The 57671-nt window shown below is 62.2% G+C and carries 49 protein-coding genes and 2 pseudogenes (1 of these 51 running past the window's edge); 20 read left to right on the forward strand and 31 right to left on the reverse strand.

What is annotated here, in order from left to right:
• Positions 1–129 precede the first annotated feature (129 nt).
• Complete coding sequence (locus AC0L2M_RS17560) at positions 130–1317, reverse strand: glycine C-acetyltransferase (protein ID WP_473535477.1); 1188 nt, start codon at positions 1315–1317, stop codon at positions 130–132.
• A 281-nt stretch (positions 1318–1598) separates the two neighbouring features.
• Here AC0L2M_RS17560 and AC0L2M_RS17565 point away from each other — a divergent pair, with 281 nt between their 5' ends.
• Entirely contained in the window at positions 1599–3671 is a 2073-nt protein-coding gene (locus AC0L2M_RS17565) for a putative bifunctional diguanylate cyclase/phosphodiesterase (RefSeq protein ID WP_473535478.1), read from the forward strand.
• 115 nt (positions 3672–3786) lie between these two features.
• Here the strand turns inward: AC0L2M_RS17565 and AC0L2M_RS17570 are convergent, their stop codons facing one another.
• Complete coding sequence (locus tag AC0L2M_RS17570) at positions 3787–4212, reverse strand: MarR family winged helix-turn-helix transcriptional regulator (protein WP_027153887.1); 426 nt, start codon at positions 4210–4212, stop codon at positions 3787–3789.
• 116 nt (positions 4213–4328) lie between these two features.
• Between AC0L2M_RS17570 and AC0L2M_RS17575 the strand changes: the two genes are divergently transcribed.
• The gene (locus AC0L2M_RS17575; protein WP_091600611.1) at positions 4329–4736 is read left to right on the forward strand and encodes a hypothetical protein; all 408 of its coding nucleotides are present in this window, start codon (positions 4329–4331) and stop codon (positions 4734–4736) included.
• Between the two features lie 398 nt (positions 4737–5134).
• On the forward strand, positions 5135–5596 hold the full coding sequence (gene queF / locus AC0L2M_RS17580; protein ID WP_023802331.1) for a preQ(1) synthase: 462 nt from the start codon (positions 5135–5137) through the stop codon (positions 5594–5596).
• 91 nt (positions 5597–5687) lie between these two features.
• On the opposite strand, the gene AC0L2M_RS17585 is transcribed toward queF, so the two are convergent.
• The 3 genes and pseudogenes from AC0L2M_RS17585 to AC0L2M_RS17595 form a co-directional block, all read right to left on the reverse strand.
• Positions 5688–6188: a hypothetical protein gene (locus AC0L2M_RS17585; RefSeq protein WP_473535479.1), complete on the reverse strand. Its 501-nt coding sequence runs from the start codon at positions 6186–6188 to the stop codon at positions 5688–5690.
• Between the two features lie 4 nt (positions 6189–6192).
• Complete coding sequence (locus tag AC0L2M_RS17590) at positions 6193–6672, reverse strand: DUF3828 domain-containing protein (RefSeq protein ID WP_473535480.1); 480 nt, start codon at positions 6670–6672, stop codon at positions 6193–6195.
• A gap of 110 nt (positions 6673–6782) precedes the next feature.
• Positions 6783–7660: pseudogene (locus tag AC0L2M_RS17595) on the reverse strand (LysR substrate-binding domain-containing protein).
• 150 nt (positions 7661–7810) lie between these two features.
• Between AC0L2M_RS17595 and AC0L2M_RS17600 the strand changes: the two are divergent.
• Together AC0L2M_RS17600 and AC0L2M_RS17605 are read left to right on the forward strand one after the other, a co-directional pair.
• A complete protein-coding gene (locus AC0L2M_RS17600; protein ID WP_473535481.1) occupies positions 7811–9049 on the forward strand; it encodes an aromatic ring-hydroxylating oxygenase subunit alpha in 1239 nt (412 codons plus the stop codon).
• Positions 9050–9053: 4 nt separating this feature from the next.
• Complete coding sequence (locus AC0L2M_RS17605; protein ID WP_473535482.1) at positions 9054–10121, forward strand: FAD-binding oxidoreductase; 1068 nt, start codon at positions 9054–9056, stop codon at positions 10119–10121.
• Positions 10122–10284: 163 nt separating this feature from the next.
• Here the strand turns inward: AC0L2M_RS17605 and AC0L2M_RS17610 are convergent, their stop codons facing one another.
• Positions 10285–10887, reverse strand: coding sequence for a dimethylsulfoniopropionate lyase (locus tag AC0L2M_RS17610; RefSeq protein ID WP_128184337.1), 603 nt, complete (start codon positions 10885–10887; stop codon positions 10285–10287).
• A 46-nt stretch (positions 10888–10933) separates the two neighbouring features.
• The gene (locus AC0L2M_RS17615; protein ID WP_287055451.1) at positions 10934–12970 is read right to left on the reverse strand and encodes an NADH:flavin oxidoreductase; all 2037 of its coding nucleotides are present in this window, start codon (positions 12968–12970) and stop codon (positions 10934–10936) included.
• A gap of 147 nt (positions 12971–13117) precedes the next feature.
• Here AC0L2M_RS17615 and AC0L2M_RS17620 point away from each other — a divergent pair, with 147 nt between their 5' ends.
• The 3 genes from AC0L2M_RS17620 to AC0L2M_RS17630 are packed head-to-tail and all read left to right on the forward strand — an operon-like array spanning position 13118 to position 16586.
• The gene (locus AC0L2M_RS17620) at positions 13118–13747 is read left to right on the forward strand and encodes a TetR/AcrR family transcriptional regulator (RefSeq protein ID WP_027153879.1); all 630 of its coding nucleotides are present in this window, start codon (positions 13118–13120) and stop codon (positions 13745–13747) included.
• Between the two features lie 15 nt (positions 13748–13762).
• On the forward strand, positions 13763–14557 hold the full coding sequence (locus AC0L2M_RS17625; RefSeq protein ID WP_473535483.1) for a pyrroline-5-carboxylate reductase family protein: 795 nt from the start codon (positions 13763–13765) through the stop codon (positions 14555–14557).
• A gap of 43 nt (positions 14558–14600) precedes the next feature.
• Positions 14601–16586, forward strand: coding sequence for an oxidoreductase (locus AC0L2M_RS17630; protein ID WP_473535484.1), 1986 nt, complete (start codon positions 14601–14603; stop codon positions 16584–16586).
• Here the strand turns inward: AC0L2M_RS17630 and AC0L2M_RS17635 are convergent.
• The 3 genes from AC0L2M_RS17635 to AC0L2M_RS17645 all read right to left on the reverse strand — a co-directional run bounded on the left by AC0L2M_RS17635 (position 16581) and on the right by AC0L2M_RS17645 (position 20615).
• Positions 16581–17276, reverse strand: a complete 696-nt coding sequence (locus tag AC0L2M_RS17635) for a corrinoid protein (RefSeq protein ID WP_287229806.1) — start codon at positions 17274–17276, stop codon at positions 16581–16583. The genes AC0L2M_RS17630 and AC0L2M_RS17635 overlap by 6 nt on opposite strands.
• 95 nt (positions 17277–17371) lie before the next feature.
• Positions 17372–19021 (reverse strand): ABC transporter substrate-binding protein, encoded by a 1650-nt coding sequence (locus AC0L2M_RS17640; RefSeq protein WP_287229807.1) that lies wholly within the window; start codon positions 19019–19021, stop codon positions 17372–17374.
• A 43-nt stretch (positions 19022–19064) separates the two neighbouring features.
• Entirely contained in the window at positions 19065–20615 is a 1551-nt protein-coding gene (locus tag AC0L2M_RS17645; protein WP_287229809.1) for a trimethylamine methyltransferase family protein, read from the reverse strand.
• Between the two features lie 93 nt (positions 20616–20708).
• On the opposite strand from AC0L2M_RS17645, the gene AC0L2M_RS17650 reads away from it, so the two are divergent.
• On the forward strand, positions 20709–21611 hold the full coding sequence (locus AC0L2M_RS17650) for a LysR substrate-binding domain-containing protein (RefSeq protein WP_287229811.1): 903 nt from the start codon (positions 20709–20711) through the stop codon (positions 21609–21611).
• 15 nt (positions 21612–21626) lie between these two features.
• On the opposite strand, the gene AC0L2M_RS17655 is transcribed toward AC0L2M_RS17650, so the two are convergent.
• Positions 21627–22619 (reverse strand): zinc-dependent alcohol dehydrogenase family protein, encoded by a 993-nt coding sequence (locus AC0L2M_RS17655; protein ID WP_287229813.1) that lies wholly within the window; start codon positions 22617–22619, stop codon positions 21627–21629.
• A gap of 104 nt (positions 22620–22723) precedes the next feature.
• Here AC0L2M_RS17655 and AC0L2M_RS17660 point away from each other — a divergent pair, with 104 nt between their 5' ends.
• Positions 22724–23626, forward strand: coding sequence for a LysR family transcriptional regulator (locus tag AC0L2M_RS17660; RefSeq protein ID WP_287229814.1), 903 nt, complete (start codon positions 22724–22726; stop codon positions 23624–23626).
• 80 nt (positions 23627–23706) lie between these two features.
• Entirely contained in the window at positions 23707–25566 is a 1860-nt protein-coding gene (gene mutL / locus AC0L2M_RS17665; RefSeq protein ID WP_287229815.1) for a DNA mismatch repair endonuclease MutL, read from the forward strand.
• A 237-nt stretch (positions 25567–25803) separates the two neighbouring features.
• On the opposite strand, the gene AC0L2M_RS17670 is transcribed toward mutL, so the two are convergent.
• On the reverse strand, positions 25804–26697 hold the full coding sequence (locus AC0L2M_RS17670; protein ID WP_287229816.1) for a DMT family transporter: 894 nt from the start codon (positions 26695–26697) through the stop codon (positions 25804–25806).
• An 89-nt stretch (positions 26698–26786) separates the two neighbouring features.
• On the opposite strand from AC0L2M_RS17670, the gene AC0L2M_RS17675 reads away from it, so the two are divergent.
• Complete coding sequence (locus tag AC0L2M_RS17675; protein WP_287229817.1) at positions 26787–27713, forward strand: LysR substrate-binding domain-containing protein; 927 nt, start codon at positions 26787–26789, stop codon at positions 27711–27713.
• 143 nt (positions 27714–27856) lie between these two features.
• A complete protein-coding gene (locus tag AC0L2M_RS17680; RefSeq protein ID WP_027153867.1) occupies positions 27857–28090 on the forward strand; it encodes a DUF2093 domain-containing protein in 234 nt (77 codons plus the stop codon).
• Between the two features lie 107 nt (positions 28091–28197).
• On the opposite strand, the gene lpxK is transcribed toward AC0L2M_RS17680, so the two are convergent.
• From lpxK to AC0L2M_RS17710, 6 genes are all read right to left on the reverse strand, one after another.
• The gene (gene lpxK / locus AC0L2M_RS17685) at positions 28198–29226 is read right to left on the reverse strand and encodes a tetraacyldisaccharide 4'-kinase (RefSeq protein ID WP_128188001.1); all 1029 of its coding nucleotides are present in this window, start codon (positions 29224–29226) and stop codon (positions 28198–28200) included.
• A 1-nt stretch (position 29227) separates the two neighbouring features.
• Entirely contained in the window at positions 29228–30544 is a 1317-nt protein-coding gene (gene waaA / locus AC0L2M_RS17690) for a lipid IV(A) 3-deoxy-D-manno-octulosonic acid transferase (protein WP_128188002.1), read from the reverse strand.
• Positions 30541–31329 carry a lysophospholipid acyltransferase family protein gene (locus tag AC0L2M_RS17695; protein WP_287229819.1) on the reverse strand — a complete coding sequence of 263 codons (789 nt, stop codon included), beginning with the start codon at positions 31327–31329 and terminating at the stop codon, positions 30541–30543. The genes waaA and AC0L2M_RS17695 overlap by 4 nt, the downstream gene beginning before the upstream one ends.
• Before the next feature lie 5 nt (positions 31330–31334).
• Positions 31335–31580 (reverse strand): DUF4170 domain-containing protein, encoded by a 246-nt coding sequence (locus tag AC0L2M_RS17700; RefSeq protein WP_023802307.1) that lies wholly within the window; start codon positions 31578–31580, stop codon positions 31335–31337.
• Positions 31581–31656: 76 nt separating this feature from the next.
• The gene (locus AC0L2M_RS17705) at positions 31657–32463 is read right to left on the reverse strand and encodes a 3'(2'),5'-bisphosphate nucleotidase CysQ (protein WP_287229820.1); all 807 of its coding nucleotides are present in this window, start codon (positions 32461–32463) and stop codon (positions 31657–31659) included.
• Entirely contained in the window at positions 32450–33793 is a 1344-nt protein-coding gene (locus tag AC0L2M_RS17710; protein ID WP_027153862.1) for a TldD/PmbA family protein, read from the reverse strand. Before AC0L2M_RS17710 ends, AC0L2M_RS17705 begins: the two co-directional genes overlap by 14 nt.
• A gap of 437 nt (positions 33794–34230) precedes the next feature.
• Between AC0L2M_RS17710 and AC0L2M_RS17715 the strand changes: the two genes are divergently transcribed.
• The 3 genes from AC0L2M_RS17715 to AC0L2M_RS17725 are packed head-to-tail and all read left to right on the forward strand — an operon-like array spanning position 34231 to position 36299.
• Entirely contained in the window at positions 34231–35205 is a 975-nt protein-coding gene (locus AC0L2M_RS17715; protein ID WP_373420475.1) for a glycosyltransferase family 2 protein, read from the forward strand.
• Positions 35180–35866: a class I SAM-dependent methyltransferase gene (locus tag AC0L2M_RS17720; protein WP_287229822.1), complete on the forward strand. Its 687-nt coding sequence runs from the start codon at positions 35180–35182 to the stop codon at positions 35864–35866. The genes AC0L2M_RS17715 and AC0L2M_RS17720 overlap by 26 nt, the downstream gene beginning before the upstream one ends.
• A complete protein-coding gene (locus tag AC0L2M_RS17725; RefSeq protein ID WP_287229824.1) occupies positions 35859–36299 on the forward strand; it encodes a GtrA family protein in 441 nt (146 codons plus the stop codon). Before AC0L2M_RS17720 ends, AC0L2M_RS17725 begins: the two co-directional genes overlap by 8 nt.
• A gap of 22 nt (positions 36300–36321) precedes the next feature.
• On the opposite strand, the gene AC0L2M_RS17730 is transcribed toward AC0L2M_RS17725, so the two are convergent.
• A complete protein-coding gene (locus AC0L2M_RS17730; RefSeq protein ID WP_287229826.1) occupies positions 36322–37158 on the reverse strand; it encodes a GNAT family N-acetyltransferase in 837 nt (278 codons plus the stop codon).
• A gap of 176 nt (positions 37159–37334) precedes the next feature.
• Here AC0L2M_RS17730 and AC0L2M_RS17735 point away from each other — a divergent pair.
• Positions 37335–38658, forward strand: a pseudogene (locus AC0L2M_RS17735) (NAD(P)/FAD-dependent oxidoreductase).
• 362 nt (positions 38659–39020) lie between these two features.
• Here the strand turns inward: AC0L2M_RS17735 and AC0L2M_RS17740 are convergent.
• Positions 39021–39968 (reverse strand): ornithine cyclodeaminase family protein, encoded by a 948-nt coding sequence (locus AC0L2M_RS17740; RefSeq protein ID WP_288142210.1) that lies wholly within the window; start codon positions 39966–39968, stop codon positions 39021–39023.
• A 257-nt stretch (positions 39969–40225) separates the two neighbouring features.
• On the opposite strand from AC0L2M_RS17740, the gene AC0L2M_RS17745 reads away from it, so the two are divergent.
• Positions 40226–41251 (forward strand): threo-3-hydroxy-L-aspartate ammonia-lyase, encoded by a 1026-nt coding sequence (locus AC0L2M_RS17745; RefSeq protein ID WP_287229828.1) that lies wholly within the window; start codon positions 40226–40228, stop codon positions 41249–41251.
• A gap of 148 nt (positions 41252–41399) precedes the next feature.
• Here the strand turns inward: AC0L2M_RS17745 and AC0L2M_RS17750 are convergent, their stop codons facing one another.
• The 7 genes from AC0L2M_RS17750 to AC0L2M_RS17780 all read right to left on the reverse strand — a co-directional run bounded on the left by AC0L2M_RS17750 (position 41400) and on the right by AC0L2M_RS17780 (position 49637).
• Positions 41400–42023, reverse strand: a complete 624-nt coding sequence (locus tag AC0L2M_RS17750) for a hypothetical protein (protein ID WP_287229829.1) — start codon at positions 42021–42023, stop codon at positions 41400–41402.
• Positions 42010–43173: a hypothetical protein gene (locus AC0L2M_RS17755; RefSeq protein WP_287229830.1), complete on the reverse strand. Its 1164-nt coding sequence runs from the start codon at positions 43171–43173 to the stop codon at positions 42010–42012. Before AC0L2M_RS17755 ends, AC0L2M_RS17750 begins: the two co-directional genes overlap by 14 nt.
• A 110-nt stretch (positions 43174–43283) precedes the next feature.
• Positions 43284–45293, reverse strand: a complete 2010-nt coding sequence (locus AC0L2M_RS17760; RefSeq protein WP_287229831.1) for a glycoside hydrolase family 127 protein — start codon at positions 45291–45293, stop codon at positions 43284–43286.
• A gap of 27 nt (positions 45294–45320) precedes the next feature.
• A complete protein-coding gene (locus AC0L2M_RS17765) occupies positions 45321–46178 on the reverse strand; it encodes a carbohydrate ABC transporter permease (RefSeq protein ID WP_027153854.1) in 858 nt (285 codons plus the stop codon).
• Positions 46178–47104: a carbohydrate ABC transporter permease gene (locus tag AC0L2M_RS17770; RefSeq protein WP_287229832.1), complete on the reverse strand. Its 927-nt coding sequence runs from the start codon at positions 47102–47104 to the stop codon at positions 46178–46180. Before AC0L2M_RS17770 ends, AC0L2M_RS17765 begins: the two co-directional genes overlap by 1 nt.
• 177 nt (positions 47105–47281) lie before the next feature.
• Positions 47282–48526 (reverse strand): ABC transporter substrate-binding protein, encoded by a 1245-nt coding sequence (locus AC0L2M_RS17775; protein WP_287249733.1) that lies wholly within the window; start codon positions 48524–48526, stop codon positions 47282–47284.
• A 55-nt stretch (positions 48527–48581) separates the two neighbouring features.
• Positions 48582–49637 carry a LacI family DNA-binding transcriptional regulator gene (locus tag AC0L2M_RS17780; RefSeq protein ID WP_473535485.1) on the reverse strand — a complete coding sequence of 352 codons (1056 nt, stop codon included), beginning with the start codon at positions 49635–49637 and terminating at the stop codon, positions 48582–48584.
• Between the two features lie 851 nt (positions 49638–50488).
• Here AC0L2M_RS17780 and AC0L2M_RS17785 point away from each other — a divergent pair.
• Entirely contained in the window at positions 50489–51412 is a 924-nt protein-coding gene (locus AC0L2M_RS17785; RefSeq protein WP_473535486.1) for a metallophosphoesterase, read from the forward strand.
• Between the two features lie 145 nt (positions 51413–51557).
• Here the strand turns inward: AC0L2M_RS17785 and AC0L2M_RS17790 are convergent, their stop codons facing one another.
• From AC0L2M_RS17790 to AC0L2M_RS17805, 4 genes are all read right to left on the reverse strand, one after another.
• On the reverse strand, positions 51558–54209 hold the full coding sequence (locus AC0L2M_RS17790; protein ID WP_473535487.1) for an adenylate/guanylate cyclase domain-containing protein: 2652 nt from the start codon (positions 54207–54209) through the stop codon (positions 51558–51560).
• Entirely contained in the window at positions 54194–55378 is a 1185-nt protein-coding gene (locus AC0L2M_RS17795; protein WP_419697178.1) for a TfuA-like protein, read from the reverse strand. Before AC0L2M_RS17795 ends, AC0L2M_RS17790 begins: the two co-directional genes overlap by 16 nt.
• Complete coding sequence (locus tag AC0L2M_RS17800) at positions 55378–56520, reverse strand: YcaO-like family protein (protein ID WP_473535488.1); 1143 nt, start codon at positions 56518–56520, stop codon at positions 55378–55380. The genes AC0L2M_RS17795 and AC0L2M_RS17800 overlap by 1 nt, the downstream gene beginning before the upstream one ends.
• A gap of 115 nt (positions 56521–56635) precedes the next feature.
• Positions 56636–56845, reverse strand: a complete 210-nt coding sequence (locus tag AC0L2M_RS17805; protein WP_031255812.1) for a hypothetical protein — start codon at positions 56843–56845, stop codon at positions 56636–56638.
• Between the two features lie 360 nt (positions 56846–57205).
• Here AC0L2M_RS17805 and AC0L2M_RS17810 point away from each other — a divergent pair, with 360 nt between their 5' ends.
• Positions 57206–57671, forward strand: partial view of an iron-containing redox enzyme family protein gene (locus AC0L2M_RS17810; RefSeq protein ID WP_473535489.1) — the 5' portion only. It continues 224 nt past the right edge of the window; the window shows 466 of its 690 coding nt (coding positions 1–466); its start codon is at positions 57206–57208; the stop codon falls past the right edge of the window.

The raw sequence follows: 57671 nt of genomic DNA on the forward strand, positions 1-57671 counted from the left end.
TCCGGCACCGGCACTTCTTCCATCCAGATGCCCGGCTCGGCCTTGGCCTTGACCAGCGCCTTCATCATGTTCGACATTCTTTTGTCCCTTGAAACTCTTGATCCGGAATCGCTTTTCGGTTCCGGTCGTTCAGGAAATCACACCAAGTTCGCGCCCGACCGCGCCGAACGCCTCGACCGCACGGTCGATGTCGGCGCTGGAATGGGCGGCCGACATCTGCGTCCTGATGCGGGCCTGGCCCTTCGGCACCACCGGAAACGAGAAGCCGATGACATAGATGCCGCGCTGCAGCATGCGCGCCGCCATCTCCTGCGCCAGCGTCGCATCGCCGAGCATGACCGGAACGATCGGATGTTCGGCGCCGGCCAGCGTAAAGCCGAGCTTACCCATTTCAGACCGGAACCGTGCCGCATTGGCATAGAGGCGCTGGCGCAGCGCATCGCCATTTTGGATCAGTTCGAAAACCCGGATCGAGGCGCCGGCGATCGCCGGCATCAGCGTGTTGGAAAACAGATAGGGACGCGAGCGCTGGCGCAGCCAGTCGACCACCTGGCTCTTGCCCGATGTGTAGCCGCCCGACGCGCCGCCCAATGCCTTGCCGAGCGTGCCGGTGATGATGTCCACCCTGCCCTCGACGCCGCAATGCTCGGACGAGCCGCGCCCGTTCTTGCCGACGAAGCCGACTGCATGGCTGTCGTCGACCATCACCATTGCATCGTACTTGTCGGCGAGATCGCAGACGCCCTTCAGATTGGCGATGATGCCGTCCATGGAAAATACACCATCGGTAGCGATCAGCCGAAAACGGCAATCCATCGCCTCCTTCAGCCGCGCTTCCAGATCGGCCATGTCGTTGTTGGCGTAACGGAAACGCTTCGCCTTCGACAGCCGCACGCCGTCGATGATCGAGGCATGGTTCAGCGCGTCGGAAATGACCGCATCCTCCTCGGAAAGCAGCGTCTCGAACAGCCCGCCATTAGCGTCGAAGCAGGAGCCGTAGAGGATCGTGTCCTCCATGCCGAGAAAGCCAGAAATCGTCGCCTCGAGCAGCTTGTGCTCTTCCTGCGTGCCGCAGATGAAACGCACCGACGCCATGCCGTAGCCATAGCGGTCGAGTGCCTGCTTGGCCGCATCGCGCAAGTCGGCGCTATCGGCGAGGCCAAGATAATTGTTGGCGCAGAAATTCAGCACCCTCTCGCCGCCCACCTCGATCTTAGCCGATTGCGTCGAGGTGATCACCCGCTCGGATTTGTAGAGGCCGGCCGATTTCAGCCCTTGAAGCTCGCTGTCGATATGGGAGAGGAATGCCGCGCTCATGATTTGGCCCTGTTGAGATTGAATGGACTGTCGCCCCGCGCGGGCGAAAAATCCACCGCAAAAGCGACGGCTTCGGTGACCCGACGGTCAGTGGCCAGAATGCCGCCCCAGAATGCCGCCAAATGGCAGATGTTCAAATGCAGCTGCGGCGCGAAAGAAGGCGATAACCATTTTGCGAGCTTTTCACCGCTGCTGCTGTGTCGGCTTCCGGAGCTGTTAACCTTTCAAGCCAATGGTTCTCATACCCAACAATCTGTCGGCGAGAGGGACCGCCCCAGAAAATGTCGCAGCAACCGATGCAAACCATTTCGGGCAAGCTCATATTGCTGATCAAGGCAGGCTATTGGCTGGCGCTGCTGATCATTGCAGCCATGGTGATGGCCTCCTTCATCCTTCTCCAGCAGATGATGGCTGGCCATCGGCACGACGACACGCTGCTCGATATTGTCGGCATGCAAAAGGTGCTGTCGCAACGCATTGTCTTCCTTGCCAACGCGGCAGGAGCAGCTACGCCCAACCAACAACCGGCTCTGGTCACCGCATTCAAACAGGCCACGGCCGACTTCGAGAGGAACTACGACCTTCTGCTCGAGCGTGTGGTCGCCGACCCGGCGTCACCGGCAAGGCTCGATCCAAAATCAGTCGAGAACGTCCTTTTTGCCAAGCCGTTTCATCTCGATTACTTCTCGGTCGGGCTTATCGCCAACGGCGAACGCCTGGTTTCGGCGTTTGAATCGCAACTCGGCATGGCCGACAATGGCGGCTACAAGGGTGGCGGCGAACGCGTCAACCTCGACGCTTCCGTAGCCAATGCGGCCCTGTCGGGCTATGCGGCACTCGGTCAGCGCATCAGCGCCCAAGCCGACGCGCGATCGGAGAGCCTTCTCGATCTCCATCGAACGCTGTTCTACTCCACCCTCGGGGTCATCGTGCTGGTGGCACTTTTCATCTTCAGGCCGATGTCGAACGCCATCCTGCGCAAGACGCGTGAACTGATCGATACCCGCAATTCCATGGCCTTCATCGCCGTGCATGACGGCCTTACCGGCCTGCACAACCGCACCTTCCTGACCGACCATTTCGATACGCTGATCAAGGGCGCGCAGCGCCGGCGGGAGCGGCTTGCGGCGGTCCACCTCGACCTCGACCGGTTCAAGCAGATCAACGACACGCTTGGCCACGCCGCCGGCGACTATGTGCTGGTGGTGACGGCGCAGCGCATGCGTGATTCCTGCCGGGCGTCGGATCTCTGCGTGCGTCTCGGCAGCGACGAGTTCGTGATGATCCTCAACGGTGCCGGCGGCACCGAGGACATCAACACGGTCGCCGGGCGCGTCCTGTCGCAGATCAACGAACCGATCGTCTATCGGGGCGCGACCATCCTCCCGGGCGCCAGCGCCGGCGTCGCCGTCTATCCGGTCGACGCCGACAATGCGCAAGACCTGCTCGTCCATGCCGACCTCGCGCTCCACGCCGCCAAGAAGCAGGGTGGCGGCAGTCTCTCATTCTTCTCCGAGGAGTTGCGGCATGAACTCGACTACCGCAAGCGGCTCGAGCATGACATCAGGATCGCTATCGCGGAGAAGACGTTCCAGGTCTATTTCCAGCCACAGGTTTCGTTGTCGAACGGCACAATCGGCGGCATCGAGGCGCTGGTTCGCTGGAGACATGCCGAGCGCGGCATGATCGCACCGGGCGAGTTCATTCCCATCGCCGAGAAATGCGGACTCATGCCTGCGATCGGCCGCATCGTCATCGCCAAGGCAATCGGCGAGGCGGCGGAGTGGAACCGTGCCGGCATTGCCTTCGGACGGCTCGCCGTCAACGTCTCCGGCTCCGAATTGCGTGAGGCCGATTTCGACACCTTCCTCTTCGGTGCGCTGGAAAAGGCTGGGCTGCCGCCACAAAAACTGTCGCTCGAGATCGTCGAATCCGTCATTCTCGACGACGAGAAGACCGGCATCGCGGCAAAGCTGCGGCACATCCGCGCCACCGGCGTCCATCTTGAACTCGATGATTTCGGCACCGGCTACGCGTCGCTCAGCCACGTCAACCCGAACGAGATCGACAGGCTGAAGATCGATCGCCGCTTCGTCCAGAACATCAATGAGAACGGCGACAACACCAAGATCGTGCGTGCCATCACCGAACTCGCCCGCGGCCTTGGCATCTCGATCGTCGCCGAGGGCGCCGAAACCGAGGCTGAGCTCGATTCGCTGATGGCGATCGGCTGCGACCAGGTGCAGGGCTACTCGATCGCCTTCCCGATGCCGCAGGACCAGGTACGCGAATGGCTGGTCGCGCGGGCGCCGAAGAGAGCCAGGCTGACGGTGCTGCAGGGAAGGCTGGCGTAAGGCGCCAACCTTGACACGCCGCTTCGGAAATGGCGGCCTGATGGGGTTACGGCCGGTCCGTAGCCGGCTGCCGCTACATCTTGGGCTCGCTGAACAATGCGTTCGGCAGTTGGGATCAATCGACATTCGCCCGTAGCGTCGCCAAAACTTCTGCGAACTCCGCCAGCCTGTCGTCCGACAACCCGGTCCGCAGCCGCTTGTCGAAGGCAATGGCTGCCGTGCGCAATTTCAGGAACAGCGCCTCTCCCGCTTCGGTCAGTTCGACCTGATGGACGCGGCGGTTTTCCGGATCGCGGCGCCGGGTCAGCAAACCTTGCGTCTCCATCGCGTTCAGATGGTGGGTCAGCGTCGCGCCTTGGATTCCGATCATGCCGGCGAGCTCACGCTGGTTGGCCAGTTCGCGCGACTTGATCGACAACAGCGTGACCCAGACCGGCAGCGTGCCGCCCGCCTCGACCAACGTGGCGTCAAAGGCCTGGGCGACAAGCTTTGCGGTGCGGGCGAGATTCATCCCGACTGGCGGGCGGTCGAAAAGCGTCATGATCCGACACTAGAGTAAGGGAAAGGCCGATGGAACTGGCCCTTTGACTTTACATTGACATCTAATCGTTTGATATCTAACTTTATGGTTGGCGGAAGAAAAGGAGGAACGCGGTCATGCAGTATGTCTACATCATCGTCCTCGGCCTTCACGTATTGGCCGGTGTGTTCTGGGCTGGAACGACCATCGCTGTCGCCCGCGATCCGGAGATTCGGATCGAACGGTTTTTCCGGCCGCAAATGAACGCGGCCGGCATGGTTTTCCTGACCGGCGCCCTGCTCTGGTATTTCTTCCACAGCGGCTCTTTCGGTTCGATGGAAATGGTTCTGGCCCTGGGTATCGCGACGGCCTTGATTGCCGCCGGTGTTCAGGGAGCGCTGGTCGGCTCTGCCAGCAGGCGGCTTGCCGGCACTGACTCGGCGACGGAAACGCAGTTGCGCGCGAAAATGACAAGGGGCGAACGCATCGCTGGTGGGCTGCTGGTCATCACCGTGCTCTGCATGGCCACCGCCAGAATGTTTTGAGCGGCCAGCCGCTATCGCGGTTTAAGAGATCGTACGGTGTCTGGCTGCAAGCCGGCGGCGTGCGCAGCGCGCAGATCGGACCGACGTGCCTGGTGGCTCTCCGTGGGGAGGTTCGGCTGCGCGCCACCAAATCAAATCCGAAGTGATCTTCAGATCCATACCATCCTCGGAAATAGGCCGGCTCGTGGCTGGTCGACATGACCCGGTTCTTCAGCGTCAAATGTTTGAGCTGATAGGGCTGGAGAAGCGGATCGCTGGTGGTCATCGTCTTCCTGTTTCAAATTGTGCTAATGAGCGGCAGATTTTTGTCTTTTCGCGCATGTCGTACCCAAGTCCGCGCACCCTCGGGTCGGGCCCGTGGGCAGGCTTTTGGGCGACATGCAGTAAGGAACCCGCCGATGACCGATACGAAAAACCTTACCCAGCTCGGCACCAACGTCGAGGCGCCACAGAACCCTGACGCAGCAGTCCTGGAGACCGTGCCGTTTTCGCGCGGCGATGGGCCGCCAGCCATCGTTCGCTTCACCTGCCCGGAATTCACTTCGCTCTGCCCGGTCACCGGCCAGCCGGACTTCGCCCACATCGTCATCGACTATGCACCCGACACGCTGCTGGTGGAATCGAAGTCGCTGAAGCTGTTCATGACCTCGTTTCGCAACCATGGCGCCTTCCATGAAGAGTGCACCATCATGATCGGCCGCCGCATCATCGCTGCGACCAAACCACTGTGGTTGCGGATTGGCGGCTATTGGTATCCGCGCGGCGGCATTCCGATCGACGTATTCTGGCAGACCGGCGCGCCGCCGGAAGGCGCATGGCTGCCCGACACCGGTGTTGCGCCCTATCGCGGACGCGGCTGAATTCTGCTGCGAGATGTCCGGCGGGACAGCAGGATCGCCAACTCTGGTTTTCAATCGCCATCAGGCGATCAACTCATCGGTCCGTTCTCACTCACACTGATATTGGCTGAGCGCCCATTCGCCGGTCACCGACAGAAGGTCCGATATCTTCCAGTCGCCGTCGACCTTTTTTCTTCCATTCCAGCCGGTGCGGATTGCCGGCAACGATAAAGGCGACGACGACCTTGGCCTCATCGCCTTTGACCGCTTCAACAGCCTTCAGGCTGTTGTCGATCTCGGCCCTGTCGTACGCCGCATTGTCGAGCGCCATGTTGGGGTCGAGGCATTCGCCCTGCCCCGATTTCCGCAGCGCATCGCTCTTGTCGAGCACCGACTTCGCGGGATCGACGAAATGGCTGCGCTGAGCCGGATCGAGCTCGAGCCCGACATGCTCGTAAAACGGTTTCACCATCGCCGTCGGCGAACCCGGCCGCAGCGGAGCTGCCCGTGCATTTTCTGCTGAGAGCGGCGCGCTGAACAGGCCCTGGCCAGCGGTGCTGCTCAAACCCGCGGCCAGCAGGCACGCAGTCGCCAGGGCCAGGGCGCGGGCCATGGCGTCACTCCGGAGTCTGGCCAGCCAGGCATTCGAGCGCACTCAGCGTCCAGCCGCTGGTCTTCGAGGTGATGTCGGCAATCTTCCACTGGCCGTCGATCTTCTTCAGCGACCAGACCATTTCGCGTTTGGATTCATCGCCTTCCGGGAAAAGGTTGAACGTCACTGTCACGTTGGCGCTGTCGCCATCCACTGCTTCAGACAGCTTCAACGTCTTGGCGACTGTCTTCTCGTCAAAATCCTGCGCGTCGAGACCGGGGGCGAAGTCGATGCAAGGCACCTCGTCCGGCTTGTTCTTCTGCGCCTGGTCGTTGAGGTCGAACAGCCTTGTCACCGGCTCGGTGAAACGGTCGCGGTATTTCGCGTCGGCCTCGAACTTGACCTCGGGCATGTAGAAGAACTTCACCGCATTGGAGGCCGGCCCGGCCAGGGCGGCCGCAGGCGCTGCGATCGAGAGAGCGGCGGCAAGCACAATCAGTCTCATCCGATAATCTCCAGGCTTTCGTGGTTTGAACCCGTTCAATACCACGAATCCATAGCGAGCGCGGTGACGTGAAGCCGCCCGAAGAAGTCAACGAGCAAGAGAGCAGCTGCTCAAGAGCTTTTGGCGAGCCAGCTCGCAAAAAGCCGCGCTTTCGAACCTGCCCTGAGATGGATTTTCAGATAAAATGCCCTGGGTGAGGGAATGTTGTCGGGTACAAGTGTGACCAGCCGGCCCTGTTCCATCAGGCTTTTGACCAATCCATCCCACCCCAAGACCGCCCCGATATCATCCTGAGCGGCCTGGAGGGCAATCATGTAGTTGTTCACGGAAAACCTGCGGCCTTTTGGGATGGTGTGTCCAAGCGCTTGAAACCACTCCGGCCAGTTCGTCCAGTCGGTTTCCTCGTTGTTCATATGAATCAAAGGCGCCTTGAGCAGATCCTCAACTCGGCCAATGCCGTGCTCGGCGGCGAATTTTGGAGTTCCAAGCGCGACAATGCGATCTTGAAAAAGTTTGTGACACTCCTCGGGACTTTCCTGCGCATCCCCGTATTGAATACTTAGATCGCAGCGGGCGGCTATTGCGGGAACGTCGCTGACGATCTGCGAGACAGTGATGGTGGGATGCTCTTCCAGAAGGCTGAGATCTTCGGTGTAAGCCATAGCGAACTGACGGCCGTCGTTGTCCGGATGGTCACGTCAGCGGTTTCCGGGCGATCGCGCATGTGAGTGACGGCGTCGGAAATCGTCTCAAGCCCGCGCTGCACGGCAACGAACAGGAACGCTCCTTTCTCAGTCAATTCGACGCCGCGGCTCAAGCGCAGGAACAGGTTGCATCCCAAGTCACCCTCAAGCGCCTTGATCTGGTGGCTGATCGCGGCGGGCGTCACATTCAATTCCTGGGCGGCGTTTTTGAAACTCGCATTTCGGGCGGCTGCCTCGAAGCAGATGAGAGCCGTCACCGAGGAGAGATCGTACGGTCTTGGCATCAACGCTTCTTCGGACCCGCTTTTTGGACGGCTCGCTGAGTGCAACAGATTAGCTGAACTAAATCGTTCTGAAAATTAGTGCTATTGCGCAAAAGGCGTCCAGGCAAGAAAATTTCATCTCAAATGTGCACGCCAACTATGGAATTCCGCATGAACGCCCCCTCGCCCTCGATCCAAGAGTTGCTAGCGCGCCGCGTCTCGGGTTATGCCCTTGAGCAGCCCTTTTACACTTCGCCGACGATTTACCAGCTCGATCTCGAGCACATCTTCTACCAGGAATGGCTCTACGCGGCTCCGGCATGCCAGCTTGCGAAAGCTGGTAGCTACGTGACGATGCGCGTGGGTGCCTATGAGGTGGTCATCGTGCGCGCCGGCGATGGTGAAATCCGCGCCTTCCACAATTCCTGCCGCCATCGCGGCTCGATGATTTGCAAGGCGCGCGAAGGCCAAGTGGCCAAACTCGTCTGCCCCTATCACCAGTGGACCTATGAGCTTGACGGCAAGCTCATCTGGGCAAATGACATGGGGCCCGACTTCGACATGTCCAAACACGGGCTGAAGCCGGTCCATCTGCGCAATCTTGCCGGCCTGATCTACGTCTGCCTGTCCGCTACGCCCCCAGACTTCGAACCGTTTGCCGACCTGGCCCTTCCCTACCTAGAGGTCCATGACCTTAACAATGCGAAGGTCGCGCATACGTCGACTATCATCGAGAAGGCCAACTGGAAGCTTGTGTGGGAAAACAACCGCGAATGCTACCACTGCAGCGGCAACCACCCGTCGCTCTGCCGCTCCTTCTCGCTCGACCCGGACGTTGCCGGGGTGTCTACCGACGGGTCGGTCTCGGCGACCCTCCAGGCGCATTTTGACCGTTGCGAAGCCTCAGGCGCGCCGGCGCAGTTCCGGCTTGGCGGCAGCGGCCAATTTCGCCTGGCGCGGATGCCGCTGCAGCAAAAGGCGGTGAGCTACACGCTCGACGGCAAGGCTGCCGTTCACAAGAATCTTGGCCGGGTGGCTCTGCCCGAAGCAGGCTCGCTGTTGATGTTCCATTATCCAACGACCTGGAGCCACTTCCTGCCGGATCACTCCTTGACCTTCCGAGTCACGCCAATCAGCGCCACGGAGACCGAGGTCACCACCACCTGGCTGGTGAACAAAGATGCCGTCGAAGGGCGCGACTACGACCTCAAGCGCCTGACCGAGGTCTGGATTTCTACCAATGATGAAGACCGTGAGATCGTCGAAACCAACCAGCAAGGGATCTTCTCTCCTGCCTATGTTCCCGGACCATATTCGCCGGTTCAGGAAAGCGGTGTGACCCAATTCGTCGATTGGTATGCGAACTGGCTTGAGCGCTCTCAGGCCTCGATGCGATTGGCCGCGGAGTGAACCAATGAACGTGGTGGCAAAACCCAGGCTGGTCTTCTGGACCGACGCGGAAGAACTCGAATGTGCCTCCTTTCTTCCGGAGGCGCCGAACGTCCTGACCTTTTGTTTCCGGTCGCCGTCCGGATCGCTGTTCAATTTTGATCCAGGGCAGTTCCTCACTTTGGAACTGCCCATTCCCGGCGGTCCGATCTACCGGACCTACACGATATCCTCATCTCCGTCGCGGCCGACCTCGCTGACCATTACCGTAAAGGCGCAGGCCGACTCTGTCGGAACGCAGTGGATGTTTGACAGCCTCCGTCCGGGCATGCGCCTGCGGGCAATTGGTCCGGGGGGCACCTTCTCGATGGCACATCAGCCAGCCGAAAAGTTTCTTTTCATATCGGCCGGCTCGGGCATCACACCGATGATGTCCATGACCACTCATCTGTATGATTCCGGGGTTGATCCGGACATCGTCTTCGTCCACTGCGCGCGCCGCCCTTCTGAGATCATCTTCCGCGAACGGCTGGAGCATATGGCGTCGCGCGTAACTGGCATCGACCTGAAATGGGTGGTTGAACAGACCGATCCATACAGGCCGTGGACCGGTTACAGAGGCATGTTCAACCAGTTGATGCTCGGACTGATGGCGCAGGATTATCTTGATCGCGAGGTGTTCTGCTGCGGGCCCGAGCCCTTCATGCAAGCCGTGCGCGAGGCGCTGGCCGGTCTCGGTTTCGACATGGCGCATTACCATCAGGAAAGCTTCCGCGCGCCGCTTCCTGAGGCCGAGAAGGTCCCGGATGACTTCGTTCCCACCGCGAACAACGAGGCCGAGATCGAATTTGTCCTATCCGGCGTCTCGGCGAAATGCGTCGAGACGGATACGATCCTGGCTGCGGCACGGGCTGCCGGTCTGGTGATCCGATCTGGTTGCAGTATGGGGATATGCGGGACATGCAAGGTTCGCAAAATCGACGGCGATGTGCATATGGTCCACAATGGCGGCATCACCGACGAAGAGATTGCCGACGGCTATATCCTTGCTTGCTGTTCTAATCCGGTTGGCCGTGTGAAAGTCGAGATATAGCAACCATTTCGCGATCTTTGATCAAGGCGCTTCTTCGAAATCGACAGCGCCTTGACGGTCCGCGGTCACCGAAGTCGATGATGAAGCTATTGATGAGTCACGCGCTTCACCCGCAAGGCGGTCTTGGCTCTTCCCTCGAGCCGCAACCCGATTTCGGGCAAGCTCAGTGATGCGTCTGATCCACCAACAGCGCCCAGAAAGCGAACAGCGGCCGATCCAGCGATCTCATTGCGTGTTTGATGCCTGGCGGATTGTAGAATGATCCACCGATGCCGGGCGAAAACCAATCCTTGTCAGCCTGCTTGAACTCGCCATGCGAAAGCACGAGGTAGGTTTCTTCCGGCGGATGATCGTGGTCGGGATACCGGACGTGAGGAGCCATCAAAGTGACGCCGAGCCACAGATCGTTTCTGTCCTCGAGACCGCCCGGGCCAAGGATCATCGCGTTGGCGTGACCGTCACGGAAATTGCTGCTGGCAGGCGGGGCGGGATTTGATTTTAGCCGCCATTCGAGCAGCGGCTCGATCGCCTTGAAGCGCTCAATCAAGTTGCGGAGCGTAGGCGGGATCGCCTCTTCCGCCAACGCCGGGCCAAGATAGGAACAGACCGGCAAACGGCTCCCGGCCTTGGTCCTTTCCAGCCCGGGAACTTCCGATTGGGCGAAGAGCTGGATGATCGATCTGCGCGATCGCAGGTCGTGTGAGAACTGGTCGAAGGCCACGAACGCTGTGTCTACAAAATATTGCAGGGCCTCACTTCTGTTCATCTTTCAGCCCTTGTTGTGAGCGGACGCTATGGTCCGCTGCCGGATGTTAGATATCTTTCGCCAGTCGCAGCGCGTCGTAGATCGCGGCGTGGGTGTTGCGAGCTGAAACGGCGTCGCCGATACGAAAGAGTTGGAATTGGCCCTGCGCATTCCGCACCACCGACTGTGGTTGCCCGGCGATGAGCTCATCTTGCGAAATCTCGCCGTGGTTGGTCGATTTCGGTTTCAGTTCGAAATAGATGTCGTCCAGCGGAATGGTGCCGTGATTGACGACAACCTGATCCACGACGCGCTGTTTGGATATGCCGCCGTAGTCACTGCCGACATTTGCAATGAGCTGATTGCCATTCTTTTCAACTGACTCGAGCCGATAGGTAACGGTGAAGGTCACATCGAGTTTTTGAAGAGACCTCATGTACGGCACGAGGTTCATAGCCATGACCTCGGGTGAGAATGACCGGTCCGGTGTCATGATTTCAACCTTCGCTCCGGCGCCGGCGAGGAATTCCGCGGCCTGGAGTGCCGCGTGGTCACCCGCGTCGTCGAAGATGAGGACATTGCTTCCCGGCTTTGCGTCTCCGGAGATGATGTCCCAAGACGACACCACGAACTCGTTGCCCTTGGAAAGGACGTCGGTGTGCGCCACCCCGCCCGTTGCGACGATGACAACGTCCGGATTTTCCGCCTCGATGGTTTCGGCTTCCGCCCAGGCATTGAACCTGATGGCCACTCCATGTTTTTCGCACTGGGCCATGCGCCAATCGATGATGCTCATCATCTCCTTGCGGCGCGGGCTCAGCGCTGTCAGCCGGATCTGCCCTCCAGGGTCGCTGGCGGCCTCGAAGACCACGACCTCGTGTCCCCGCTCACCCGCGACACGGGCGGCCTCGAGGCCAGCCGGACCTGCACCGACCACGACAACTTTCTTGCGGCTGTCGGCCTTGGCGACAATATGCGGCATGGTCAGCTCACGGCCAGTCGCGGCGTTGTGAATGCAGTATGCCGCCCCGCCCTGATAGATACGGTCAAGGCAATAGTTTGCACCCACGCAGGGCCTGATTTCGTCTTCGCGCTTTTCGATGATCTTGCGCACGATGTGTGGGTCGGTCATGTGGGCACGCGTCATGCCGATCATGTCGACCTTACCCGATGCAATCGCGTGGCGCGCTGTCGCCACATCCGGTATTTTCGCTGCATGGAAGGTTGGGAAGTTGGTTGCCGCACGAATCTCGCCGGCAAAATCAAGATGCGGCGCATTCGCCATTCCCTGAATTGGAATGACGTCCGTCAGGCCCGCATCGGTATCGATGTGCCCGCGGATCACGTTGAGGTAATCGATCAGTCCGCTTTCCTTGAGACGCTTGGAGATTTCAATGCCCTCCGACACGCCAGTGCCGCCGGGGAGACGTTCATCCGCGGTGTATCGTACGCCTAGGATAAAGTCGTCGCCGACCCGTGACCGGATCGCCTTGAAGACGTCCATGCAAAAGCGCATGCGATTATCGAGCGAACCACCATACGGACCGTCAAGTTCGTTCGTGAGAGGAGACACGAACTGGTCGATCAAGTGGCCATAGGCCTCGAGTTCGACGCCATCCATCCCGCCTGCCTTCATTCGCTCAGCGGCGTCCGCAAAGTCCTTGATGATGCGTTCGATATCCCAGTCTTCAATTTTCTTGGGAAACGCGCGGTGGGAGGCTTCACGATGATGGGACGGCGCCAGAACGGGAAGCCAGTCACCTTTATCCCAGCGTGTACGCCGTCCAAGATGGGTTAGCTGGATCATGATGGCGGCGCCCTCTTCGTGCACCGCATCTGTCATCTGCCTGATCCACGGCACGATCTCGTCCTTGTAGGCGAGCAGGTTGTTGAAAACCGGGGGACTGTCCTTCGAGACGGCCGCGGACCCGGCTGTCATCGTCATCGCCACACCGCCCTTCGCCCTTTCAACCGTGTAGGCAAGATAGCGCTCCTTCGGCATCCCGTCCTCGGGATAAGCCGGCTCGTGGGAGGTCACGATGATGCGATTGCGCAGGGTCAAATGCTTGAGTTTGTACGGCTGCAGAAGGGGATCGCTCGACATCTGACGGACTCCGGGCTGAGATGGCAGGTGCGAACGCTATCGAAAATGTACATGCATGTCAAGTTTCTCTTCTGAGAGGTAGATAGAATCGACATTGCTGTACATTTTGCTGGTTTTCACTTTGATATTTTGGTAGGCTGATCACTCATGGAGCAAATTTCGAACGATAGCGGATGGCGCGGATCGCCGGAGGGGTGGCTTGAAGCCGCCTACGACCTGCTTCTTGAATCCGGCGTCGACACGGTGAGAATATCGCCACTGGCCAAGAAATTGGGCCTGTCGCGCACCAGCTTCTATTGGTTCTTCAAGGATAGAGAAGAATTGTTGGCTGCCCTCGTGACCCGTTGGCGGGACAAGAACACCGGCAACCTCGTCAAGCAGGCTGAGGCATATGCCGAGACGGTCGCCGAAGCGATGCTGAACGTTTTCGACTGCTGGCTCGACAAATCCTTGTTCGATTCCCAGTTCGAGTTCGCAGTCAGAAGCTGGGCGCTTCAATCCCCTGACATTCTGGCGGAGGTGCAGAAAGCCGACCAGACGCGTCTCGATGCGTTGAGCCAGATGTTTGTCCGCTTTGGTTACGACGAAGGCTCAGCCGATGTTCGAGCGCGCACCATCTACCTCGTGCAGATCGGCTACATCTCAATGCAGACCAGCGAAGATCTCGCGGACCGCATGAAGCGCATTCCCGGCTACGTGGAGATTTTTACAGGTAAGGCCCCGCGGAAGCGCGAGCTCGACCGATTCTTCGCCAGACACGGCCATTCGGCGGGCTGAGGAAGCGTTTCGCCAATGGGTGAACCCTTGAGCATCGGAATAATCGGCGGAAGTGGCTGGCTTGGACGCGCTATCGCCGAGGCCATCATTGATGCGCAAACAGTCGCCGCAGAGCACCTGACGCTCTCTCATCGAAGTGGGAAACCCGACTTTCTGCCAAACGCTTCATGGACCAGGGACAACCAGGAACTGGTGGATCGATCTGATGTCATCATCGTCTCGGTCCGGCCCCAGGATTGGCCTGCCATCGACATTACTGCGTCCGGCAAGCTCGCCATGTCGGTTATGGCCGGGATCACTCTCGACCAACTGGCGGGACGTCTTAAAACCGACCGCGTCATCCGCACGCTTCCGAATGCAGCGGCAGAGGTGCGGAATTCCTATACTCCCTGGATAAGCTCTCAGGGCGTCACCGCCGATGACCGCAATGTCGTTCGCCGGATTCTGGAGGCCTGTGGCGCGGCCGATGAAGTCAAAACAGAAGCAGATATCGACTATTTGACGGGCCTCACCGGATCCGGTCCAGCCTTTCCGGCGCTTTTGGCGGCGGCGATGATGGACGACGCCGTCAGCCGAGGAATGGATCCAGATATTGCCCGGCGGAGCGTCAGCGCGGTGCTTGTTGGAACCGGAAAACTCCTCGAGGCTCGTCCAGACAATCCCAAAGATATCGTCCAGACCTTCCTCGACTACCGCGGCACCACCGCGGCAGCGATCGAAGCCATGCGCGCAGCCGGGTTTGAATCTGCCGTGGCAGACGGCCTTGCCGCGGCGCTCCAGAAATCCGTGACTATGGGACAAGCCACCTGACTGCCGAACGAGCCGGGCCTCCCTCCGACCGCTGGTGAGAACTATGTCAAAACTCTTTCCGCATCTGTTTTCACCTGTAAAGCTAGGCAGCCGCACGCTGCGAAACCGGATCGTGTTCGGGGCTCATACCGCCAACATGGCCGAAAACGGCGTGCCGACCGAACGACACGTTGCCTACTATGCCGAGCGAGCGCTCGGTGGGGCCGGCATGATTGTTGTCGAACCCATGCCCGTCCATCAGGCCGCCGTCCTGACACGCGGCAATTTTCGACCTGGCGACGATAGCGTCATTCCTCATTTCCAACAGGTCACGCGCGCGATCAAGGACCACGGGGCGATCGCCATCCAGCAGCTCTATCACGTCGGAGCGCACGGGGATTCGGACAACTCATTTCACGCGCATTGGTCGCCCTCGGGCCTGCCGAGCTATCATGACAGCGACGGTTCCCACGCCATGTCCGAGGGTGAGATTTGGGAAACCATCGACAGCTTCGTTCAGGCGGCGCGCCGCTGCCAGGAAGCCGGTTTCGACGGCGTCGAAGTCTGGGCTGCTTATCTCGGACTGGTCGATCAGTTCTGGACGCCCTGGACAAACCGACGCGAGGACCAATGGGGAGGGTCGCTCGACAACCGCACGCGAATCTCGCGCGAAATCCTAACCCGCATCCGCGAAAGATGCGGCCTCGATTTCATCATTGGACTCTCGGTCAGCGACGAACCTGACTACACAGTCGCGCTCAGTCGCCAGGAACTGGCGGAGATCATTCGGCTGCATGATGAGCAGGGGCTGATCGATTACGTGACCTGCGGCACCGGTAGCTACCTCGATTTCTACAAGATAATGCCGACGTTTCTCTATCCGGAGAAGCTTGGCGCCGATCTTGCTAAGACCCTCAAGGCCGTGGTCAAGACGGCCCTCGTGGTCGCCGAAAGCCATATCAGGACGCCTGAAAACGCCGAAACCGTGCTCGGCGAGAAAGCTGCAGACCTGGTGTCGATCGTCCGGGGCCAGATCGCCGACCCGCATCTGGCACGCAAAGCCGCGGCAGACCGGCCCGAGGATGTGCGCGGATGCATATCCTGCAACCAGATGTGCTGGGGCCGTCGTTCCCGCGACTACTGGATCAGCTGCCTTATCAATCCCTCTGCGGGGCGCGAGTTTGAATGGGGTGGTGACCGGTTCACGTCCGCTGCCATCAAGAAACGGGTGCTTGTCGTCGGCGGCGGTCCCGCCGGCCTCGAGACGGCTCGGGTTGCCGCCGAGCGAGGTCACGACGTGGTGCTGGCTGAAGCCTCCAGTAGGCTGGGCGGAAACTTTCTGCTCGCCGGGCTGCAGCCGCGCCGCGGGCAAATCCTCGACCTTCTCGGGTGGTATGAACGCCAGCTTGACAAGCTGAACGTCGACGTTCGACTCAACACCTACGTCGAGGCTTCGGAAATCGCCTCTTTCCAAGCTGATACCGTCATCCTGGCCACGGGATCGGTGTCTCCCGAAACCGGATTTCAGAAGGCTCTGCCGGCAATGCCAAGCCTGCCAGGCATAGAAAAGGGCAATGTTTTCTCGATCGAGTCCGTTATGGCCCGCCATGCACGACCAGGTAAGCGCGTGCTTTTGCTCGACGAGGGCGGAGGCTGGCGCGGTTGTGGCACGGCCTGGAAACTTGCCGAGGATGGCCATCAAGTGACCATTCTCACGCCCGATCCGTTGGTCGGCAAGGAACTGCAGCGGACGGCTGCCGATTTCCCGCTGCGACGGACATTGCGCCAGCTTGGCGTCACATGGCTGTTGGATGTCAGCGTGCTGGAATGGCACGGGGACGGCGTGACCATCGTTGACCACAACACGCGTGAAGAAAGCTTCGTGCCGGGCGATTGCCTTGTACTTGCAACCACCAATGTGGCGGCGAATTGGCTGGCGAAAGAGTTGGAAAGCACGTCCCAGCCTTTCATGGAGGTCGGCGACGCCGTCGCTCCGCGCCAGGCGCCCTACGCCTTCCACGAAGGACGGAAAGTTGCCTTGCGGCTATGACACGCGGACGTTGTGCTTGCGATTCATGAAGTCCTTGGCGGTCTCGACCGCCACGGCTGCGTCGCGGCAATAGGCGTCGGCGCCGACGGCCTTGCCGAATTCCTCGTTGAGCGGCGCGCCGCCGACCAGCACGACGTAGTCGTCGCGGATGCCCTTTTCCTTCATCGTGTCGATGACGACCTTCATGTAGGGCATGGTCGTCGTCAGCAGCGCCGACATGCCGATGATGTCAGGCTGGTGCTGTTCGATGGCGTCGAGATATTTTTCCACCGCATTGTTGATGCCGAGGTCGATGACGTCGAAGCCGGCGCCCTCCATCATCATGCCGACAAGGTTCTTGCCGATGTCGTGGATGTCGCCCTTGACGGTGCCGATCACCATCTTGCCCTGCTTCGGCGCGCCGGTGGCGACAAGCAGCGGACGCAGGATGAACATGCCCGCCTTCATCGCGTTGGCCGACAACAGCACTTCCGGCACGAACAGGATGCCGTCGCGGAAATCCTCGCCGACGATGCGCATGCCTTCGACCAGCGCCTCGGTCAGCACCTTGTAAGGCGCCCAGCCGCGCTCGAGAAGGATGTTGGTGCCTTCCTCGATCTCTTCCTTCAGCCCGTCATAAAGGTCGTCGTGCATCTGCTGCACGAGTTCGTCGTCGGAAAGCTCGGAAAGGATGATCTCGTCGTCGGCCATGTTTGACGCACTCACTGATTTCAATAGCTTGCGGTCCGCCGGCACCTGTTTTCTGCAACGGGTGCCGGCGGGTATTGCCAGTCTTGGGAGCTAACTCAGGCGTCCAGCCAGACGTTCTGGAAGTCCATTTGGTAGGTCTGGTGCATTCCGTAATTCTTCACCTTCTTGCTCATGTGGCAGTAGAGCTTCTGCCAGAACGGCTGGATGATGACGCCGGAATCCTGCAGGATCTGCTCCACGTCTTTCATCACCTCCTTGCGCTTGGCAGGATCAGCCAGCGAGAGCGCCTGTTTCAGCTTGGCGTCGAAATCCGGGTTGGCATAGGCCGTTTCGTTCCAGGCCTCGCCCGAGCGATAGCCGAGCGCCAGCACCTGGACGCCGAGCGGGCGCATGTACCAGATGGTCATCGAGTACGGATACTTCGTCCAGTCATTCCAGAAGGTCGAGCCCGGCAGCACCGTACGCTTCACCTTGATGCCGGCATCGCGCAATTGGCCGGCGATCGCATCGCCGGTGTTCTTCTGCCATTCGTCCTCGACGGTGATCAGCTCGTGCTCGAAGTCGGCCTGCCCGGCATCCGCCATCAGCTTCTTGGCGGCGGCGGCGTCGCGTGTCTTCTTGGGCAGCGGATAGTATTCGGGATGGATCGGGGCGACGTGGTGGTTCTCGCCGACGGTGCCGAGCCCGGCGTAGCCGAGCTGCATGACGGCATTGTTGTCGACAGCCATCTGCAGCGCATTGCGTACTCGCTGGTCGTCATAGGGCTTGTGGGTGATGTTGGTGCGGGCAACGAGCGTCGTCGCCGTCGCAACCTCTGATTTCACCAGATCCATCTGGTCGAGGATGTCGATGAAGTCGGCGGGTGTCTCGAAATTGACGTCGATCTCGCCGGATTCGAAGGCATTCACCGAGGCGTTAAAGTCGGTGCCGTAGTCGATGAATTCGACGCTGTCGAGCGGCGCTTCACCGCCCCACCACTTGCCGTTCTCGCGACGCTTGACGACCGCCTTCGTACCTACTTCATAGGACACCAGTTCGAAGGGTCCGGTACCGATTGGCTTCTTGATCGGGTCGGCGCCATCCTTGTCGAAGTCGCGATGCACGACCAGAGCCGGATAGTCGGTGAAGCCCGGTATGATCGCGATGTCGGGTTCGGACAGCTTCAGCTTGACCGTGTGGTCGTCGACCTTGGTGATGGCGCCATCCCTGGCCTTGCCGGTTTTTGCGTCGATCAGCGCACCGACGCGCGCGGCCATTGAATTGCCGGAAGCACCCTTCTCGCACCAGCGGTTCAGATTGGCGACCACGTCATCGGCGTTGAAGGCATCGCCATTGTTCCAGGTGATGCCTTTGCGCAGATGCAGTGTGTATTCGGTGGCGTCGTCATTGACGTCCCAGCTTTCGAGCAGGACCGGCTCGAACGTGAACTGGTGCGTATAGCGGACGAGCGGCTCCAGCCAAGTCCGGGTGACGTTTGCCATCTCGGTCCAGTCATAGGTGCGCGGATCCTTCTGCGCCTTGACCGACATCGCGACACGCAGCGTTCCACCCTTTTTCGGTTCGTCGGCCAGGGCCTTTGTCGGCGCGGCAAGGCCGATCATGCCATAGGCGAGAGCCGTCGACGCGCCGAAAGCACTGGCCAGCGCCAGGAATTCGCGCCGGTCCATGCGGCCTGCACGCGTCTCTTTCGCCATTGCCTCGATAGCGCCCGGCACGCGGTCGCCATTGCTTCTGAAGAATGTCATTTTTTTCTCCCTTTTTGTTCCCGTTGGTTGTTCGTCCGTCGCGTCAACTGACGCTGTTTGGCAGCGCCTCCTCGCGCCGCGCAATGAAATCCGTCAGCCCCTCGGCGATGCCCTCATCAAGTTTCGGCTCCTGATAATCCGCCAGCATGTTGCGCGCTTTCTCGCGACCGCGTGTGTCGTGATCCTTTGCGCCTTCTGCCTTCCACTGTTCGTACGAATTGAAGTCCATGATCGAGGGTATGAAGAAGGCCGACTCGAAATGTTCGAGCGTGTGTTTGGTGCCGAGGAAGTGGCCCTGCGGGCCCACCTCGCGGATTGCCGCCATCGCCTCCTTGAAATCGTCGAACGGAAGCCCGCCGGCATATTTGTACCAGCCGACAAGCTGTTCGCAGTCCGTCGCGAATTTTGAATAGCCGCAGCTCAGGCCGGCCTCCAGCCACCCGGCGGAGTGCCAGATGTAGTTGGCGCCGGAGAGGATGGCGGCATGCATCAGCATGTTCGCCTCGTAGCCCGCCTGGGCGTCATTGAGCTTCGACCCGACGTGGAAGCCCGAGGTGCGCCACGGCAACCGGTATTTGCGTGCCAGAGCTCCCATGAGATACATCATCTGGGCGGCCTCCGGCGTGCCGCCCATCGGGGCGCCGGTCTTCATGTCGACGGTGACCATGAACTGGCCGTAGATCTGCGGCGACCCCGGACGCAGCAGCTGCGTGAACGCGACACCCGCCAGCGCTTCCGCATTGACCTGCGCGACCGCTCCCACGGCAGACGCAGAAGTAGAGGCGCCGCACAGCGCGAAGGGCGCCAGGATCAGCGGCTGGTTGCTGCGCGCATAGACCTTCATCGCATCCAGCATGGTGGCGTCCCACACCAGCGGCGAATTGCAATTGGTGATCGACACCAGCACCGGATTGTCGCGGACATAGTCCTCGCCAAACACGATGCCCGCCATCGCCATGGTGTCTTCGGCTCGCTCCTTTGATGTCACGATGCCCATGAACGGCTTGTCGGAATGCTTCAGCGCCGAATGGATGATGTGGAGGTGACGCTTCGGCACCGCAATTTCCATCGGCTCGCAGATGACCGAACTCGACGAGTGCAGCGCCGGCGCCATGTAGGCGAGCTTGTGGAAATTCTTGAGGTCGGCGAGCGTGCCATAGCGCCTGACATTGTCGAGGTCGCGCACGTAGGGCGCCCCGTACATCGGCACGAAGATGGAATTCTTGCCGCCGACGCGGACGGTACGCTGCGGGTTGCGGGCATTGAGGGTGAATTCCGACGGGACCTTCGACACCAGCTCCATCAGGAGCGCGCGGTCGATCCGGACACGTGTCTCGGAAACATCGGCTCCGGCCGCCTTCCACAGGGCGATGGCCTCGTCGTCGCGGAACTCGCAGCCAACCTCTTCGAGGATCAGGAGCGACTCCTGGTGGATCAGCTCCACCGCCTCGTCCGGGACCATCTCATACACAGGAATCTTGCGGACCAGGGTCGGAAACGACGCCATGGGAATTCCCCGCAGCGTCTTGCGCCCCACGCGGCCACCCGCTCGACGGTTGGTGTGTTCGGTGACTTCGGCGGCCGGTGCGTTCATTGAAAACTCCATCCTCCCAGAGTCAGTCAACTTAGCGAGACAAAATACAGCTGTGACGCTGGAAAATCCTGATCTCTTGTATAAGTTCAGCTTATGCGAAGCCTGCGCCACCTGCTGCCGTCCGCCGGCAGCCTGATCGTTTTCGAAGCCGCCGGGCGGCTGTCGAGTTTTACCGCCGCCGGGCGAGAGCTTGGCATGACGCAGGCTGCGGTGTCCTATGCAATCCGCGGGCTTGAAGAGCAGCTCGGCGCGAAACTCTTCCAGCGTCGCCATCGACAAGTCAGCCTGACCGAAGCCGGTGACCGCTTTCACGCCGACGTCTCGCTTGGCCTGTCGCACATCCGCAAGTCGGCGGAGGATTTGCGCCTACAGGCGACCGGCGGCCATGTGACGCTTGCCGCGTCGACGGCTTTCGGCTCGTTCTGGATGATGCCGCGCCTGCAGCAGTTCCGCGACGAACTGCCGGGCATCGACCTGCGCATCCAGACCGCCGACCGCGATCTCGACATCATCGCCGAGGGCATCCCGCTCGCTGTGCGCGGTGGCGAGCCCCGGGAATGGCCGGACTATCATTCACTGCGACTGGCCGACGAGGAGATATTCCCCGTCGCCGGCGTGAGCTATGTGGCACGGTTCGGGCTGCCGGAAACCGTCGAGGATCTTCAATCGCACCGGCTCATCCATCTCGAAGAGCCGTTTCGCGAGGCCGCGAGCTGGGACGAGTGGTTCGCCTCGGCCGGGGTCAACATCACCGATGCCGGGCGCGGATTGCGCATCAACGACTATGCGCTGGTGATCCAGGCGGTCATGGAAGGGCAAGGCATTGCGCTCGGCTGGGGCCACCTCGCCGAGCGCCTGCTGGCGTCAGGACTGCTCGTGCGTGCGACCGGCCACACGATGACGACCGGCAAGGGCTTTCATGTCATCTGGTCGAGAACCCGCGACCTCAGCGACAATGCTCGCAAGGTGCGGGACTGGCTGGCCGCGCAGGCGTGAGGCTCCCATTAATGCTCAATCAACCGTCACGACGATCTTGCCGAATTGCTCGTTCGACTCGAGAAAGCGATGCGCTTCGACGATCTGCTCGAATGAAAAGGTTTTGGCGATTACCGGCTTTAGCGAACCCGACATCAATCCGTCGAGGATGAACGCCTTGGCAGCTTCCAACTTCACCGGATCGCCAGTGATCTCGTGGACGAGATAGCCGCGCAGCGTCAGCGTCTTGGCCAGCACATCGAACAGCGGGAACGGCGTCGGCTCGGGGCTCAAGCCGCCATATTCGATGAGAATGCCATCCCGTGCCATCGCCGCCGTCAGAGGTTCGAAAATCGGGCCGCCGACTGCGTCGAAAACCACTCGGATGTTGTCCGGACTGGCGATTTCCTTCAGCCGGGCTTCCAGATCTTCGTCCGCTGAAGCGACGACATGGGCCGCCCCGAACTTGAGCAGGGCCTCTCTCTTGGCAGATGTCCGCGTCACCGCGATCGCGGTCGCACCAACGATGTTGGCAATCTGGATCGCGGCAAGTCCGACACTGCTCGATGCCGCGGTAATGACGACGAAGTCGTCTCTGCTGAGCTTGGCAATGTCGATCAGTGCGCCATAGGCGGTGAGATATTGCATCCAGACGGCTGCCGCCTCTTCCCAGGTAAGCGATGGCGGGTGCTTGGCCACGAGATGGGCGGGATATGTGGCGATCTCACCATAGGCGGGCCAGCGGGCCATCGATAATGGCGGCACGACGCTGACGGCGTCACCTGGCGCAAAACCGTGCACGGCTTCGCCGACCGCTTCGACGACACCCGCTGCCTCAAGGCCAAGACCGGAAGGCAACGGCGGCGTCTGGATATAAGTGCCCGAACGCAGCAGCGCCTCGGCCCGGTTGAGACCCAATGCCTTGACCCGGATCTGAATCTCGCCCCGACCGAGCGCGGGAATATCGAGATTCTCGATGCGCAGAACCTCGGGACCACCATGCTCATGAAAGCGAACAACACGTGCCATGCGGCCATAACTCCAAAATATTTGAACCGAATACGCTATGCCATCGGCCATCCGGCAGATAAATGCTTGCTTGGGCAAGACAGTAGAAACTGGGAGTTTTGAATATGGATCGCCTTACGAGCATGGCCGTGTTCGTCAAAACCGTCGATCTCGGCTCGTTCGCGGCGACTGCTGCCGCTCTCGATCTGTCCGGACCGATGGTCGGCAAGCATGTCCGGTTTCTCGAGGAGCGTCTGGGCGTGCGCCTCATCAACCGGACCACACGCCGCCAGAGCCTGACCGACTTCGGGCGCGCCTACTATGAGCGCTGCCGGATGGTACTCGCTGAAGCCGAAGCTGCGGATGCACTGGCGGCCGATCAACTTTCCGAACCACGCGGAAAGCTGCGCGTCATCATGCCCGGACACTTCGGCCGGCGCTGCGTTGCCCCGATCCTGCTGGAGCTTGCGCAGCGATATCCCGCTCTGGAACTCGACCTGTCTTTCAGCGATCCCATCGCCGATCTTGCAGAGGATGGCTGCGATCTTGCCATCCGGACCGGCAATCTGGAGGATCAGGCCGGCGTGATGGCGCGTCGCGTCGCGCGCCAGCGCATGGTCGTCTGCGCGTCGCCATCCTATCTCGAGATGCACGGGCAGCCACGGCGGGTAGAGGATCTCGGCAGCCACCAGACCATCATCTACCGCCGTTCGGGCCGTGTCGTTCAACCGTGGCTGTTTCCGCGTGATGGCCAGCGTGCGCTGGAGGTCATGCCGGTCAGCCGGCTGCGGCTCGACGACCTCGCTGCGATCGCCGATGCTGCGGCAGCCGGCATGGGGCTCGCCTGGCTGCCATACTGGCTGGTGCGTGAGTGCATTCAGGCCGGTGCACTTGTCGTGCTGTTGCCGGAACAGCCGGGATTTCTTTACGACGCCTATGCGCTCTGGCTGCAGACGCCTCACTTGCCGCTGAAGGTCCGCCTTGCCGTCGACGCGCTGGCAGCGGCACTGCCCAGGCTGATGACGTGAAATGCAGGAGCACGGTGAGCGGCGCGGATTCCTGAATTCGCCCCTCCCGCTTGGGCGACGAATCCGCGTATAGTACCCCCATGCCCATTCGCCAGCTTTCCGAAACGATGATCAACCAGATCGCCGCCGGCGAAGTCATCGAGCGTCCGGCAAGCGTGGTCAAGGAACTGGTCGAGAACGCACTCGATGCCGGCGCTGGGAGAATAGAGATCGTCACCGCCGGCGGTGGGCTGAACCTGATCCGCGTCACCGACGATGGCTCAGGCATTCCGGAAAAGGAACTCCCGCTGGCGATCGCACGCCATTGCACCTCGAAGCTCGCCGATGACATTCACGACATCCACTCGCTCGGCTTTCGCGGCGAAGCGCTGCCGTCGATCGGCTCGGTGGCGCGGCTGTCGATCCGCTCGCGCACCGCCAACGGCGACAGCGCCGCCGAGATCGGCATCGAGGGCGGGCGCGTGTCCGCCGTCAAGCCGGCGGCCGCCAATCGCGGCACCACGGTCGAGGTGCGTGACCTGTTCTTCGCCACGCCGGCGCGGCTCAAATTCATGAAGGGCGAGCGCGCCGAAAGCTCGGCGACCAGCGACGTGATCAAGCGTATCGCCATCGCTTTCCCGGCCGTGCGCTTCACGCTGGCCGGCTCCGACCGCTCGACGCTGGAACTACCGGCGACCGACGACAGCCCGGAAGGCCGGTTGCGCCGCGTCGCGCAAGTGATGGGCGCCGACTTTCCGGCCAACGCGATCGCCATCGACGCCATGCGCGACGGTGTGCATCTTGCCGGCCACGTTTCGATACCATCCTTCAGCCGCGCCAACGCGCTGCAGCAATATGCCTATGTCAACGGCCGGCCGGTGCGCGACAAGCTGATTGCCGGCGCCATCCGGGGCGCCTTCGCCGACGTGCTGCCGCGCGACCGCCATGCGGTGACGGTGCTGTTCCTGACGCTCGATCCGGCCATCGTCGACGTCAATGTCCACCCGGCCAAAGCCGACGTCCGCTTCCGCGATCCGGGGCTGGTGCGCGGGCTGATCGTCGGCGCCATTCGCGAGGCGCTGGCCAATGCCGGCATCCGTGCCGCCACATCAGGAGCGGCCGGCATGATGGCGGCATTCCGGCCAGGCGCAGCATCCTATGCGCATCCAGGACCGGCCAACGGCCATCGCAGCTACGAAGCGGCCTACCGGGCCTCCGGCTTCGCCGGTTTCGATCCGGCCCGCTCGCCGCAACGGCCGCTGGATGCAGGATCTGCAAATGGCGGCTTCGGCGAAAACGATCAGGCGGCGTTCGCTGCCGGTTCGCTTCACAGCGCCGACGCGCGCGCCGGACAAGACGAAGCGGCGGAGACGCTGCTCGGCATGGCGCTGGGTGCCGCACGCGCCCAAGTACACGAGAACTACATCGTCGCGCAGACCAGGGATTCGCTCGTCATCGTCGACCAGCATGCGGCGCATGAGCGGCTGGTCTACGAGGCGCTGAAGAACGCATTGCATGCGCGCGCCGTGCCGTCGCAGATGCTGCTTTTGCCCGAGATCGTCGATCTGCCGGAAGAGGATGCAGAGCGGCTAGCCTTGCATTCCGAAACGCTGGCCCGCTTCGGCCTCGCCGTCGAACGCTTCGGCCCGGGTGCGGTCGCGGTGCGCGAGACGCCGTCGATGCTCGGCGAAACCAATGTCCAGCAGCTGGTGCGCGACCTTGCCGACGAGATCGCCGACAACGACACCGTCGACACGCTGAAAGAGCGGCTGGACAAAATAGCCGCGACCATGGCCTGCCACGGCTCGGTGCGTTCCGGCCGCCTGCTCAAGCCGGAAGAGATGAACGCGCTGCTGCGCCAGATGGAGGCGACGCCCGGGTGCGGCACCTGCAACCACGGCCGCCCGACCTATATCGAGCTCAGGCTCGCCGACATTGAGAGGTTGTTCGGGCGGCGGTGAAGGGCTCGCAGGGCGCAGCCCCCACCCGGACCTTCGGTCCGACCTCCCCACAAGGGGGAGGTAGGAAGCCTAGCCGCGGACGCCTCGCAAGGAACTTACCCTCCCCCTTGTGGGCCCTTGTGGGCCCTTGTGGGCCCTTGTGGGGAGGGTCGCTGCAAAGCAGCGGGGTGGGGGTCTGAAAAAGAGCCGCTGTATAGCGGCTCTTTTCGTGTCAAGAGACAGCCACAACCCTCTGATTCAACGCTTCAAATTCACCACGATGACGCCGCCGAGCGCCAGCGCGCCTCCGATGATGCCGAGCAGCGTCGGCACCTCGCCCAGCCAGAAGAAGCCGATCAGCGTCGCCACCGGCGAAACCAGGTAAAGGAAGTTCGAGGCGCGCGCCGCCGGCAAACGCGAGAGCGCGGTTGCCCAGGCGGCGTAGGCGATGAGGCTCGGCACGATGCCGAGAAAGACGACGGCGCCGAGACCGGCGGTGTCGGCAACTGCCGCCTGCGCCAGGCCGTTCGGCAGGAAGGGCAGCAGGCAGAGCGCGCCGAGCACCATGTTCGAGGCCGAAATGGTCAGCGGATGATGGCTGGCAAACAGCGGCTTTTGCACGATGGTGTTGACCGCCGAGCACAGCGCCGAGCCGAGGACCAGCAGCGCGCCATTGTTGAAATGCAACCCTTGCCCCTCGCCCATCGCGATGATGCCGATGCCGGCGAAGGACAGCAATGTGCCGGCCCAGGCCAGGCCCGAGAAGCGTTCGCCAAGCAGCGCCATCGCCATGATCGCGGTGAAGATCGGGCTGACATTGATGATGAAGCCGGCGGCACCAGCCGAGACGGTCAGTTCGCCGAAATTGAGCATCGCCGTGTACAGCGCAACGAAGACGGCGCCGCCGAAGGCAAAGCGCCATAATTCATCGAGCCGGGGCAGCGCCGGCCGCTTGACGGCGAGGAAGATCGCCGCCGGCACCGCCGCGATGGCGAAGCGCAGCGCGCCAAGTTCCAGCGGCCCGAAAGCAACGAGGCCGGCACGGATCGCCGGAAAGGCGGAGGCCCAGCCGACCACTGTCAACGCCACCGCAATGGCCGCCGTGGTGTCGATCCGCTGTGTCGTATTCAACGTGCCGGTACAAGCGTTCATTTCATTATTCCCGCGTTTCATGCTCTCAACATACAAAGCGCCTTTCCCGATCGGTTGACAAACGACCAAATCGAGGGTCAGCTGTGACTATGGATCACAGCTCAGACGCGATGCTGCCGCTCGAAACCCTGCGCGCCTTCGACGCCGCGGCACGGACCGGCAGCTTTTCGGCCGCTGCCGAAAAACTCAATCTCACCCATGGCGCCGTCAGCCGGCAGATCGCCAAGCTCGAGGATTGGCTCGGACTGAAAGTGTTCGATCGCGGCGCGCGTGGAGTGTCGCTGACGATCGAAGGCAACCGCCTGCATCTGCGCACCACTGAGGCCTTCGCGCTGATATCGAGCAATTCGGACCGCTGGATCGAGCCGCGCGGCACCGCCGTGGTGCGGCTGACCTCGATCCCCTCGGTCAGCGGGCTGTGGCTGATGCCGCGCATGGCGGCGCTGGAAAGCAATCCGTCCAGGCTGCGCATCGTGCTCGACGTCGATATCCGCCAGGCGGACCTTGCCGACGAGGGCATCGATCTGTCGATCCGCTGCGGACGCGGCCGCATCCCCGGCCGCGTCTCGGTGCAGCTGTTCGAGGAACATGTGTTTCCGGTCGCCTCGCCGGACCTCGCCCGCGAGATCGGCCGAGGCGACCCTGCCCGGCTGCTCAAATTCCCGCTGATCAACGATTCCGACGCCTCGGCCTGGCGTGCCTGGTTTGCCGCACAGGACATCGACTATCGCCCGCGTCCGCAGGACCGCCGTTTCGAGGACTACAATCTGGTGCTCGGCGCCGCAGCCCATGGTCTCGGCATCGCGCTGGCGCGGCCGCCGATGACCGAGGATCAACTGAAGTCTGGCCGTATCATCGAAGTCGACGAGCGCGTTGTCCTCAGCCCGATATCCTACTGGCTCGACCGGCCAATCGGGCGCCCGCGCGCCGCCGCAGCCGAGCTTGCCCGGCGCATCGCGGCCCAGGCCGGACTGGCGGCGGAAAAGATCGAGGGTTTCATCGCAGCCGAGCAGTAAGATGCGGGGCATCCACTTTGCCGGCCTGCTCGGCTGGTTGCCGTCCGAAACGAAGCCGACTGAAGCCAATCTTGCCTCGCTCCGAGCTTGACCTTGCCGGCATTTTGTGGCGATGACATCGTCATGAACCTTGGCTCCATGTCATGATGAATCGCTTTGAAGGCCCCGGCGGCAAGGAAGCCCGTATCCGCTACCTGGACGGCGACTTCCAGGTGACCAGCCCCGGCGCCTTCGTGCGCTGTGCGGTCACCGGCGAAAGCATCCCGCTCGATGAGCTCAAATACTGGAGCGTCGCCAGGCAGGAGCCCTATGTGAGTGCCGCGGCCTCGCTGCGCCGCGAGATCGAGGCACATCCCGAACTGCGCAGCCGGCGCTAAACCGGTTACGCAGAATGAGACCCGATCTGTAGCGGTCCTTCGCGCCCCCTCTGCCTGCCAGCATTCCGCAAAAGGTTCTGCCGTCGCGACTCTCGAAAGCCCCTGGATCAGCCCTGCAGCTTGCGCTGCCGCCAGGCATCCAGCGTCTCGTCGATGATGCGTTCGGGCACGTGGTCGGGATCGAACACGGTGTCGATCTCCAGCACATCGAGCTGTCCGAGGAAATCGGCCGACGCGGCATCGTGGCGCAGCCGGGCGGCGTCCTTGGCGGTGGTGATGAGGCCAAGTCCGGCACCTCGCGCTGTCGTCGCCAGTTCGGCCAGTTCGTCCTTGCCATAGAAATGATGGTCCGGAAACGACCGGGCCAGCGCAACCTCGCCGCCGGCCTGACGGACCGTGTCGAAGAATTTGTCGGGATGGCCGATCCCGGCAAAGGCCAGATATCGCTTGCCGGCCAGCCCCGCCTTGCTGGTTGGCCGCGTATGCGCCTCGAAGATCGGCCGACCGGCGCGCGCCGCCTGGCGAACGACGGCATCGGCAGCAAGGCCCTCGCCCATCTTCAGCAGTGCGCTGGTGAAAACCAGTTGGTCGACGATGCCAGCCCTGAGCGGACCGCCGGGAATGACGCGGCCGTTGCCGACGCCGTAGCGTGCGTCGACGACGACCAGCGCATAGTCGATGTGGATGCGCGCGCTCTGGAAACCGTCATCCATGATCAGGAAATCACAGCCATGCTTTTCCAGCAGGAGGCGTGCGCCGGCGGCACGGTTCGGCGTCACTGCGACCGGCGCATGCTTAGCCAAAAGCAGCGGCTCATCGCCGACATGCTTGGCGGCATCATGATGCGGATCGACGACATGCGGCCGCGCGAAGGAACCGCCATGGCCGCGCGACAGGAAACCTGGATTGAGCTGCATGCGCCTGGCTTGCCGGGCCAGTGCGATCGCCACCGGCGTCTTGCCGGTGCCGCCGACGGTGAAGTTGCCGACGCAAAGCACCGGCGCCTCGATCTTCTCGCGCGCCGCCGAGCGCATGCGGCGACCGGCAACCAGCGCATAGACCGCCGACAGCGGCGCCAGCGCCAGCGCCCGCCAGTCCGGTTCTTCCCACCAGAAGGGGGGCGCTTCGCTGGCCATCTTAACGGCCGTTGGCGCCCTTGAGGCGCGATTTGACGACCAAAGGCTGAATGTAGGGTTCGAGCGACTTCAAGGTGAGCGCCAGCGCGCCGCGCATCTCTTCGACAGTCGCCGCACCCGCCGCCATCATCTCGTGGCGAGCCACCTCGTTGGTCAAAAGGAAATTGACGGCGCCGGCCAGCATGTCGCGGTCGCGCACCAGCTTGGCGCCGCCGCTGTCGAGCAAGCGCTGATAGGTCTCGCGAAAATTCTGGACGTTGCGGCCGGCCAGCACCGCCGTGTCGAGCATGGCCGGCTCCAGCGGGTTCTGGCCACCCTCCGAGGTGAGCGAACGGCCAACGAAGGCGATCTCCGTCAGCCGGAGATAAAGCCCCATCTCGCCCATCGTGTCGCCGAGCAGAATGTCCGTATCGGCGATGATGCGGTCGCCCTTGCTGCGCCGAGCGAGTTTCAGGCCCATGCCAGAAATCTGCGCGGCAAGCGCTTCGGCGCGATCGGGATGGCGCGGCACGACGATGGTCAAAAGACCGTGGTGACGCTTGTGCAGCATCGCGTGAACCTCGGCGGCGACCACCTCCTCGCCGTCATGGGTCGATATCGCCGCCCAGGTCGGGCGGGCGCCGATCTGGCGCTTCAACGTGTACAGCGCCCTTTCATCGGCCGGCGGCGGCGTGGTGTCGACCTTGAGATTGCCGGATACGGTGACCGGCCGGGCGCCGAGCGAGAGGAAGCGCTCGCCGTCGACATCCGACTGGGCGACAACATGGGCGAGATTCTCGAACAGCGCCTCGGCGATGTTGGCGCGCTTCTTCCAGGATTTGTACGAACGGTCCGACAGCCTGCCATTGACCAGCACCTGCGGCACACGCCGTGCGCCGAGCTCGAGGATGGTCATCGGCCAGATCTCCGATTCGGCGATGATCGCCAGATCCGGCCGCCAATGGTCGAGGAAGCGGCTGACCGCCGGCTTGAGGTCGAGCGGCACGTATTGGTGGATGATGCGGTCGCCGAGCCGTTCCTCGGCAACCTGAGCGGAGGTGACGGTCCCCGTCGTCAGCACGATATTGACGCCGTAGTCGAGGATGCTCTCGACCAGCGGCACGACGGCGATCGTCTCGCCGACGCTCGCCGCATGGATCCAGATCAGCGGCCCTTCGGGGCGCTCGCGCCCGGCGATGCCATAGCGCTCGCGCCGGCGAATTCGATCCTCCTTGCCTCTGGAGGTGCGCCAGGCGACATAGGGCCCGACCAGGGGATAGGCGGCTGCGCCTGCGAAACGATACGCCGTCAGGAAAGTGCGCGCCCAGCGCTCGCTCATTTTGAGCCATCCACGAGGCGGTAGGCCTCGGCGGTCGCGGCGTTGAGCGCGGCCGTGACCTCCTGGCGCTTGCGTTCCATTTCTGCCTCGTCCGCATTGGCCGGAACGAACACCGGCGCTCCAAGCACGATCGAGGAGCGGCCGAACGGCAGGTTGATCGTGGTCTTGTCCCAGCTGCGCTCCAGCACCTTGCGGCGGCTGGTGGCGATGGCGAGGGGCAGAATCGCGCGGCCCGAAAGCCGCGCCAGGAGAACGATGCCAAGCCCCGCGTCGCGCGGCGTGCCATGTGGAATGTCAGCGATCATGGCGACGTTCTTGCCGGTGGCGAGTGACTTTTTCAGGGCGATCAGCGCTTTGGCGCCGCCCTTGTCGCGACGCTTCGAGCTTTCGCGTCCGCCCGAGCCGCGCACCGCCTCGATCCCGAATTTCTCGATCATCAGTGCGTTGAGCTCGGCGTCGGCGCTGCGCGACACCATGGCGACCAGCGGCCGTCCGCCCGGATAGTAGGCCGGTGTCAGAAGATGCTGGCCGTGCCACAGCGCGATGATGGCGGGTTCGAACTGCGAGTGGGCGCCGCCCGACATCTGCGCCGATCCGTCGACAGCACGATTGGTCAGGCGGACAAGGCGAACGAACTGCGCAAACAGGCTGGCGATGGCGTTCTTGACGAATCGCGACTGCGCCAGCGGTTCGCGTATCTTGCGCCAGAATGTCTTCGGGGTGCCACCGCGGCGCCGCCTTGCCGCGGACCTCGTGGCCGGCCCTTTCACGCCTTCATGATCCATCCATGTCAACCGGCAGGCTTGTTTTCGGGGTCGAGCAACCGGTGCAGGTGAACGACGAAATAACGCATGTGGGCATTGTCCACGCTGGCTTGGGCCTTGGCTTTCCACGCCGTTTGCGCGGATTGATAATCCGGATAGATGCCGACGATATCGAGCGTCTCGAGATCACGGAATTCTGTTCCGCCAAGCGTCTTCAGTTCGCCGCCGAACACCAGGTGCAAAAGCTGCTTCTTTCCGTCTTCCGCGGTCATGTCGGTCCTTCACATATCGTGAGTTTGTGACAGGTCTAGACCAAAGCCGCCGACTTTGGAACCATTGATGACATGTTCAATCGTCCAGCCCTGCGACGACGGCGGCGAGGACGGCGAGCAGTTCGCCGCTGCCGGCGACCAGCGCGCCGTGCTGGATCACTTCGCCGGCATAGCGCGGTGCGCGGCCCTTCTGGTCGAGCAATGCGCCGCCGGCCTCGCGCAGGATGAGATCCGCCGCGGCGATGTCCCAGTCATGTGCGCTGGGTTTGACGAAGGTCGCGTCGAGCCGGCCATTGGCGACCATCGCCAGCCGGTAGGCGAGCGAGGGAATATAGGGCACGCGGCTCAGCCGGCCCTGCCATTCCGCCGGCATCAGGGCGATCAATGGCTTCGGCCCGCCAATTTCGACCATCGCTGCCGGGCGGCGCACGGCAATGCGCCGGCCATTCAGGAATGCCCCCTCACCGGGCAGCGCCCAATAGGTCTCCTCCGTGGCGGGACATTCGAGCACGCCGGCAAGCGTGCGGCCGTCCTCGACCACCGCGACGCTGACGCACCAGGAGCGCAGGCCTTCGAGGAAGCCGCGGGTGCCGTCGATCGGATCGACGACGAATGTGCGGCGGGCGGCAAGCCTTGCCGGATCGTCTGCCGTCTCCTCCGACAGCCAGCCATAGTCCGGCCGTGCCGCAAGCAAGGTTTGGCGCAGATAGGCGTCGGCGGCGTGATCGGCCTCGCTCACCGGCGAGGTGCCGCCCTTCATCCACACTTGCGGATTGTTGCCGAAATAGCGCATGGCGATGGCGCCCGCCTCGCGGGCAGCGTCGCGCAGCAGCGGCAGATCCTCACGAGCTCCGGCGGAGGCGACCTGGTCAAGCTCCGGCAAGGGTCATGCCTTCGATCAGCAGCGTTGGTGCGGCGGTGCCGAAATTGCGATCGAGATCGCTTGCCGGAACCATGTTGAGGAACATCGTCTTCAGGTTCGAGGCAATGGTCACTTCCGCAACCGGATAGGCGAGCTCGCCATTCTCGATCCAGAAGCCGGAAGCGCCGCGGCTGTACTCGCCAGTCACCATGTCGACGCCCTGGCCGAACACCTCGGTGACGTAAAAGCCTGATTTGAGCGACTTGATTAGGTCCTCGGGCGTCCGCTCGCCCGGCTCGATGGCAAGATTGGTCGATGACGGCGAGACCGAGGAGCCGTTGCGCGAGCCGCGCCCGTTGGTGGTCAGCCCCAATTCCCGCGCGACTGAGGTCGACAGGAACCAGTGGTTCAAAACGCCCTTCTCAACCATGAGCAGCTTTTCGCCCTCGATGCCTTCGCCGTCGAACGGACGCGACGCCTGGCCACGGAGCCGGAGCGGCTCGTCGGTGACGGTGATCGCGGCCGCCGCCACCTGCTTGCCCATCATGTCGCGCAGAAAGCTGGTCTTGCGCGCGACGGAGGCGCCATTGATGGCGCCGGCGAGATGGCCGGCGATGCCGCGGGCGACACGCGGGTCGAATACCACATCGACCGGCCCGGTCGCCGCCTTGCGCGCGCCGATGCGCCGCGCGGCGCGTTCACCTGCCTTGCGGCCGATGTCTTCGGGCGCGTCGAGATCGGAGAAATGCTGGCGCGAGGAGTATTCATAGTCGCGCTCCATGCCGGTGCCCTCGCCGGCGATGACGCTGGTCGAGCGCGAAAAGCGCGAGGCGACATAGTGGCCGACAAAGCCGTGCGAGGTGGCGAGCACCAGCCCGCCAAGCCCGGCGCTGGCGCCGCTGCCGGCCGAATTGGTAACGCCCTTGACGGCAAGGGCCGCCGCTTCCGCGGCCAGCGCCGCTTCCTTCAACTGGTCGGCCGAGACTTCCGTCGGATCGAACAGATCGAGGTCGCGCGGCTTCTTGACCAGCAAGGCCGGATCGGCGAGGCCCTGATAGGGATCTTCCGGCGAGACTTTCGCCATTGCCACGGCGCGCTCGGCCAGCGCTTTCGGGTCGGAGGCAGCGGTTGCCGAGACGCTCGCCACCCGCTTGCCGACGAAGACGCGCAGCGAGACATCCTCGCTCTCGGACGCCTCGGTGCCCTCGACCTTGCCAAGCCGCACCGACACGCCGGTCGAACGGCCGCGCACCGCAACCGCGTCGGCGGCGTCGGCGCCGGCCCGTTTGGCAGCCTCGACCAGGGCCGCGACCCGGTCGGTCAATTTCGCTGAGTCCAGCGTATCGGTCATGCGCATAGTCCTGTTTTTCCGCCTGACATAAGGTGCGGCCGCTCCGCACCATCTATTGTTCTGATGTGGCTTGTGCAATGGCAGAAGTGGCAAGCGGGGCAGATCGGCCAGCAGACACCCGGTTTTGGGCGGCATGATCGAAGCGGGCCTCAAAGGTTGCTTCGCGGCAGTTTCGGACTGGCCGATAGCCCATTGGCGCCGTGCTCCGACCACAAATGGACGCTCGATTGCGGTAACGCCTGTGTTCCTTTCCACGCATGATCAGCACCTGGCCGAAACCGCTAAATTTAGCGATTTCTTGTATGTCCTTGGAACTTTGTAGCTTGCGTTCCATTTTCAACGGCATGCGAGACCCTGTGATCCAAAGCATCAGGACTGCGGTGAACGTGTCGCCGCCGCGGTACTCGCTGGTCCTTCCCATATACAATGAAGAACAGGTGCTGCCGCGACTGATCGAGCGGATCAGTTCGCTGATCGGCCGGCTGGACGGCGAGACTGAGGCGATCTTCGTCGATGACGGAAGCCTCGATGGGAGCGTCGAATACCTTCGCAACGTCGTCGCCGTCGAGCCGCGCTTCCGGCTGATCGAGCTTTCCCGCAATTTCGGCCATCAGGTCGCCATCACGGCCGGCATGGATGCGGCTGCGGGTGATGCCGTCATCGTCATGGATGCCGACCTGCAAGACCCGCCGGAGGTGGTCCTCGATCTGGTGGCGAAGTGGAAGGAAGGCTTCGAGATCGTCTATGCCCGCCGTGTCAAGCGTGAGGGCGAATCCTGGTTCAAGCGCCTGACGGCGAGTCTCTTCTACCGCCTGCTGGAGAAGATGACGTCGGTCGACATCCCCCGCGACGTCGGCGATTTTCGCCTGGTCGGGCGCAAGGCTCTGGAAACCTTCAAGCAAATGCCCGAACACGACCGTTTCGTCAGGGGCATGTTCGCCTGGATGGGGTTCAAGCAGACAGCGGTGCCTTTCGAACGCCCGGCGCGGACCCTTGGCCAGACGAAATACCCATTCTGGAAGATGATGCACCTTGCCGTTCACGGCATCGTAAGCTTCTCCGAGAAGCCGCTGCGCATGGCGCTGTGGGGCGGATTGGCGATCTCCGCGCTTGCGGTGTTGTTCGGCATTTACGCCATCTTCGCCTGGATTTTTGAAACCGGCATCATAGCCGGCTGGACATCCACCGTGGTGATCGTGTCGCTGCTTTGCGGCATCAATCTTTTCATGACCGGCGTGGTCGGGCTCTATGTCGGCGGCATCCACGCCGAGGTGAAACGCCGTCCGCTTTACGTGATCGATCGGGTCGCCGGCTTCGACAAGGCGATGCGTGCCGCCAGTGAGAGCCGTCGACCGTTTCGAAAACCCAGGAACGGAGCCTCGGCTGATGGCCGAACTCTTCGACAGTTATAAATCGAATTATGGCGAGGCGGTCGCAGGATCCATCCGGTTTTCCGGACTCGGGCACGACTTTTTTCTGATCGCCAAGGCCGACCTGCTGCGGCGTCTCGCCGTCGAGCGTGGGCTTCGACAGGGCGGGGTGCGGGCACTGGATATCGGCTGCGGCGTCGGGTCGCTCCACCCTTATCTCGAAGGCGCGTTCGAGAGCCTGGATGGCTGCGACGTCTCGGAACAATCGATCCTGCGCGCCGGCCAGGACAATCCGTGTGTGACCTACAGGGCCTGCACGACGCCGCGCCTGCCTTATGGCGACGGCGCGTTCGATCTGGCTTTCGCCAGTTGCGTCGTCCATCACGTTCCGCCCGCCTCCTGGCTCGATTTCTTCCGGGAAATGCGGCGCGTCGTGCGGCCGGGCGGCGTCGCCTGCATCATCGAGCACAACCCTTATAATCCGCTGACGCGTCTCGCGGTGTTGCGGTGTCCGTTCGACCAGGACGCTGTCCTGCTCAACGCCGCCAAAGCAAGGTCGCTTTTTCAGGAGACGGGTTTTCAGGATATCCGATCCGAGCACTTCCTGCTGCTGCCGTCGGCCAGGTCCTTCGCCAGACGACTCGAGCGCCTGCTCGCGCCTCTACCGCTCGGGGCCCAGTATGCGTGTAGCGCGCATGTCTGAGGACCGTTCGACCGCCGGCGCCGGGCTGAAGCTGCTGGCGCGCTTCGGGTTGGTCGGCATCGCCGCGACAATCCTGTATGCTGCCCTGGCTATCGGTTTGGTCGAATCGAAATGGATCGGCTTTTCGCCGGTCCCGGCGTCGCTCGCGGCTTACGCGGCGGCTGCCGTGTTTTCATATTTCGCCCATAAATCGGTAACCTTCATGTCGAATGGATCGCATCGATCGGAAGCTGCGCGTTTTCTCCTGCTGACGGCGACAGGCTTTGCCGTGGCTTACGCGGCGCCGGCGCTTTTGACGGCGAAACTCGGCCTGCCGCCGATCATTGCCATTGTGGTTACATGCCTGCTTGTTCCGGCGGTCAATCTTCTCATGCTCGACCGATGGGTTTTTGCGCAGCGAGGACCCGGCGAGCACAGCGACCGCTCCACCTGATCCATGGCCTTCTGAGTTGGCCTCAGCCGAGGGCCTGGCTGGCCAGGGCAAAGATGCGTGGGTTCGTGGAACCCGGGATATTGCTTGCGCCCCGAAGCATGGCAACCGGCCCGCCCACATGGGCGAGCCCCAGTCCTTCGAGCCAGGGTGAAAGGCCGGCGTCTTCAGGGATGTCGATGCGCACGAAGCAGCCCTGCATTCCCGAGAGGATGAAGGCGATCAGGGCTCTCGCCTGATCGCGATCCTGCGCCACGACCGGTCCGACGACCTCGCCCCTGCCAAATGCCCTCACGGCCGCGAAGGCCGCGATGCCGTCCTCGTTGGTGATGGCCGCAAACCGCCCCTCGCCCGCCAACGCGTTCATGAGCGCGGCGCGATCCGCACCGAAGGTGGCGCGATCGAGCGCGGTGAGTGTCTGAAGGTGCTCGGACCCGATCCACTCCACGGCCGGGGGCGCACTGACCTGCCCGACGATGCCCTGGTGCTGCCGAACATCGTGCGTCGCGACAAAGCCAAGCTTTTCATAAAGAGGCAGTCCGTCGGCCGTGGCGGTAAGGCGGCACTCGCGGTCGCCGGCCTGCTCGAGCGCGGTGGTGGTCAGCCGCCGTCCCAGCCCGCGACCACGCATTGCCTCATCGACGATGATGGTGTTGAGAGTTGCGCAGGTATTTCCGAAAGGGGTCATGAAGGCGGTTCCCACCACCCTGCCGCCTTCCAACGCGACCTGACCTTCGCTCAGGGACCAGATCATGGCCCAGTCTTCCCTCCGGTGCGGCCAGCCGGCCGCTCGCGACAGGGCCGTCGCTTCCTCAAGATGGTGCGCTTCAAAAGGTTCGAATGTGATGGACTGGATGTTCATAAGCACCAGGACTGTTGGAGTGGGAAGACTGACAGGACGATAGAACCGCCTCTTTCGCGCCACTCGCCGAATGCCGGCGATATTCGGTGCAAAAATACCAAAATGCCGCTGCAGTCAGTGCATTCTGCGGCACCGGTCGCCGATACTGCGAGCTATCATTGATCGCCGAGGCCGCCATGTCCCCTTTCATCCACCACATCAGCAGCGATGAAACGCTGCCCAAGTCAGCGGACGTCGTGGTGATCGGCGGCGGGATTGTCGGCGCCAGCGGCCTATTCCCTGGCGCGGCGCGGCCTGTCGGTGGCGCTGATCGAAAAGGGCTATGTCGGCTGCGAACAGTCGAGCCGGAACTGGGGCTGGTGCCGCCGGCAGAACCGCGATGCACGTGAATTGCCGCTTGCCAATCTGGCGCTGCGGCTGTGGCAAGAGCTGACCGAAGAGATCGGGCACGACCTTGGCTTTCGCCGTTGCGGGCTCATCTATGCGACGGACGATCCAAAGCAGCTCGCCGAATGGGACAAGTGGCGCGCGGTTGCGCGGCGGTTCGACGTCAAGACGCGGATGCTTACGGCCGAGGAGGCCACTGCCGCCGTTCCCGCGGCTGGCGGCCGCAAATGGCTGGGCGGCGTCCACGCGGCAGACGATGGCAAGGCCGAGCCCTGGCTCGCCGCCCCGCGGATCGCCGAGGGCGCCCGCAAGCGTGGCGCGACCATTCATCAGAACTGCGCGGCACGCGGCCTGGATATCACCAATGGGCAAGTGAGCGGCGTCGTCACCGAGAAAGGCCTGATCCGCACCAGCGCGGTGCTGTGCGCCGCCGGCGTCTGGGCTTCTGCTTTCCTGCGCATGCATGCGGTTTCGCTGCCGCAGGCCAGCGTCCGTCAGACCACCTTGCGGACCGGTCCGGCACCGGATCTTGGCGGGGCAATCTTTACCTCTGACGGTGCCCTGACGCGCCGGATCGACGGCAGCTACACGATAGCCGCCAGCGGCAGGGCGACGCTCGAGATCACGCCGCAGGGGATCCGCTATGCCCGCCCGTTTCTGCCGATGTTCATCAAACGGCTGAAGGCCGTCGAGATCGGCGTAAGTCGCTCGTTCTTCGCAGGCCCGGAAACACTCGGTCGCTGGCATCTCGACAGGCCGACCCCGTTTGAGCGCATCCGCGTCCTCGATCCCGCTCCGGACAAGCGGATGGTGGCAAGCATCATGACGCAGATAAGGGCCCTGTTCCCCGCCGTTGCCGATGCCGGCATCGTGTCTTCCTGGGGCGGGTATATCGACTTCACACCGGACGCCGTACCGGTGATTTCGGCGGTGGACAGCATCGGCGGAGCGTTCGTCGCCGCAGGCTGTTCCGGACACGGCTTCGGCGCCGGCCCTGGCATTGGCCATCTGGCGGCGGATCTGGTCGCCGGTGACGCGGCAAGCGTCGATCCGACGCCATTCCGCGTGTCACGCTTCGCGGACAGATCCAAAATTGAAGTCGGCGCCTTCTGATGCAATTGACCGCTGGCGACAGCAAAGGGCGCTGAGCGATCGTTACCTACGGGCTCAGGCGCGATCTGGACCGTTTGATGACCGCTCTCGCCGATGCGGTCGCCGCCGCCGCACCCTCTTCCGGCATCCAATACATACAGGCGCGCTTCAGGCACACAGCTTCACCGCGTCCACGGCGCATGTCCGCCATAGTCCGGCGTGGCAGTTCGTTCCTTTCGGACAGAGGAAGCTGTGGTCAGTTCTCAGCGATGACGAAGATCTTCTTGAGTGGACCCTTCGGGGCGAGCTGATTGACTGTTCCGTGCGCAACGAAGATCGCGTCTCGAGCTTTGTTCCGTCGCCGTCGGTCACTTCGGCCCGGCCTACCAGCGCCATGGCACGCGCGTTCCCGTGCCCCGGCTCCTGGCCTGTCGCCAGAGCATATCCGCGACCGTCAGATCCTGCAGCGCGAGCCCGGTCATATCGAAGACCGTGATGTCGGCGGCATCGCGCGTGAACGGAATTTTTCCGGTCAGAAGATCGCCGATTTCAATTGCCCGGCAGCCGGTGTCCCACTGGCCTTCGCCGACAGCGGCCGATTGCTCGCAGTCGTCGGCAAAGAGCCGTACCCGGCGCAGCAGGCCGTCGGGCAGTTCCCGCTTGCCTTGCGTATCGGCACCCACAGCGTTGATGTGCGTGCCGGGCCGCACCGCTTCTGGCGGAAACAGCGGCCCGCTGCCAGGGGTCGCGGTGATAATGATATCGCTCGAGCCGACAGCTTTGGCGGCTTGGTTCGAATGGGCCGGCGCGAAATCCTCGAATGCCGCCTCGAACGCCGCGTCGGGGCGGCCGTCCGCCGTCAGGTAGTGGATGGTATCCAGACCGGGCATCGCACGCAGGGCCAGGCGCAGCTGGATCCGGCCCTGGGTGCCGGTGCCGAAAACGCAGATCGACCGGCTTTCGGGGCGGGCCAGCAGGGTCAGGCCAATGGCGCCAGCCGCCCCTGTGCGCAAGGTGGTGATGGCGTTCCCGTCGATGATGCACAAGGGACGCCCGGTATGCGGGTCGAAAAGCACGATGGTCGCCTGATGCGGCTCCTTGCCGAGTTCGCGGTTGGCTGGCCAGAAGCCCGCTGCCTTGAAGCCCAGAAGATCGGCTTTCGGCACGTCGCCCGACTTGATACCGAAAATGCCGCCGGTATGCAGCTTCTCACGCACAAGCGGAAAGACCCTGCCTTCGCGCGCACTGTGAAGCTCGAAGGACCGCCGCACGGCATCGAGGACGGCATCCGGCTCCAACAGCGGCGCGACCTGATCGCCCGCAAGCAGCACCAGCTGCGACTCGTCTGCGGTGACGGACATGACATCTCCCCGGCTTTCCCTCATTCTAGCCAGCGGTTCTCAGGGGAAGACAGCGGTGTTGGCCAACGAGCCGCATTTCCTGCGGTTTGTCGCCCGTCATTCGGGCGAATGTTGCGCCGAGCTTCCCATCGAATGCGCTCGCCGGTTCGCGCAAACACGTATTCTCGCAGACAAGCAAACCCACCATCGGCCAGCCCACCACCGGCAAGCGTAGAAGGCGACCCGCAATGCCCCTCAATATCCCGACATTCGACGATGTTCTGACCGCGGCGGCGCGCCTCGCCGGATTGGCCCACCGGACGCCGGTGCTGACCTCGCGCACCTTCAACCAGCTGACCGGCGCCGAGGTGTTCTTCAAGTGCGAGAACTTCCAGCGTGGCGGCGCGTTCAAGTTCCGCGGCGCCATGAACGCGCTTCTGGCCTTGGATATTTCGGTGCGGGCGCGCGGAGTGGTGGCCTATTCTTCGGGCAATCATGCGCAGGCGCTGGCCTATGCGGCCGCGATCAAGGGCGTGAAGGCAGTCATCATCATGCCCAGGGATGCGCCCGAGCTGAAGGTGCGTGCCACCCGCGGCCATGGCGCCGAAGTGATATTCTACGACCGCTACAGCGAGAACCGCGAAGAGATTGGCGGCAGGATCGCCGCCGAGCGGGGAGCCGCCCTCATTCCACCCTACGACCACCCCGATGTGATTGCCGGGCAAGGCACGGCGACACTTGAACCTATCCAGGAGGCCGGCTCTCTCGATGCCCTTTATGTCTGCCTTGGCGGTGGCGGCCTGCTCGCCGGCGCCGCACTGGCGGCGGCGGAATGCGCGCCCGCCTGCCGGGTCGTCGGGGTTGAACCGGAGGCCGGCAATGATGGTCAGCAATCGCTCGCCCGGGGTGAGGTCGTCACCATCGAGGTGCCGAAATCCATCGCCGACGCCGCGGTCGTCACCCATCTGGGCGCGCATAATTTTCCTGTCATCCGCGACAAGGTTGCCGCTATCACCACGGTCAGCGACGACGCGCTCATCGAAATGATGCATTTTTTCGCCGAGCGCATGAAAATCGTGGTCGAACCCACCGGTTGCCTTGCAGCGGCGGCGGTTCGCAGTGAATCGCAAAGCCTGCGCGGCCAGCGCATCGGTGTCATCGTCAGCGGCGGCAATGTGGATCTCACGCGCTTCGCCAGCTTGATCATGGCGGCCGCAGACAAAACACCTCGAGAGCAGGCCATGGCGCGCCCCGGGCCGGAGACCTTTCGCTAAGACACGCTCGGCACTGCTGGTACGCTGCGACCCCGTGCTGGTCGCCAGCGCACGGCAATGCTCTTCATTGGCTGTAATGCAGCGTTCTGTGAACACGCCTGTTGCGCGCGTTCATGATACGCATGGACTGCAGATTTTGAGCGTGATCTCAAATCGCATCCAGCCGCAACGACACCAGCTTGATGGAGCGCTTGTAGATGTCGCTGGCGGCCGGAGTCGGCGGAATGCCGTCGAGATAGTCGAAGGCGATTTCGAGTGTATCGGCCTTGCCGAGAGCCGCCGGTGGAACGACGAACGAGACCGTTCGTGGTTCTTTGCCAGACAGCGTCTCCGCATGCACCCGAACACCGTTCACCGAGATCACCACCCTTTGCGTGATCTGCGGTGGACGAATGACGGCGGCCATTTGCAGCGTGGCCATCAGGCCGTCGCGGAGCGGCGGTATCTTCACGCGAAGCCGCGAGGTCTCGCCTAGCGAATGGGTGCCGTCGCCTGCCGACCCCGACCAGCCGCAGACCTTTATGCTGGCTGCCCGTTTGGCGCCGTCGCTCCGGAACGACACCGTCTGGCCAAGTGTGTAGCTGCCGGTCGCATCGCGATTGAGGCAGGTCGTCGTCTGATCGATGTAAAAGGCGCGGTAATCGGCGTTGACGTTCGGATTGAGAGCAAGCGCAAGGATGACGATCTCGGACCCGGCCAGAACCGCCGCGAGCGCGTAGCCACCGAGCCAGGCAACGCGCCGATACGGGGCCGGAATGTCAGACCAGGGCAAGATGGCCTCCGATCCACGCCACAGTCATCAAATAACAGGCGCCAAGGAGGAGAACCAAAGCCGCGAGCCAAATCAGCTTCGACGCCGACAACAGGATGGCGAGCAACATTGTCAGGGGCGCAAGCCCAATGACATATCTGACCATCGAGGCCAGATTGGTGATCAGCGGCAGGATGATGCAGAGCGCGCAGAACAGTGCCGCGCCATATTGCCTGCGAGCCGCCAGGACGGCCGACAGCGCCAGCCCGGTGATCGCGGAGAGCGCGCTCCATTGCGGCGCCGTGGGCAGCCATCCGGTTGTCGGAACAGCTGAGAGCCCGTCCCACAGGAAGACCAGCGGATTACCGGCCACCCGTCCGAACGCGCGCTGGATGTGCAGGAATGCAAAGCCGTCTCCGACGGTGAGGTACAGGAACAGGATGTAAGCGAACAAACCGGCCGGCGAGATGAGGACAGCGACCAGCAGGTCCGGTCGGCCAAGCAGCCAACGCGGGAAAGACAGCGCCGATCCGCCCTGCTCGCGGTGCTCGCTGAACATTTGAATGACGGTTGCAAAGACGACGAAGACTCCGACCAGCCTGGTCGCCGACAGCAGCGCGGATGAAACGCCCGCGGCGAGATAGCTGGAGCGCTTGAGCGCCAGAAAAACGCACGAGGTCAGCAGCACGAAAAGCGGTTCGCTCAGGAAGGTCGTGAAGTGGAACGAGAACGGGCCGCTGAGCAGAAACGCGCAATACAGCACATAGGCCCGCATGTTCTTCTCGAGCAGCGGCCACGCCACCAGACAGGCGGCGTAGCTGCACGCAATCGAGGTGATCGTCGCGATCAGTATCGTAGGGTATGGGAAAACAAACCGGATCGCAGCCACCAGCATCGGATAGAGCGGGAAGAAGCCCCAGCGACCGACATTGCTGTGGTTTGGAATGGGAAAACGCTCATAGCCCTGTTCGCTGATGCCAACGTACCAGGCGCAATCCCACCGGCACAGCGCACGGGCATAAGCCGCAAAACCTGTTTCCTCCGACACCGAAGCAAAAGCCGCATAGCGGATGGCCAGTCCACCGATCACGAACAGCAACGGCACCGCCGCGACGGTCATGCCCATGGCGCGAGCACCAGCGCTCGGACGCGCGACGTCTTCGAGCGCCAACTCTGCCTCCACCCATTCGAGTGGCTAGCGCCACTCTCCCCTCTAAATTAGCGCCGCCGGGGCAAATTCAAGATATCCCTGTCGTCGGCGGCATCATCTTCGTCCACGGATCACGAGTCTCTCAGCCAGACCAGCATCTCGCCTGGTTCGCGGTTGTCCCAGGCAAAATACGGCACGGCGGTGATTTTTGCTTCGTCAACCGCCGGCGGTTCGGTGCGATAGAGGCCGTTGTCCCAGTCTTCAAACGCCTCTTTCCTGGCAACAGCCGAAAGCGTCACGACGCCGCCCAAAAGGTTCGGCTGCTGATGCGCTTCGATCTCGGCTGTCGGCGGCAAGGCGATGCGGTGCAACTGGCCGGCATTGTCGGTCTCCTCGACGCAATAGATCAGCGGGCCGCGGGCAAGCGCGACGCGGCCGATATCCTGCCGCACCTGCGGGTTGGCATAGAGCCGGTCGATGGCCATTTCGAGGTCGAGCTCGACCTGGTCGCCCTTGCGCCATTCGCGCCGGATCGCGGCATAGCCGTCGCTGGTGACCGCCTGCAGATCGACCGCCTCCCCGTTCACCTTGAGCGCCGCCTTGCGGCACCAGGCCGGCAGGCGCAGGTGCAAGGTAAATGTCGTCGGCGCCTCGGGCTCGATCGTGATCGAGACCGCGCCGTCCCATGGATAGTTGCTGGTCTGGCGCAGCTCCATTTGCGTTCCTGCGATATCGAAACGAGCCGTGCTGTTTCCATAGAGATGGACGGCGAAGGCATCGTCGGACAGGCCGTAGAAATAACTGCCGATCGAGGCGACCATGCGGCCGATATTGGGTGGGCAGCACGGGCAGCGATGCCATTTCCAACGGTTGTGCTTGCCCCGGCTTTCCAGCGGATTTTCATAGAAGAACAGCGAGCCGTCGAGCGACAGGCCCGAAATCGAGCCGTTGTAGAGAGCCCGCTCCATCATGTCGGCGTAACGCGCATTGGGGCCCATGCCGAGCATGCGGCTCGCCCAGAACACCAGTCCGACCGAAGCGCAGGTCTCGGCATAGGCGGTTTCGTTGGGCAGGTCGTAGTCTGATGTAAAGCCCTCATTGTGCGACGACGGCCCGAGGCCGCCGGTGATGTAGAGGTTCTTGGTGGTGAGGTCGTCCCACAGCCGGTCGAGCGCCGCGCGCAGCGTGTCGTCGCCATATTCGGTGGCGATATCGGCCATCCCGGAATAGAGATACATCGCCCTCACCGCATGGCCGACGACCTTGTCCTGCTCGCGCACCGGCTTGTGCGACTGGCTGTATTCGTAGGTCTTGAAATGATAGGCTTTTGGGTCGGCGCCGCGGGCACGCGCCTCCTCGTCGAAATAATGCGGCTCAAGGCCGCGCTGGTCGATGAAGTATTTGGCCAGGTCCATGTACTTCTGCTCGCCGGTGACCCGCGCGAGCTTGACCAGCGCCAGCTCGATCTCCTCATGGCCGCAATAGCCTTTCTTCTTGCCGGGCTCGGGGCCGAAGGTCTCGGCGATATGGTCGGCATAGCGGCACATGATGTCGAGCAGTTTGCGTTTTCCCGTCGCCTGGTAGTACGCGACCGCGCCCTCGATCAGATGGCCGGCGCAATAGAGCTCGTGGCAATCGCGCAGATTGGTCCAGCGCAGGCCGGGCTGGATGCGCTGGTACCAGCTCGACAGATAACCGTCCGGCTGCTGCAGTCTGCCGTACATGTCGATGACGGCGTCGATCTTCTTCTCCAGCGCTTCGTTGCGGCGGCGGTACAGCGAGTAGGCGGCGGTCTCGATGGTCTTGCCCCAGTCGGAGTCCCAGAACATCTGGGTCGTCACCGTCGATCCTGTGAATTCGTTGCCGGCGGTGGCTGCTTCGTCCGGCGAAGGTGAGTGGAACGGAATGACGACGCCCGGCGATGGCCGATCCGGATCGATCTGCTCGAGCATGCGCGCCTCGACGCAGCGGTCATAGAGGATGCCGGCGGTCGTGGTGGCGACGGCATCGGCACGGTCGCCCCAGAAGCCGCGCACATCGACCTGCGGCACCGGCAGCGGGCGGAAGGCGCGTTTTGGCCTGCCCGACTTGCCGGTTTGGTCCAGCTCGGCAGCCGGCTTGGCGGATTGCGATGCGGTCATCAATTTACTCCGATTCGGTTCGATTGGTCACTTCACGGCCCCTGCCATGAGGCCGCGGATGTAGAAGCGCTGCAGCAGCAGGAACAGCACCAGGCATGGCACCATCATCACGGTGACCCCGGCCTGCACCGCGCCCCAGTCGATGGCGCCGAAGCGGCCCGACTGCAGCGCCGTCATCATGATCGGCAGCGTGAATTTGGACTGGTCGGTCATCAGCACCAGCGCCGCCAGAAACTCGTTCCAGGCGCCGAGGAACGCGAACAGCGCGATGGTGACGATGCCCGGCCAGACCAGCGGCAGCATCACTCGCAGCAGCATGGTGACATTGTTGGCGCCGTCCATGCGCGCCGCCTCCTCGATCTCGCGCGGCACCGCATCGAAAGCGTTGCGCATCATGAAGATCGAGAACGGCAGCTGCAGCGTGACATAGACGCAAACCAGCCCGGTCAGCGTGTTGTGCAGGCCGATCTTGGTCAGCACCAGGAAGATCGGCGTCAGGATCGACTGGAACGGGATCATGATCGTCGACAGGATAAGGACGAAGAGCAGGTTCTTCAGCGGAAAGCGGAAGCGCGAAAAACCGTAGCCGGCCAGCACGCTGACGATCACCGACAGCACCACCGTCATGACGGAGACATAGATGCTGTTTTGCGCCGGCAGCCAGAGACCGTCGCCGAAGGTGTTGAGCGTGGCGTAGTTCTCGACCGAAAAACCGGTCGTCGGCCAGGGCGGCAGCGGCGGCTGGCGCGATTCCTGCGCCGGCTTGAACGCCGAAAGCACGGTCCAGACGATCGGCGCCAGGAACAGAAGCGAGGCGACGATGCCCGTCGCGTGCTCGGCGATCTGCATGCCGATGCGGCGTTTGCGGCTTCTTGCCTGCGCCATCAGTCAACGCCCTCCGGTTGGCGCAGCAGCCGCAGCTGGATCAGGCTGAGCGCGACCAGGATGACCAGCAGGACCATCGACAGGGCGGCGCCGTAGCCGAGCTTGAACGACACGAACGACTGGTTGAAAATCCAGTAGACGGCGGTCAGCGTCTGGTTGCGCGGTCCGCCGCGCAGGATGATGTAGAACTGGTCGAAGGCGAGCACCGAGCCGGCAACCGACAGGATCAGCGCCAGCGCCAGCGTGCGGCGCATCAGCGGCAGGGTGATGGCGCGAAACCGCGCCAGCGGCCCTGCCCCGTCGATCATCGCCGCCTCCTGCAGATCCGGCGGGATCGATTGCAGGCCGGTCATCAGGATGATCATGGTAAAACCCGCCACCTTCCAGACGACCATGGCGATGATCGACCAGAACGCCGGCTGGAACGTCGCCAGCAGGTTGACCTTCCTTTCGGTCAGGCCGAGCTCGAAGGCGGCCGGGCTGAACAGGCCGGAATCGACATTGAGCAGCCACGACCACAGCAGGCTGGCCGAGGCGAAACCGATGACGGCCGGCATGAAGAACGACGTCCGGTAGAAGCCGGTCAGCGGCCGTGGCCTTTCGATGAACAGTGCCAGCGGAAAGGCGACGACGAAGATCGCGATGGTGACGATCACCGTATAGTAGCCGGTGAATTTGAGCGCGTTCCAGAACCTGGTGTCGCGCAGGATCGCCCAGTAATTGTCGAGGCCAATGAACGAGTGCGCGCCCATCAGCGGCCAGTTGTGCAGCGACATCCACGCCGTCATGCCAAGCGGAATGATGAAGAAGACGACGACCAGCGCGACGGCCGGCGCCACATAGAGCAGGCCGATCCACTGCCGGCGGCCGGCGCCGACCAGTTTGCGGCGGGAGGCTGGGGTGGAGATGGCTGCGATGGAGGTCATGGCTGCTCTCTCGTTAGCGCTACGTCCCACTCCCCCTTGAGGGGAGGGTCCGGCCGAAGGTCGGGGGTGGGGTCGCCTGTGCAGCGCGCCGACGCAAAGAGAACGTCGAGCACTGCCGCGACGACCCCACCCGGACCTGCGGTCCGACCTCCCCTGAAGGGGGAGGTAAGCCGGCGCTTACTGCTGCGGCGCCGAATCGATGATCGACTGCATGGTTTCCTGCGCATTGGCGATGGCGCCATTGACGTCCTCGCCGAAGAAGACCTCGTTGACCATCTGGTTCCACGGACCGTTGGCGGAGTTGATCAGGTCGTTGAACACCACCGAATAGGGCGTGCGGCCCTTGGCCATGGCCTCGGCGGCGATCTTGTAGCGCGGGTCAAGGTCTTTCAGCGCCTCGTTGGCGATGTCGCCGCGCACCGGCAGGCTGCCGTATTTCGCCAGGATGGTCTGGCCCTCCAGCGAATAGGCGAAGTCGAGGAACTCCTTGACCACCGCGATTTTCGTGGTGCCCTTGGTGACGACGAAATTGTCCCCGCCGGCAAAGGACGACCAGCCGCCATCCTTGCCCGGCAGGAAGGTGACGCCGTAGTCGATGTCCGGGTATTGCGTGTTCAGCGCGCCGATGGCGAAGGCGCCGGACGGCGAGATGCCGATATTGCCGGCGGCAAACGCCGCAAAGAAGTTGGAGCCGGTATCGGTCTGCGCGCCTGCCGGCACCAGGTCCTTCTTGACCATCGAGCGGTAAAGATCGATGGCGCCGCGCAGCTGCGGGCTGTCGAGCGTCGCTTTCGAGCCGTCCTCGGTGAGGATGTCGCCGCCCGAGGCCCAGATCAGCGGCGTGAATGTGAAGATGTTGCAGCCGCCGCAATTGCCGGAGAAATAGAAGCCTTTGATATCGCCGCCAAGCGCGTTGACCTTTTCGGCATAGGCCTCGATCTCGGCCCAGTTGGTCGGCCCCTTTTCAGGGTCGAGGCCGGCCTGCTTGAACAGTTTCTTGTTCCAGATCAGCACCGAGCTATCGGCGGAGAACGGCAGCCCGTAGATGCGGTCCTTGTAGGTGCCGGTTTTGACGTGCGCCGGCGACAGACTGTTGAAATAAGGCAGCGATTTCGCCCAGTCGGTGATGTCTTCCAGCTGACCGGCGGCAGCGAAGGACGGCGTGTAGATCAGGTCGAGCGACAGCGCATCGGGTGCTGTGCCGCCGGCGGCGGCAGCGCCGTATTTCGGAATGATCTCGGCATTGGGGATGATGTCCAGCTTGATCTGGTTCTCATGCCCCTTGTTGAAGGCATCGACGATGCGCGGCATGAAGTTCGAGCCGTCGGCGCGAACCCAGATGTTCGCGGTCTCGGCGGCGGCGGCCGGAAAGCTCAGGATGCTCGCGGCAATAGCGAGCCCGGCAATCATAGTTCTTCTCATGGTTCTCCTCCTGATGGTTCTGCTTAGGCCGCGCTCCCCGCACGGCGTCTTAATCTCAGCCGTCCGGTGGACGGCCGCATGACTGACGCACCACCAGCCGGCACGGCAGTTTTCTTATGCCCGGCTCGGCGGGTTCGCCGCCGACGAGCGAAAGCAAGGTGAGGCCGGCCTCGCGCCCGAGTGCCGCCAGGTTCATGTCGACGGAGGTCAGCGGCGGGCGGGTTGCCTCGGCTACGATCTGCCAGTTGTCGAACCCGATGACGCCGACATCGTCCGGCACGCCAAGCCCGCGCTCGCGCAGCGCGTCGATGACGCCGCGCGCGATCTGGTCGTTGCCGCAAAACACGGCATCGGGCTTTTCGCCCCCGCGCTTCGACAGCTTGCCGTCGAAAAGCATCTTCACCGCCTCGTGACCCCACGCTTCCGACCACGATCCGAGCAATGGTTCCATGACCGGCAAGCCTTTCTCGGTCAGCACGTCACGATAGGCCTGTGCCCGCGCGTGCACCACCGCAAAACTCGCCGGCCCGCTGACATGGGCGATGCGCCGCCGGCCAAGCCGGCAAAAATGCTCGACCGCCAGCCGCGCGCCGCCGGCATCGTCAGAGACAAAGGCGATGGCGCCGGGATCGGGCTGGGTGAAGGCGTAGATCACGGGAACGCCGAGATTGGACAAGTCGACCGGCAGGTGGCGATCGATGCGCTTGCCGGTGGCGATGATGCCGTCGACGCGCTTGTCGAGCATGGCATCGACATGCAGCTGGCCGAGGCGCTGGTCATCCTCGACATTGCACAAAAACACCGAGACGCCCTTGTCGACCAGCGCATCCGAAATGCCCGACATGACCGGCAGCGAAAAGCGGCCATAGGTATCGTTGGTCAACAGGCCGACGGTAAAGGAACGCCGGCGCAACAGGCTCTGCGCCAGGCTGTTCGGGCGAAAGCCGAGCCGTTGCGCCGTCTCGCGAATGCGCTCTCGGGTCTCGGCTGTCATCCGCCCCTGCCCGTTGAGGGCTTTTGAGGCCGTCGCAACGCTGACGCCGGCGGTGGCGGCCACCTCACGGAGGGTGACCGGGTTTTTGGCGGGCGCTGGCGAGGCGTCGGAAACCATGGTGCGCGGCGAGTTCCTTGGTTGGGAAAAGGTTTTCTCTAATCACCCTGCGAGGCGCCGACTGGTGAGGTCAGCAGATGCAAGCTGATTTGGGAAAAGGTTTTCTCAGAGGGACATTAGGGGAAGGTGGTGGGGATGGCAAGAAGGGATGACAAGCAGGCGACGCGGTTGTTCGTCAATGACCGCCTTGCGCCATTTCGAGTCAGCCAGATGCATACTCGCGGATGACCGCAATGGGCCGTTTGCCGACCGGCAGTTTCTGGCGTCCAAAAAAGCGATAGCGGACATTCGATCCGGTAGGTCCGAGGTCCCTGACTGACCCGATTGAGACGTAGAACGCTCCATCGCGGTATCGAGCCGATGCCCGGCCGGCTCGGTCGCGCCACTTCCGGTCATTCACGACATTTTTCCAAACCGGACGATCGCGCTGAGCCCGGATCCACTCTCAAGGAGGTGGATACGGCGCAGATAAAGAGCGATCTCGGCGCCCTTCCGGAGGTCCGGCCGCCTGCAAGGACAGACTGCTGTATTTGAGTGGGCTTAAGGAAAGCTGCTGGATACACTGGGCACGAGCCGTCGCAGGCTCCCGTAGATGTGACCAAATGAGGGCTGGCACAAATTCACGTCGCTTTCGCTTCAACCCAATGCGATTTAACTCGTAAGTCGGAACGATAAACAATGAACCAATGCCGCGACGGACATTATCCTCCATCCAGACGCGCGGTCGTGATGCAATTGCTCGGCCTTGGCGCAGCAGCCATGTTCCCCAATGCCTCGTTGGGCCAGGCTGAGCCACAACGGCCCGAACCGACGCAACATTCATCTTTACCAGTGACGTGCATGCCTGCCGCATGGCCAGCGGCCTGAACCCCAATTGCGCGAATGAGGGCAAGCCGACGCAAGCCTCCTCCGTCACATCGCTCGCCATCAATCGCATTTCCGGCGAGAGTTGGCCAAGCCGAATTGACGGGGCCGCGACGCGACTTGCGGGTGCGGGGCACAAGATCGCGGAGCCGCTCGGCGTGATCATCGGCGGCGACATGACCGATGACGGGGGCGGTCAGGTCGCGACGCCCGGCGAGGGATCACAGCTTCGCCAGTTCAGCCAGCGCCACCAGGAGGGTATCGGTCCCGATCGTATCCCTTTTCCGGTTTACACCGGTCTTGGAAATCACGACCTAGATCAAGACGGTCCACCGCCTCATGTCGATTGGTATCGGCGAGAACTGCGGGATTATGTCGAACTCAATCACCGCACGACGGTATTTTTCAAGCCGCCAGTACCGGTGTTAAATTACGATGTAGCGTCCGACAGTTACTCGTGGGACTGGGGCGGACTCCATCTTGTCCAGGCGCACCGCTTCGCGGGTGACACCACGAAAGGCGCAATCAGCGGGCTGCCCTGGCTCAAGAACGACCTCGCCACCTACGCTGCCGATGGCAGGCCAGTCGTGCTGTTCCAACATTACGGCTGGGACCAATTCTCGACGGAACGATGGGATCCCGTCAGGCGGACTTTCGACGACGACGGGTCCGGCACGCCTCACTGGTGGAGCGATGCAGAGCGCCAGGCGCTGCAGTCGCTTCTCGCGAAATACAATGTCATCGGCATTTTCCACGGCCATCAGCACGAAACCGCCATGGTCTATCGGCACAGCGGATTGGATCTCTTCAAGCCGAAAGCCGCGTTCATGGGCGGCTTTGCCGTGGTGCATGTCACGGACGACTATTTGGACGTGGTATTCGCCGAGGCGTCGGCGGCGATGGCGAGGTGAAGTTTACTAACGCCTTCAGCAAACGCCTCGGGTAGCCCTGTCCTAACGCGCTGTTCTGCTTGCAGACTGTCGTCTTGCGAGCGCGCCGTGCCTTGGGACCGATCACGCGGGCCAACCCGCCCGAGATCAGCGTGTTCGAGGCCGACTAGCTGCACGACCGGGCGAGAGCTAGAACATCCTCCCACGAAGCGCTCGACCCCTTCGAAACACAGGATGCAAATTGCTCTTCACCAAGTGTTTCGCGGGTCACCGATATAATCTTCTGAAAATCGGCGTTGTCGGTCGGCTCGAACTGGGCTCCAAATCGCGTTAAACGCGCCTGGATGGCACCGATGGTCCAGGCAGCTTCCTTGGCGGCTCCCTTTGCCAGGAATACCCCGCTGACAGCGGCAGTCGCCAGGTTGACAACCACCGGGTAGTCATACCTCTCGCTGATGGCCAAGGCGTCGCGGGCCAACCTGGCTGCCTCTTTCCAGTCTCCTTGGTGCAGCCTGAAATGAGCCAGGTTCTGCAACAAATGACCTGGCCAGTAGGTATCCCCGAGACCTTCCAGCAGGGAAAGAGCTTCCTGATAGTATTTCTCGGCCGTCTTCTCGTCGCCTTCTGAACGGGCCCCTTCGCCGAAAGCGATCAACGCCACCACGGCCCCGTAGTCGTCGCCCAGGGCCCTGAAGAGTTCCAGCGACCCGCTTATCAGTTCGAGACCGGTTTCCAGATCTTCTCCCAACGTCACCTTGGCAATGCCCAAAATAATGCCGGAACTCGCTGCACCGGCTTGATTGCCAAGCTCCAGACAGAGCCTATGGCTTTCATTGGACAATTCGTGAGCCCTTGCAGGATCGCCCGACATGTAGCTGATCCAACCTGCTGCATCCAATATCTCGGCGAGCGGACCTGCCTCTCCTACGTGCCGAGCCTGCGCGACAGCTGCTTTCGACCACCGCTTCGCTTCAGAGAATTGGCCACGGGAGATCCAGAACCACTTCAGCGCGCAAAATAGCTTGGCCGTCCCGTCCGCGTCTGACTGCTTCATCAGCCATTCAAGAGCAGCTCTTATGTTGCCGGTCTCCTGGAAAAGCCGTTCGACGCAATCCCGTTGATTGTGCCGCATCACGTTCGGAGCATCGTCCGCGACGAGGGCGGCAAAGTAGCGGGCATGCTGCGCCTGACAATCCTGCAACGAACCCGACTGGCTCAGGCCTTGGCTGGCGTACTCTCGAATGGTGTCGAGCAAGTGGAGCCTTGGCTTCCCGAGCGTCACATTCTGATACACGAGGCTCTTTGTTAGAAGCGACTCCAAGTGTTCGACGGCCTCATCACCGTTGCACCATGGAGCCATCACGTATTCTGCCGCCGCCACGTCAAACCCACCCACAAAGACAGACAGCTTCCGGAACGCCTCGCGCTGGTCCTGCGTCAGAAGATCCTCACTCCATTGAATGGCCGCCCGCAAGGTGCGGTGGCGTGGGTCGACATCTCTCACCTTGTGCTTGAGGCTGTGCAGACCTCTGACAAGCCGCCGCGAGAGTGCGGCCGGATCCAGCACGCGTATGTGCGAAGCAGCGAGCTCGATCGCCAAGGGCAAACCGTCGAGGCGCCGACAGATTTGAACAATCTCACGGGCAACGTCGGGCGTTAGCCTAAACTCTGGACGTTCTCGCTGGGCCAGGTCGACGAAGAGCCGTACACAGGGGTTCTGCGAAACCTCGCCGAAAGGGGCCCTTCCATCGGGGAGAGGCAGCGGTCCCACGACAACTTCCGTCTCACCTCGAACGCCCAAGGTCTCCCGGCTGGTGACAATGAAAGCAAGATGGGGACATTCCTTCATCAACGACGTCACGGTCGGGGCACCGGCAATGACGTGCTCGAACGTGTCAAGAATCAACAACAAGTGCGCATCGCCGATCGAGTTGCGCAGGGACTCGATCGCAGAAAGTCCAGCTACTTCCTGTATGCCTAACGTCTGGCATATCGCAGACGGAATCAAATCTGCACTGTGGATGTTGCCGAGCTGGGCAAAGAATACGCCACGAGCGAAGGATTGTATCAGTGACCTGCCAACCACGAGCGAAAGAGACGTCTTTCCAGAACCGCCCGTGCCGGTGAGTGTGACCAATCTGCGCCCGCTTTCGAGGATAAGTCGCCGGACCTTCTCGACGTCCGCGTCCCTTCCGAAGAATGCCTCCGGCTCGAGAGCGAGATTCGTCCTGTTTGCACCCATCGACGAGATGGGCGCAAAATCGCTGGGCAGTCCTGGAACCACCAGGTCGAACAGCGCTTCCGGATAGCGCAGATCTTTCAGGCGGTGGAAGCCAAGGTCGCGGATGTGCATGCCCGGCTGAATTGCACTTTGAGAGATATCATCACGGACGGCATGCGAAATCACAATCTGCCCACCGTGCGCAACTGCACTTATTCGAGCCGCGCGATGTACTTCTATGCCCACGACCGCGGATTCATGCCGCTGCACCTTGCCAGCGTGCAAACCCATTCGCACTTTGGGCTCGCACCCCTTAGCCCATTTTTCCTTGCTGATTGCAATTTGGGCGTCGATCGCTGCCCGAACCCCCAGGTCCGCGCCGGGGAACAGCGCGAAGATGGAATCTCCGGCAACCCCGACTTCCTCTCCTCCATGCGACTCGATGGCGTTTCGGAGCAGCTCACGGTGCCGCGACAACATCAATGGATAGACATCGGCATATCTGTCAACGAGCCCTGTCGACCCCTCGATATCCGTGAACAGCATGCAGACGCTTTCACTCTGCAAGCCGTCGCTGCTGGTTAGTTGCGTTCCCATTGTGGTTGGTGTTCCATAGGTTCCTGAGCACTTGCAGGCGGAAAGAGGATGCGTCTCAAGCTTTTCGTCAGGGCGTGCAGGTCCCGCTGCTTCGCCAAGTCCGGCGTCGACAATCTCCCACTGGTCGCCAGCTCGTTCCAACACGAGACTTGGTGGGCGCACGCAAGTTCCAGCTCGGCGTCTTGAAGGTCGCTCGCCTCAGGTGAAATCCCGAGTCGCCGTGCCTCCCTCACCGCTCGATTGAATACGTTGAACCCTGTAAGAGCGGCGTCGAAGTCGAAGGAAGTGCTGATCGCGGCCCAGAGCGTATTTGCCTGCTCGACCGTCAGCTTGCTGGTGATTTCTTGTGTTGAAAGTCCATGCAGATGCATGCGGTGAATGTATCCGGAAACCACGATCCACGCCACCAGATCATCTCGAATTGCATCTATTTTGGTGCCGTCGAGCGGGTCAGGCCCACGCTCGCGCCCTTCGTCCAACAATCCGAACAGTCCAGGCCCATATTTTGGCGGCTGTGGTCGCAAAGCCCCCGTCCGCAACCATTTTTCGAGCCTGCGAAACGCCAGCTTCGCGTCCTGCCGCTTTGCGTCGGCCCCCTTGAGAAACTCTTGCGTCGCCATGGGAGGTATGACCCCGGCATCCTTGAACGCCGCGCTCCATGTGCGATGAGAGTAATGCGTTGATTTGGCAGCTGCAACGATGGAAACACCGTCGGCTGCCGTCATCACGCCAAGGTTCACGGCTCGGCGCAATGCAACACGGATATTGATGAGCGGGTCTGTCAGCGACGGATAGGGCCTATCCTCCCTGAACGTGACGGCGACTTCATCCTCGGAGGATATCGCGCGCCGCCGGTATAGGCGGTAGACGATGCCAATCCCCAGCGCGCCAGCCGGGTAACAGTCTGCGGAACGCAGCGCGCCCATGCTCGAAGCTCCGATGACGACAGCTCCGTCTTTGATGACATCAATGACCTCGCGCGGGGGAACAGCGAGTGAGCCGCCAAAGACACCATCGATTATGAGAAAAATGGAATGCTTGAGGATACGGTAGCGATAGAGGTCACCGCGCCGGCAGGGCCGCGCCACCAGGGCATCGGGCAGAACCGAGAGAACATCCGATCGCGGCGCCGTTGGCCCAATGAAAACGATCGGCGGCAGCTCATGCATCACAAGAGGTGTCTCGCACATCTCCAGCCGACGCGATGGCGGTCCGCGACGAAGGCGGAGAGGCCAGGCACCCTGACCCTCACGACTGCAATGCCTAGATCGTCGCGTTTCATGTCCACGGCGATTGCTTGCCGGATGCCCACCGATCCCAGCCGATCGAGAATATAGTCAGTTTCGGATTCCAGATCGTCGAACGCCCTGCTTCGAAGCGCTGAGAACGGGACCATCGGCGCCTTGCAGAGCAGATGCCGTCTTGCCGAGAGCGTGAACGGCCGAGCCGTGGCGGACAGGCCGTTGAAAGTGTCTCTTGCGCCCTGAATGACGCCAACACGCGACTGGAATGCTTCGGTAACCGCTCGCCGAAGGGCCGTTTCTGTAACTGGGTCGGCTCCCCAGCCACCGAAGACATGCGTGATCGGGCCATGCTCGGTCAGGAAGGCGCGATCGACCAGCATGCAGCCGACAACCGGGATTTCCAGATCGCTGGTCAGGTCCTCAAGAACGACATCCATGCCGGCTTCGGTCGCGGACAAGACGAAGCGCTTACAGGACTCTGGAATCGAGTCCGGATCGATCCTCGCCTTGTGGGGTGGCACGCGCCCGTCATCCCCGAACAGATCGAAGAACTGATGCTGGCTCACAGCGTCTCGCTCTATCACTTCCAGGAGCGCATGGCGCAGCGCCTCCGAATAGGTAGCGGCTGCGGCCAGTCCGTTCGTATCGACATGATCCAATATTCCCTGCTTGGGCGGCGTCCTAGCGAGGTCGGCCGCGATCCAGATCGGCCGGGAACCGTATAGATCCCAGGCCTCGACCCATTCGAACTCCAGGTTCGCTTGGTAAGCGGTCCGCGGCGGCAAATCGAAATCCAGAGGATCAGCGACGTTGACACCGGATGCGCGAAGCTGCTCGAAGCTCGCACAGCGGGAGGGAGCAGCAATCCGCTCGGCCGCGACCCTTTCTACCGCCTCCATGATCGCGCTGATCCGCGCCGATCGCCGGTCCGGCCCCTTCCCCAAATGGGTCGTCAAGTCGCTTGCGAGCGGCGAAATCGCCGCGAACACCGGCGCGCCCACGCAGTCAAGGGGCGTGATATCCGCCAAGCGTGTTATTGGCAATCGGTCCAGTATCCCTTCAACCAACTCTTCAACGAAGCCAAGGTCGCAAACTCTTCCGCTTTGTGGCGAGAGTTTCCCGAAAGTCTCTGCCTTCGCGGCGGGCCAGGTGCTAAGCCGGGACGTCAGTGCCTCAGCCTTCTTACAAGCCGCAAACTGCGAAATGGTAATCTTTGTTGTGTAAGGTGAGATGAGACCCGGTGCTTTCCGCGATCTTTTTAAGAACCGTTATTTCATCAGGACTCAAGTTCGAAATCACATCGTGAACATTCGGCGGCAACATGTTCTCTTGGATGTCGGGGATTACCCCGCTGTCTTTCAAGCTTTGGAAATTCTTTGCAAAATCCGGCATCGGTTCCCCCTGAATCTCGCGATCTGGAAACAGTCTGTGAAGCAGCAATGCGAAGATATCGAGCGCTATTGTAATTGGTCTCCTGGAACTGTCCAGTCATTATTAGCAGGTCATAATACACCTGAATTGCCTGAGCGCTGCGGAGGATTCTCGTTCAGGGGCAGGTGTCGTCGTGGCCGACAGTAGTGACGCTGATGACGTCCGAAGTGACGAGTTGAATGTGCACGCGAGTTCCAGCAGAATGGGTCACATCTCAGAACGCCAAGGCGAATCGGAGGGAGTTTGCCGGGAGTTCGACGGCTTGGCCCCCTCGGCTCATGAGCGCTCAGCTCGTTATGTCCTCTCATGAAGGTTGTAGGTATGTCCATCGCCAACAGTGAAAGCGTCAGGACCAAAGTCGCTCTCTGTATCGGCCCGCTCGAGGCTGCGTTCGAGAAGCTGTGGGGCCACGATCCGCTGGAACAGGTCGTCCCACCCTACCTTGTCTTGCTTCACCAGCTGATGCGGGCCTCAGTCCCGTTGATGGGCCGTGGGGCTGAAGTCTGTGAAAAGCTGGCGGCAACGGATCCTTTGGCGAGAAGGTTGGGTGCTTATTATCTCGGCCATATCGAAGATGAGCGGGACCACGATGCTTGGGCGCTCGAGGATCTTGCTTCAGCAGGTTACGATGTGGACTGTGCGCTTTCGATTGTGCCCTCGCCCCAGTTGGCCAATCTCGTTGGCTCGCAATATTACTGGCTGAACCATCACCACCCGATCATGCTGATGGGATACATCACAGTTCTCGAAGCATTTCCTCCTTCCAAGCAGCGTGTCGATGAAATCC

This window comes from Mesorhizobium sp. WSM4806, from assembly GCF_055811635.1.

Bases quoted from the DNA above. Each gene is read 5' to 3' on its own strand.
- AC0L2M_RS17610 (WP_128184337.1), bottom strand. From the start codon at position 10,887: ATGAACAGAAGTGAGGCCCTGCAATATTTTGTAGACACAGCGTTCGTG.
- lpxK (WP_128188001.1), bottom strand. From the start codon at position 29,226: ATGGCCAGCGAAGCGCCCCCCTTCTGGTGGGAAGAACCGGACTGGCGG.
- AC0L2M_RS17570 (WP_027153887.1), bottom strand. From the start codon at position 4,212: ATGACGCTTTTCGACCGCCCGCCAGTCGGGATGAATCTCGCCCGCACC.
- AC0L2M_RS17765 (WP_027153854.1), bottom strand. From the start codon at position 46,178: ATGGCGCAGGCAAGAAGCCGCAAACGCCGCATCGGCATGCAGATCGCC.
- mutL (WP_287229815.1), top strand. From the start codon at position 23,707: ATGCCCATTCGCCAGCTTTCCGAAACGATGATCAACCAGATCGCCGCC.
- AC0L2M_RS17615 (WP_287055451.1), bottom strand. From the start codon at position 12,970: ATGTCGAGCGATCCCCTTCTGCAGCCGTACAAACTCAAGCATTTGACC.
- AC0L2M_RS17590 (WP_473535480.1), bottom strand. From the start codon at position 6,672: ATGAGACTGATTGTGCTTGCCGCCGCTCTCTCGATCGCAGCGCCTGCG.
- AC0L2M_RS17650 (WP_287229811.1), top strand. From the start codon at position 20,709: ATGCGAAGCCTGCGCCACCTGCTGCCGTCCGCCGGCAGCCTGATCGTT.
- AC0L2M_RS17805 (WP_031255812.1), bottom strand. From the start codon at position 56,845: ATGCCGGATTTTGCAAAGAATTTCCAAAGCTTGAAAGACAGCGGGGTA.
- AC0L2M_RS17605 (WP_473535482.1), top strand. From the start codon at position 9,054: ATGAACGTGGTGGCAAAACCCAGGCTGGTCTTCTGGACCGACGCGGAA.
- AC0L2M_RS17760 (WP_287229831.1), bottom strand. From the start codon at position 45,293: ATGACCGCATCGCAATCCGCCAAGCCGGCTGCCGAGCTGGACCAAACC.
- AC0L2M_RS17670 (WP_287229816.1), bottom strand. From the start codon at position 26,697: ATGAACGCTTGTACCGGCACGTTGAATACGACACAGCGGATCGACACC.
- AC0L2M_RS17620 (WP_027153879.1), top strand. From the start codon at position 13,118: ATGGAGCAAATTTCGAACGATAGCGGATGGCGCGGATCGCCGGAGGGG.
- AC0L2M_RS17625 (WP_473535483.1), top strand. From the start codon at position 13,763: ATGGGTGAACCCTTGAGCATCGGAATAATCGGCGGAAGTGGCTGGCTT.
- AC0L2M_RS17780 (WP_473535485.1), bottom strand. From the start codon at position 49,637: ATGGTTTCCGACGCCTCGCCAGCGCCCGCCAAAAACCCGGTCACCCTC.
- AC0L2M_RS17565 (WP_473535478.1), top strand. From the start codon at position 1,599: ATGTCGCAGCAACCGATGCAAACCATTTCGGGCAAGCTCATATTGCTG.
- AC0L2M_RS17645 (WP_287229809.1), bottom strand. From the start codon at position 20,615: ATGAACGCACCGGCCGCCGAAGTCACCGAACACACCAACCGTCGAGCG.
- AC0L2M_RS17660 (WP_287229814.1), top strand. From the start codon at position 22,724: ATGGATCGCCTTACGAGCATGGCCGTGTTCGTCAAAACCGTCGATCTC.
- AC0L2M_RS17640 (WP_287229807.1), bottom strand. From the start codon at position 19,021: ATGACATTCTTCAGAAGCAATGGCGACCGCGTGCCGGGCGCTATCGAG.
- AC0L2M_RS17560 (WP_473535477.1), bottom strand. From the start codon at position 1,317: ATGAGCGCGGCATTCCTCTCCCATATCGACAGCGAGCTTCAAGGGCTG.
- AC0L2M_RS17630 (WP_473535484.1), top strand. From the start codon at position 14,601: ATGTCAAAACTCTTTCCGCATCTGTTTTCACCTGTAAAGCTAGGCAGC.
- AC0L2M_RS17700 (WP_023802307.1), bottom strand. From the start codon at position 31,580: ATGACCGCGGAAGACGGAAAGAAGCAGCTTTTGCACCTGGTGTTCGGC.
- AC0L2M_RS17695 (WP_287229819.1), bottom strand. From the start codon at position 31,329: ATGGATCATGAAGGCGTGAAAGGGCCGGCCACGAGGTCCGCGGCAAGG.
- AC0L2M_RS17710 (WP_027153862.1), bottom strand. From the start codon at position 33,793: ATGACCGATACGCTGGACTCAGCGAAATTGACCGACCGGGTCGCGGCC.
- AC0L2M_RS17680 (WP_027153867.1), top strand. From the start codon at position 27,857: ATGATGAATCGCTTTGAAGGCCCCGGCGGCAAGGAAGCCCGTATCCGC.
- AC0L2M_RS17725 (WP_287229824.1), top strand. From the start codon at position 35,859: ATGTCTGAGGACCGTTCGACCGCCGGCGCCGGGCTGAAGCTGCTGGCG.
- AC0L2M_RS17790 (WP_473535487.1), bottom strand. From the start codon at position 54,209: ATGGGAACGCAACTAACCAGCAGCGACGGCTTGCAGAGTGAAAGCGTC.
- AC0L2M_RS17635 (WP_287229806.1), bottom strand. From the start codon at position 17,276: ATGGCCGACGACGAGATCATCCTTTCCGAGCTTTCCGACGACGAACTC.
- AC0L2M_RS17775 (WP_287249733.1), bottom strand. From the start codon at position 48,526: ATGAGAAGAACTATGATTGCCGGGCTCGCTATTGCCGCGAGCATCCTG.
- AC0L2M_RS17770 (WP_287229832.1), bottom strand. From the start codon at position 47,104: ATGACCTCCATCGCAGCCATCTCCACCCCAGCCTCCCGCCGCAAACTG.
- AC0L2M_RS17795 (WP_419697178.1), bottom strand. From the start codon at position 55,378: ATGCATGAGCTGCCGCCGATCGTTTTCATTGGGCCAACGGCGCCGCGA.
- AC0L2M_RS17730 (WP_287229826.1), bottom strand. From the start codon at position 37,158: ATGAACATCCAGTCCATCACATTCGAACCTTTTGAAGCGCACCATCTT.
- AC0L2M_RS17655 (WP_287229813.1), bottom strand. From the start codon at position 22,619: ATGGCACGTGTTGTTCGCTTTCATGAGCATGGTGGTCCCGAGGTTCTG.
- AC0L2M_RS17600 (WP_473535481.1), top strand. From the start codon at position 7,811: ATGAACGCCCCCTCGCCCTCGATCCAAGAGTTGCTAGCGCGCCGCGTC.
- AC0L2M_RS17575 (WP_091600611.1), top strand. From the start codon at position 4,329: ATGCAGTATGTCTACATCATCGTCCTCGGCCTTCACGTATTGGCCGGT.
- AC0L2M_RS17745 (WP_287229828.1), top strand. From the start codon at position 40,226: ATGCCCCTCAATATCCCGACATTCGACGATGTTCTGACCGCGGCGGCG.
- AC0L2M_RS17585 (WP_473535479.1), bottom strand. From the start codon at position 6,188: ATGGCCCGCGCCCTGGCCCTGGCGACTGCGTGCCTGCTGGCCGCGGGT.
- queF (WP_023802331.1), top strand. From the start codon at position 5,135: ATGACCGATACGAAAAACCTTACCCAGCTCGGCACCAACGTCGAGGCG.
- AC0L2M_RS17785 (WP_473535486.1), top strand. From the start codon at position 50,489: ATGGCCAGCGGCCTGAACCCCAATTGCGCGAATGAGGGCAAGCCGACG.
- AC0L2M_RS17675 (WP_287229817.1), top strand. From the start codon at position 26,787: ATGGATCACAGCTCAGACGCGATGCTGCCGCTCGAAACCCTGCGCGCC.
- AC0L2M_RS17720 (WP_287229822.1), top strand. From the start codon at position 35,180: ATGGCCGAACTCTTCGACAGTTATAAATCGAATTATGGCGAGGCGGTC.
- waaA (WP_128188002.1), bottom strand. From the start codon at position 30,544: ATGAGCGAGCGCTGGGCGCGCACTTTCCTGACGGCGTATCGTTTCGCA.